Consider the following 41,222-nt stretch of genomic DNA (forward strand, 5'->3'; position numbering starts at 1 on the left):
GGGCGGACGGGGCCTCGGCCGGGGCGCCGCCGCGGATCGCGGCCTCGATGTCGGCGCGCACGATCCGCCCGCCCGGGCCCGAGCCGCTCAGCGTCGACAGGTCGATGCCGTGGTCGCGGGCCAGCCGGCGCGCCAGCGGCGACGACGGCGGGCGGGAGGCCGCGGAGCGCTCCGGCGCCCGCGCGGGCGCCGCCGGCGCCGGTTCCGCCGCGGCCTTGGGCTCTTCCTCGGCCTTGGGTGAGGGCTCCGGCTGCGGCTCGGGCTCCGCCTTCTCGGCCGGTTCCGCGGGCGCGGTCTGCTCGGCGCCCCCCGCCGGCGCGATCCGGGCGATCGGCGCGCCGATCGCGGCGGACTCGCCCTCCGGGACGAGGATCTCCTCGAGCACGCCGGCCTCGTAGGCCTCGTACTCCATGACCGCCTTGTCGGTCTCGATGTCGACGATGACGTCGCCGACCGCGACCTCGTCCCCGGGCTTCTTCTGCCAGGAGCTGATGACGCCCTCCTCCATGGTGTCGGAGAGGCGGGGCATGAGGATCTCGGTCATGAGGTGGGCTCCAGGACGGGACGGCCGGTGGCGCGGAGCGTGTCGCGGACGGCGGTGAGCAGGGACTCTGCGGACGGCAGCGCCGCCGACTCCAGGGACTTGGCGTAGGGGAGCGGCACCTCGGCCATCGCGACCCGGCGGACCGGGGCGTCCAGCCAGTCGAACGCGCCCTCCTGGATCGTCGCGGCGATCTCGGCGCCGATGCCGTAGGTGAGCCAGTCGTCCTCGGCGACGACCGCGCAGCCGGTCTTGCGGACCGACTCCACGATGGTCGCCCGGTCCAGCGGGCGCAGGCTGCGCAGGTCGACGACCTCGGCGGACACGCCCTCGGCGGCGAGCTTCTCGGCGACCTCGCCGGCGACCCGCGCCATCCGCGAGTAGCCGATGAGCGTGATGTCGGTGCCCTCGCGGGTGACGCCGGCCCGGCCGATCTCGGCGGGCTCGATGTCCTCGATCGCGTCGGGGATCTCGGCCTTGGTGTTGTAGAGCGCGAGGTTCTCCAGGAACAGCACCGGGTCGTCGTCGCGGATCGCGGCCTTCAGCATCGCCGACGCCTCCGCCGGGGTGGACGGCGCGACGACCTTCAGCCCGGGGATGAAGGAGTAGAACAGCTCGACGTTCTGCGAGTGCGTGGCGCCGAGCTGCTGCCCGCCGCCGCCCGGGGTGCGGATCACCATCGGGACGCTGGACTGCCCGCCGAACATCCCGTAGATCTTGGCGGCGTGGTTGACGATCTGGTCCAGCGCGAGCAGCGAGAAGTTGATCGTCATGATCTCCACGACCGGGCGGAGGCCGAGCATCGCCGCGCCGATCGCGGCGCCGACGAAGCCCTCCTCGGCGATCGGGGTGTCGCGGACCCGCTTCGGCCCGAACTCCTTGAGCAGCCCCTCGGTGATCTTGTAGGAGCCCTCGAAGAGCCCGATCTCCTCGCCCATGAGCAGGACGTTCTCGTCCCGCAGCATCTCGGCGCGGAGCGTGTCCCGGAGGGCCTGGCGGTAGGTCACGGTTGCCATGGGGGTGCCTCTCAGGAACGGAATACGGGGTCGGCGGGGAACCGGTGGAGATCGCCCGGCACCGGCGTTGCGTAGGTGTAGTCGAACAGCGTGGAGATGTCGGGCTCCGGGCTCTCGTCGGCGAACTTCGCGGCCTCGTCCACCTCGGCGGTGACCTCGGCGTCGAGCCGGTCGCGGTCCTCGTGGGACAGGATCCCGGCCTCCTCCAGGTCCAGCGCCATCTTCGCGAGGGGATCGGCGGCCTTCAGCGCGTCCTTCTCCTCCCGGGTCCGGTAGCGGGCCGGGTCGACGACCGAGTGCCCCTTGAGCCGCGGGCTGAGGGTCTCCAGCAGGTAGGGCTTGCTCTCGGCACGGGCGCGCTCGACGGCGGTGCGCGCGGCGTCCCGCACCGCGACGACGTCGGCGCCGTCCACGCGGGCGCTCTCCATCCGGTAGGCGGCGCCGCGCTTGTACAGCTCGGGCTCCGCGGACGACTTCTCCACGGTCGTGCCCATACCCAGGCCGTTGTTGATCACAACGAACACGATCGGGAGGTCCCACAGGGCGGCGATGTTCAGCGACTCGTGGAACGCGCCGATCGCGGCCGTCCCGTCGCCCATCTGGCACATGACGACCTCGTCGCCGCCCTTGTAGGAGACGGCGAGCGCGGCGCCGGTCGCGAGCGGCAGCTGGCCGCCGACGATGCCGTACCCGCCGAGCAGCCGGGCCTCGGAGTCGAACAGGTGCATCGACCCGCCCCAGCCCTTGGACACGCCCGTGGAACGCCCGTACAGCTCGGCCATCACGCGGTCGGCGCCGATGCCCTTGGCGATCGCGTAGCCGTGCTCGCGGTAGTTGGTGAAGAGGTAGTCGTCGGGGCGCAGCGCGGCCATCAGCCCGACGACCGTGGCCTCCTCGCCGAGGTTCAGGTGGCAGTAACCGCCGATCTTGGCCTCGGTGTAGGCGCGGGCCGCGCGCTCCTCGAACCGCCTGATCAGGAGCATCTGCCGGTAGTAGCCGACGAGCGTCTCGGCGTCCTCCGCCGGGACCTTCGGCGGCGCCGCGGCGGTCGTGGACTCCGAGCCCTTGGACTCCGAGCCCTTGCCGCGCGTTCTCCGGCCTCGCGCCGGAGCGGCCTTGGCGGTCTCAGCCATTCGGCGACCTTCCTGTGTCCGGGGCAGCGTCGTAGGATCGCCACGACACTCCCGATCATCATTGATCTATGATCGATCATATTCCACGGAGTCAGGATTCGCCTACCCCATCACGAGGTACTTACCCATCGTGGCGCTACGATCGAGTTTCGTGAACACGCCCGCCCAACTGCTGCGCACCGGACTCGCCGACCAGATCCGGGAGTTCATCGTGGAGGGCATCAGCTCGGGCCGGTGGGAGCCGGGCGAGCGCGTCGTCGAACGGCGGATCGCCGCCGAGCTCGGGGTCAGCCAGGGCCCCGTCCGCGAGGCGCTCCGTCAGCTGGAGGCGCAGCGGCTGATCGAGTCGCTGCCGAACCGCGGCGCCCGCGTCCGCGACTTCACCGAGCGTGACCTCGCCGAGATCTTCCCCGTCCGGGCCGGGCTGGAGCGGACGGCCGTGGAGCTGGCGCTGCCCCGCCTCGCCGGCTGCGTGGACGCACTGGAAGCGCACAACGACCAGCTCGCGGAGGCCGCGCGCGAGGGCGACCTGCAGGCGCAGATGCGGCTCAGCATCGCCTTCCACCGCGAGATCGTCGAGACGGCCGGGAACCGGCTGCTCGTCTCGGTGTGGGAGGGGCTCGGCATCGAGCTGTGGACGACGCTGTCGCTGCGCCTCCACCACACGGAGATCTACTCCAAGTCGGCCGAGCACGCGGAGCTGATCGAGGCGTTCCGCCGCGGCGACCCGGAGGCGCCGCAGTTCCTGCACGACCACGTCATGAACTACGCGCCCCAGTGATCGAACTCCGGTGACCGGGCGGCGCCGGGTCACTCCTGCTCGCGGTAGGCCTTCATGAGCTGGGCCTCGGCGTCGTCCAGGTAGGAGCGCAGCTCCCGCTCGGCCTCCGCGAAGCCGCCCCGCGCGATCAGGTCGCAGAGCCGCCGGTTGCGGGCGAGGTACGGCTCGTGGAACTCGCGCGGCGAGCCCATCTCGTGGAAGACGAGCCGCATCTCGGCGAGCAGGTGCCGGGTCATCTCGTCCACCCGCGGGCTGCCCACCAGCGCGGCGAGGGCCTGGTGGAAGCGGATGTCGGCGGTGCCCACGTCCGGCCACCGCTCGGCCGCTGCGGCGCGCTCGCCGTCCCGGACCGCGGCCTCCAGCCGGGCGAGGGCCTCGGGCGGGGCGCCGGGCGCGCACCGCACGCCCTCGCACTCCAGGATCCGCCGCACCCGGTACAGGTCGGCCAGGCCGTCGGCGGTCACGCGGCGCACGAAGACGCCCCGGTTGAACTCGTGGACGAGCAGCCGTTCCTGGACGAGCAGCCGGAACGCCTCCCGCATCGTGTTGCGGGACACCTTCACGGCGCGGCACAGGTCCTCTTCGGGGAGCCGCGCGCCGGGCACGAGCCGCCCGTCGGTGATCTGGTCGCGGAGCAGGTCGGCCACTCGCGCTGCGGTGCTCGACCGGTCCAGGCCGTGCCGCGCCGCCGCGATCTCGTCGAGCCACGACTCCGTCATCGACCGCCCCTCCGCGTGCGTGGGGCAAGCGTATCCCATCGGCCGAAGAATCTCTCAACAAGGGGATTGCTGGATTGTTGAACAATCTCTACCCTGACGGAAAGCCGACACCCGAGAAGGGTCACCCCCATGACGGACCGGACCGCCCTGGACGCCCCACCGGCACCACCCGCCTACTCCCGCCGCGGCGCGCTGCTCGGCGCCATGTTCCTGATGGCCACCAGCGCCATCGGCCCCGGCTTCATCACCCAGACCACCGTGTTCACCGCCGAGCTCGGCGCGGCGTTCGCGTTCGCGATCGTGGTGTCCGTGCTGGTGGACATCGCGATCCAGCTGAACGTGTGGCGCGTCGTCGGCGTGTCCGGAATGCGCGCCCAGGAACTCGGCAACCGCGTCCTGCCCGGCGCCGGCTACGGGCTCGCCGCCCTCGACGTCTTCGGCGGACTGGTCTTCAACATCGGCAACATCGCCGGCACCGCGCTCGGGCTGAACGCGCTGCTCGGCCTGGACGTCAAGATCGGCGGCGGGATCTCCGCGCTCGTCGCCATCGCGATCTTCCTGAGCCGGCGCGCGGGCGTCGCGATGGACCGCATCGTCGTCGTCCTCGGCGCCGCGATGATCCTGCTGACGCTGTACGTCGCGTTCGTGTCCGACCCGCCGCTCGGGGACGCGCTGAAGCAGAGCGTCGCGCCCGAGACCGTCGACTTCCTCGTCATCACCACCCTGATCGGAGGGACGGTCGGCGGCTACATCACCTACGCGGGCGCGCACCGCATGATCGAGTCCGGGCTGACCGGGCGCGAGAACGTCCGGGAGATCAACCGCAGCGCGGTCACCGGCATCCTCGTCACCGGCGTGATGCGGGTGCTGCTGTTCCTCGCCGTCCTCGGCGTCGTCGCCGGCGGCGTGACCCTGGCGAAGGAGAACGCCCCCGCGTCGGCGTTCGAGCACGCGGCGGGCCAGGCCGGGCTGCGCGTCTTCGGCCTGATCATGTGGTCGGCCGCGATCACCTCGGTCATCGGGGCCAGCTACACCTCGGTGTCGTTCCTCGTCTCGTTCTCCTCGTTCGTCGAGCGGTACCGCAACCGGCTGGTGGTGGCGTTCATCCTCGTCTCCGCGTCGATCTACCTCGCGATCGGCACCGCCCCGGCCAAGCTGCTCATCCTCGCGGGCGCGCTCAACGGGCTGATCCTGCCGTTCGGCCTGGCCGTGCTGCTGTGGGCCGCCGGTCGCCGCCGCGACCTGCTCGGCGGCTACCGGTACCCGGTCTGGCTGCTCGCCCTCGGCGCCGCCGCCTGGCTGCTGTCGCTCTACCTGGGCTGGAACTCGCTGTCCCAACTCGACGACCTCTGGAGCTGACGGGTGCGGATCCTCCCGAGCGGCGACGCGGCACTGCTGGTCGAACCACCCGACCCGCGGGCCCTGTACGCGGCGCTGGCCGCGTCGCCGCCGCCCGGCGTCGCCGACGTCGTCCCGGCGGCCCGCACGCTGACGCTGCTGCTCGACCCGTCCGCCGACCCGGTCGCGGTGGCCGCCGCCGTGCGCGCCGCCCGGCCGGTCCCGGCGGGCGGAGGCGCCGGCGCCGTCGAGGTCCCCGTCGTCTACGACGGCGCGGACCTCGGCGAGGTCGCCGCGCTCACCGGCCTGACCCCGGCCGAGGTGATCGCCGCGCACACCGGGGCCCCGTGGCGGGTCGCGTTCACCGGGTTCGCGCCCGGATTCGGGTACCTGGAGGGCGGCGACCCGCGGCTGGACGTCCCGCGCCGCGCCGTCCCGCGCGTCCGCGTCCCGGCGGGCGCGGTCGGCCTCGCCGGGCGCTACAGCGGCGTCTACCCGGTCGAGTCGCCGGGCGGCTGGCAGCTCATAGGACGCACGGAGGCCGTCCTATGGGACCTCGACCGCGACCCGCCTGCCCTGCTCCGGCCCGGGATCTCAGTTCGTTTCGTGGAGCGGGAACCATGAAACGGGGCCTGGACGTTCTCCATACGGGTCCGCTGGCGACAGTCCAGGATCTAGGCCGACCGGGTCTGGCGGCGCTCGGCGTGGGGGTGTCGGGCGCCGCGGACCCGGTTTCCCTTCGCCTCGCCAACCGCGCCGTCGGCAATGCCGGCGGCGCGGCCGCGATCGAGGCCACCCTCGGCGGGCTGCGCGTCCGCTGCCGGGGCGGCGTCTTCGCCGCCGTCACCGGCGCGCCCGTCCCGCTGCTGGTCGACGGGCGACCCGAGGCGCCCTACTCGGTCCTCCACCTCCCGGACGGCGCCGAACTCCGGATGGGCGCACCGCCCGCCGGCCTGCGGAGCTACCTCGCGGTGCGCGGCGGAATCGCCGTCCCGCCCGTCCTCGGCTCCCGCGCCACCGACACGCTCGCCGGCCTCGGCCCGCCCCCGCTCAAGCCCGGCGACCTGCTCCCGGTCGGCCCGCCGCCGCGCGAGGCGCCGCTGCTGGACGTCCTGCCCGTCCGCCCGCCGGCCGCCGGCGACATCGAGCTGCGCGCGGTCCCCGGGCCGCGCGCCGACTGGTTCGTGCCGGGCGCGCTGGACGCGTTCTTCACCCGCCCCTACACGGTCACCAGCGACATCGACCGCGTCGGCATGCGGCTCGACGGACCCGGACTGGCCCGCGCGCGGCCCGGCGAGCTGCCCAGCGAGGGGACGGTCACCGGGGCGCTCCAGGTGCCGCCGTCCGGAAAGCCCGTGCTGTTCCTCGCCGACCATCCGCTGACCGGCGGGTATCCCGTCATCGCGGTGGTCGCGTCCGCCGACGTCGGGCGCGCCGCCCAGGCCCGCCCCGGCCAGCGGCTCCGTTTCCGGCCGCACCCGGCCCCGACTCTCGGAAGGGATCCACGATGACCGCACCCCTCGACCCCGGGGCGCTCAGCCCGGACCAGGCCCGCTCGCTGTTCCGGGCCGGCCTCCGCGTCCCCACCTCCGGCTGGTGCGCGGGCTGGACGCAGGCGAACCTCATCAGCGTGCCCCGTGAGGACGCCTACGACCTGCTCCTGTTCGCCCAGCGCAACCCCAAGCCGTGCCCGGTCCTGGACGTCACCGAGCCCGGCGGGACGTCCGCCTCCCTGTTCGGCGGCGACCTGCGCACCGACCTGCCCGGATACGTCGTCTATGAGCACGGCGAACCGGTCGCCGAGGTGTCCGACGCGACCGACTACTGGCGCGGCGACCTCGTCTCGTTCCTCATCGGGTGCAGCTTCACCTTCGAGGACGCGCTCCGGGAGGCCGGCGTCCCCGTCCGGCACCTCGAGCAGAACCGGAACGTCCCGATGTACCGGACGAACCGGATGTGCCGCCGCGCCGGCGCGTTCGGCGGCCCGCTCGTCGTCTCGATGCGGCCGGTCCCGGCCGCGCAGGTGGCCGACGCCGTGCGGGTCACGGCCCGGTACCCGTCCGTCCACGGCGCGCCCGTGCACATCGGCGACCCCGTCGAGCTGGGCGTCGACGACCTGGACGCGCCCGACTTCGGCGACCCGGTCGAGATCCGGGTGGACGAGGTCCCGGTGTTCTGGGCGTGCGGCGTGACCCCGCAGGCGGCGGTGATGGCGTCCCGCCCGAAGCTCGCCATCGGGCACGCGCCCGGCCACATGGCGATCACCGACGCCCGCGACACCCGGTACCTCGTGCCCTGACTCCGGCATAGGCTTCGTCCCATGCCCGAGATCGTCGCCCCCGGCGACCGCCTGGGGGACCGCTACCGCCTGGACCGCCGCCTCGGCGCCGGCGGCATGGCGACCGTCTGGCGCGCGGTCGACCTCGTGCTCGACCGCGCCGTCGCCGTGAAGGTGCCCAAGGAGGGATGGCCCGAGGAGTTCACCCGGCGCCTCCGCCAGGAGGCCCAGGCCGCCGCGGGCCTGACCCATCCCAGCATCACCGGCGTCTACGACTACGGCGAGCACCAGATCGGCCCGGAGGGCCCCGGGGGATCTGAGGGGTCGGCCCCCCAGAGGAGACAGGGCTCGGTTCCCTATGTCGTCATGGAGCTGCTGGACGGGGAGAGCCTCGCGGCGCGGCTGTCCCGCGGGCCGCTGCCCTGGCGCGAGGCGGCCGGGATCGGCGCCCGTGTCGCGGACGCGCTGGCCGCCGCCCACGCCGCCGGGATCGTCCACCGCGACGTCAAGCCCGCCAACGTCTTCCTCACCTCGGTCGGCGTGAAGGTCCTGGACTTCGGCATCGCCTTCACCGGCCCCGCCACGGCCGGCGGGCCCGTCCTCGGCACGCCCGCCTACGTCGCCCCCGAACTCCTGGCCGGCGCGCATCCGACCCCGGCCGCCGACCTGTACTCGCTCGGCGTGGTCCTCCGCGCGTGCCTGACCGCCGGCCCGGACATCCCGGACGAGGTCGCCGCCCTCACCGCGGACTGCCTGCGCGAGGACCCCGAGACGCGGCCCACCGCCCGCGAAGCGGCCCGCGTCCTCGCGGACGCCGCCGGCGTCCAACTGGAGCAGCTGCCCCCGGCCGGAGCCACGGCCGTGCCGGCGGGGGCGGCGCCGGAGGGCGAGCGGCAGAAGACGCGTGTCCTGGCCGAGCCGCCGTCCGCGCAACCCGCCCCGGCGTCGGCGCGGAGGCCGCTGATCATCGCCGGGGCCGCGGTCGGCGCCGTGGTGCTGGTGGCGGTGCTGCTGGCCGCGCTGGCACCCGACTCGTCCCACGAGCGGGCCGCGCCGCCGTCCGCGAGCCCGTCCGGGACGACGACGGCCGCCGCCACCGCGTGCTCGGTCTCCTACACGGTCGACGGGACGTGGCCGCAGGGCTTCCAGGCGACGGTGCGCATCACCAACCTCGGCGACGGCGCGATCGACGGCTGGAAGCTGGGGTTCGAGTTCCCGGACGGCCAGGCGATCACGCAGCTGTGGAACGGCAGCCAGGTGCAGGACGGCCCGTCCGTCACCGTGACGGCGGCGGACTGGAACCGGTCGATACCGCCGCACGGCACCGCCGAGTTCGGGTTCCTCGGCCGCCAGGACGGCGCCAACGGCGCGCCGGCAGCGTTCACCCTGAACGGCGGCGCGTGCGGGGGCTGACCTCCGTCAATGGGAGCGCTCCCGTATCATTTTCGCAGGTCACCGTGCCCATGGCCGAATTGATGCCGGCCGACCTATTGTGTCCTGCCTGGTCGAGGACTTAGAGTCCGGGGCAATCGAAGCGCTTCGACAGATCGACCGTTCGACAGGTCCGGCCATCGGTCCCACCCCCGGAGGAAACATGATCAAGGCAGGCAGGAGCGCGGCCGTCCTCGCCGCCCTTGCCGCGGCGGCGCTGTCGCTCACCGCGTGCGGCGGCGACGACGGCGGCTCCGGCGGCAAGGAGCTGAAGCTCTGGCACTACGAGGCCCCGGACAGCGCCATGGGCAAGGCGTGGAACGAGGCCATCAAGGAGTTCGAGGCCACCCACCCGGGCGTGAAGGTGAAGTTCGAGGAGAAGGGCTTCGAGCAGATCCAGAAGACCGCGCCGATGGTCCTGAACTCCAAGAACGCCCCCGACGTCATGGAGTACAACAAGGGCAACGCGACCGCCGGCCTGCTGTCCAAGCAGGGGCTGCTGACCGACCTCACGCCCGAGGTCACCAAGCGCGGCTGGGACAAGCTGATCAGCCCGAACGTCCAGGTCACCGCGAAGTACGACGCCAAGGGCACGATGGGCGGCGACAAGTGGTTCGGCGTCCCGAACTACGCCGAGTACCTGCAGGTCTACTACAACAAGGACCTGTTCAAGAAGTACGACGTCGAGATCCCGAAGACCTACGACGAGCTCGTCGCCGCCATGGACAAGTTCGTGGCGAAGGACGTCACGCCGCTGACCAACGCGGGCGCCGAGTACATCGCGCACCAGTTCGTCTACCAGCTCGCCCTCGACAAGGCCGACCAGAACTGGGTGGACGCCTACCAGCGCTACACCGGCAAGGTCGACTTCCACGACCCCGCCTGGACGTACGGGGCGACGACCTTCGCCGACTGGGTGAAGAAGGGCTACATCGCCAAGAACTCCGTCAGCCTCAAGGCCGAGGACGCGGGCGTCGCGTTCATGAGCGGCAAGTTCCCGATGATGTTCTCCGGCAGCTGGTGGTTCGGCCGGGTCGCCTCCGAGGCGAAGTTCGACTGGGAGACCGCCGTGTGGCCCGGCGCGAAGATGACGCTCGGCTCCGGCGGCAACCTGTGGGTCGTCCCCAAGGGCTCGGAGAACAAGCAGCTCGCCTACGACTTCATCGACATCACGATGAAGAAGAAGGTGCAGAACATCCTCGGTGACGCGGGCGGCGTCCCGGTCGCGGCGGACCCGGCCGCGATCACCGAGCCGAAGGCCAAGAAGCTCATCGACGACTTCGACGGGCTCGCGCAGTCCGGCGGCCTCGCCTACTACCCGGACTGGCCCGTCGCCGGCTTCTACGACGTGCTGGTGTCCCAGATACAGAAGCTCATGAACGGCGAGTCGCCGGACAAGGTCCTCGGCGGCGTCCAGAAGGCGTACGAGGACGGTCTGCCCAAGTGACGGCGCAGGGCCGCGGCCGGTCGCGGGAGCAGTGGGGCTACGTGCCCTACCTGCTCCCCGGCCTGCTCCTCTTCACCGCCGTCATCGGCGTGCCGTTCCTGATGAACATCGGGACGAGCTTCACCGAGTGGACGGGCGTCGGCACGCCGAAGTGGATCGGGCTCGGCAACTACCGGGAGCTGGTCCGGGACGAGCAGTTCTGGGCCTCGTTCGGGCACAACGCGCTGATCATCCTCGGCATGGCGGTCGTCCCGACGCTGATCGGGCTGGTGCTCGCCGCCGCGCTGACCGACCTGATCAGCCGGCACTTCGGACCGCGGACGGCGAGCGTCCTGCGCGCCTGCATCTACCTTCCGCAGGTGCTGCCGATCGTCATCGCGGGCGTGGTGTGGAGCTGGCTGCTGGCGCCCGAGGACGGCGCGGTGAACGCCCTGCTGGGGAAGATCGGCCTCGGCTCGCTCGCGCACGACTGGCTCGGCGACCCGGCGACCGCGCTGTGGAGCGTCATCGGGGTGATGGTCTGGATCCAGATCGGCTTCCCGCTGGTGATCTTCATGTCCGGGCTGCAGCGGGTCGACCCGTCGCTGTACGAGGCGGCGGAGATCGACGGCGCCACCTGGATGCGGCGGTTCTGGCACATCACGATCCCGCAGATCCGCCCGGAGATCTTCGTCGTGCTGCTGTGGACGACGATCGCCGCGCTGAAGGCGTTCGCGCACATCTTCGTCCTGACGAAGGGCGGTCCGGGCGGCGCGACGAACGTCCCGGCCTACTACTCGTGGGTCAACTTTTTCGAGAAGTCGGACGTGGGCTACGGCTCGGCGATCGCGACCGTGCTGACACTGCTGATCATCGCGCTGACCGTCGTCTTCCTGCGCATGCAGGGCAATGAGCTGGGAGAAGAGCGGTGACCGCGACGCTGTCCAAGAAGTCGAGCGCGCCGCCGCGCGCGGGGCGGGAGGCACCGCACCGCCGCCGCCGGGGGCCGTCCGCCTACGCGGTGCTGGTGGCGCTGACCGCGTTCGCCGGCGTGATGCTGATCCCGTTCGTGGTGGTGGTCTTCAACGCGCTGAAGACGCCGGAGGAGTACACCTCCAAGAGCCCGCTGGCGCCGCCCGACGGCTTCAACCTGGACGCCATGCGGGCGTTCTGGGAGCGCACCGACTTCGGGCACGTCCTGTTCAACAGCGTGCTGATCAGCGGGTCCGTCGCCGTCCTCGCCGTCCTGCTGTCGGTGCTGAACGCCTACGCGCTCGGCATCGGCCGGATCAAGGGGCGGACGTGGGTGCTGGTCCTGCTCCTCATGGCGAACACGGTGCCGCAGGAGGCGCTCGTCTACCCGCTGTACTACATCTCCAAGCAGTTCGGCCTGTACGACACGAGGCTCAGCGTGGTCATCGTGTTCACGGTGATCCAGGCCGCGTTCGGCACCTACCTGCTGTCGTCGGTGCTGTCGGCGTTCCCGCGCCCGCTGCTGGAGGCCGCCCGCATCGACGGCGCCGGCCGCTGGCAGGTCCTGTGGCGCGTCGTCGTCCCGGTGGTGCGGCCGACGCTGTCGGTGCTGCTCGTCTTCTTCTTCGTGTGGACCTGGAACGAGTTCCTGATCCCCATGACGTTCCTGATCTCCAACGAGAACCAGACGGTCTCGGTCGCGCTCGGCGTGCTGCAGGGCCAGCGCCTCATGGACGCCACCATGTCCAGTGCGGCATCGCTGCTCGGCCTCCTCCCGACCGTCGTCTTCTTCCTCATCTTCCAGCGCACTCTGTCGCGCGGACTCACAGCGGGGGCAATCAAGTAATGAAGTTCAGTGACGGCTACTGGATGATGCGCGAGGGTGTGCGGGCGTTTCATCCGGTGGAGGTCCTCGACGTGGACGCCGGGGCGGACTCGTTCACGGTGTACGCGCCCGTCGAGCGGATCCGGCACCGGGGCGACCTGCTCAAGGGGCCGGTGGTGACGGTGACGTGCGAGTCGCCGATGCCGGACGTCATCGGCGTCACCCTCACGCATTTCGCGGGGGAGAGGCGGCGCGGCCCCGATTTCGAGCTGGCCACCGATCCGGGCGGTGAGGTGTCGGTCGATGACGAAGCGGCGACGCTGACGTCCGGTGCGCTGTCGGTGCGGGTCGGACGCGGGGAGAAATGGAGCGTCGACTTCCTCGCGGACGGACGCCGGCTGACCGGCAGCTCGCCCAAGGCGCAGGCCGTCATCGACACCGACGACGGACGCCATTACGTGAGGGAGCAGCTCGATCTGGGCGTCGACCATTTCGTGTACGGGCTCGGGGAGCGGTTCGGGCCGCTGGTGAAGAACGGCCAGTCGGTGGACGTGTGGAACGCCGACGGCGGGACGGCCAGCGAGCAGGCGTACAAGAACGTGCCATTCTACCTGACGAACGCGGGATACGGCGTGTTCGTCGACCATCCGGGGCGCGTCTCGTTCGAGGTGGCGTCGGAGGCGGTCGCGCGGACGCAGTTCAGCGTCGAGGGCCAGTCGATGCGGTACTTCGTCATCTACGGGCCGTCGCCGAAGGAGATCCTGCGCAAGTACACCGCGCTGACCGGGCGGCCCGCGCGGCTGCCGGAATGGTCGTTCGGGCTGTGGCTGTCGACGTCGTTCACCACGTCCTATGACGAGGAGACCGTCTCCTCGTTCATCGACGGGATGGCGGAGCGGGACCTGCCGCTCAGCGTGTTCCACTTCGACTGCTTCTGGATGCGCGAGTTCCAGTGGTGCGATTTCGAATGGGACCCGCGGGTCTTCCCCGACCCGCCGGGCATGCTGCGGCGGCTGCGGGACCGGGGCCTGCGGATCTGCGTGTGGATCAACCCCTACATCGGCCAGCGCTCGCCGCTGTTCGAGGAGGGCCGCTCGCGGGGCTACCTGCTCATGCGCCCCGGCGGGGACGTGTGGCAGTGGGACAAGTGGCAGCCCGGCCTGGCGGTGGTCGACTTCACCAATCCCGAGGCGCGGGAATGGTACGCGGGCAAGCTCGAAGCGCTCATGGACATGGGCGTCGACTGCTTCAAGACCGACTTCGGGGAGCGCATCCCGACCGATGTCGTCTACCACGACGGCTCGGACCCGGAGAGGGCGCACAACTACTACACCTTCCTTTACAACCAGACCGTCTTCGACCTGCTCCGCAAGAAGCGCGGCGAGGGCGAGGCGGTGGTGTTCGCCCGGTCCGCGACGGCCGGCGGGCAGCAGTTCCCCGTGCACTGGGGCGGCGACTGCGAATCGACGTTCGAGGCGATGGGGGAGAGCCTGCGCGGCGGCCTGTCCCTGGGCGCGTCGGGGTTCGGCTACTGGAGCCACGACATCGGCGGCTTCGAGGGGACGCCCGATCCGGCGCTGTTCAAGCGCTGGATCGCGTTCGGGATGCTGTCCTCGCACAGCCGCCTGCACGGCAGCCACTCCTACCGGGTGCCGTGGCTGTTCGACGAGGAGTCGGTGGACGTCCTGCGCGACTTCACCCGGTTGAAGATGCGGCTCATGCCCTACCTTGCCGGCGCGGCGCGGCAGGCGTCCGGGGAGGGCCTGCCGATGATGCGGGCGATGGTCCTGGAGTTCCCCGGCGACCCCGCCTGCACGCACCTGGAACGCCAGTACATGCTCGGCGACGACCTGCTTGTGGCGCCGGTGTTCTCGTCCGACGGCGACGTCTCCTACTACGTGCCGGAGGGTGTGTGGACGCACTACCTCACCGGTGAGCGCGTGCAGGGCGGCCGGTGGGTCCGGGAGCGGCACGGCTTCGATAGCGTTCCCCTGCTCGTCCGTCCGGGTGCGGTCATCCCCGAGGGGGCGGTGGGGGACCGTCCCGACTACGACCACGCGGACGGCGTCACGCTGCGCGTCTACGAGCCGTCCGACGGGACCGCCGTCGTCACCCGGATCGGCGACACCGCCTTCACCACGGTGAGAAACGGTGAAAACGTGCGCGTGACGGGTGAGGGAGCCTGGAACGTTCTCCTCGTCAACGCGCGCGTGGCAGCCGTCGAGGGCGGCGAGCCGTCCGACCATCCGCACGGAGTCCTCGTCAAAGCGACCGGTCGCGAACTGGTCATCACCCTGGAAGAGGAGAACTGATGGGGTTCCCGGAAGGGTTCCTGTGGGGCGCGGCCACCGCCGCCTACCAGATCGAGGGCGCCGCCCGGGAGGACGGCCGGGCGCCGTCCATCTGGGACACGTTCAGCCACACGCCGGGCAAGGTCCTCGACGGCGACACCGGCGACGTCGCCACCGACCACTACCACCGGTGGCGGGAGGACGTCGCGACGATGGCGGCCCTCGGCATCGGCGCCTACCGCTTCTCGATCTCCTGGTCGCGCGTCCTGCCCGGCGGCACGCCCAACCAGAAGGGCCTCGACTTCTACTCCCGGCTGGTCGACGAACTGCTGGAGCACGGCATCGCGCCGGTCGCGACCCTCTACCACTGGGATCTCCCGCAGGACCTGGAGGACGCGGGCGGCTGGACCGAGCGCGACACCGCCCGCCGGTTCGGCGACTACGCCGAGCGGATCGGACGCGTCCTCGGTGACCGCGTGCACACCTGGACGACGCTGAACGAGCCGTGGTGCTCGGCGTTCCTCGGCTACGCGTCCGGTGTGCACGCCCCCGGTCGCACCGACCCGGCCGGCGCGCTGGCCGCCGCCCACCACCTCAACCTGGCGCACGGCCTCGCGGTGCGCGCGCTGCGCGGGGTGACGCCGCCGTCCGCGCGGCACTCGGTGACGCTGAACCTGCACCACCTGCGCGGTGACGCGGAGGCCGTCCGGCAGGTGGACGCCGTCTCCAACCGGGTGTTCCTGGACCCGATGCTGGGCCACGGCTACCCCGCCGACCTGCTGGAGGACACCGCGTCCATCACCGACTGGGGCTTCGTCCGCGACGGCGATGAGGCCATCATCGCCGCGCCCCTGGACGTGCTGGGCGTCAACTACTACTCGCCGACCCTCGTCCGGGTGTGGGACGGGACGTCCCCGCGCGAGCACGCCGACGGCCACCGGCAGGGCGCGGCGTCGCCGTTCGTCGGCTGCGACCGCGTCGAGTTCGCCGAGCAGCCCGGCCCGTACACGGCGATGGGCTGGCCGATCGACGCGAACGGCATGGAGGAGCTGCTGCTCCGCCTGCACCGCGAGTACCCCGGCACCCCGCTGATGGTCACCGAGAACGGCGCCGCGTTCGACGACGCGCCGCAGGACGGACGGGTCCGCGACGCCCGGCGCATCGACTACCTGCGCGACCACATCGCGGCCGTGGAGCGGGCGAGCACGGCCGGCGCCGACGTCCGCGGCTACTTCGCGTGGTCGCTGCTGGACAACTTCGAATGGGCCTACGGCTACTCCAAGCGCTTCGGCCTCGTCCACGTCGACTACCCGACCGGGACGCGGACCTGGAAGGACAGCGCCCACTGGTACCGGGACACGATCGCCACCCACCGCGGGAGCGCCTGACGATGGAGCGGGAGCGCCCGATGACGGGGCGGGCGGGGGCGGCCGTCGCGGCGCTCGCCCTGGCCGCGTTCTGCTTCGGCACGACCGAGAACCTCCCGATCGGGCTGCTCCCGCTCATCGCCGACGACCTGGACGTCTCCGCCTCCGCCGTCGGGCTGCTCGTCACCGGCTACGGGATCGTGGTCGCGGTCGTCTCCGTCCCGCTCGTCAAGATGACGGTCCGGATGGGCCGCCGCCCGCTGCTGACCGGCGTGATGGCCCTGTTCATCGTGATGAGCTTCGCGGCGGCGGCCGCGCCCGGCTACGGCACGCTGTTCGGCACGCGGCTGGTGACCGCGCTCGGGCAGGCGGTGTTCTGGCCGGTCGCCGTGGTCGCCGCCGCCGGGCTGATGCCGCCGGAGGCGCGGGGCCGCGCGGGCGCCTACGTGTTCGCGGGCGGCTCGATGGCGATCGTCCTCGGCGTCCCCGCCGGGACGTGGCTCGGCCGGGCCATCGGGTGGCGCGCGTCGTTCGCCGCGCTCGGCGTGCTGTGCCTGGTGTCCCTGGTCGCGATCGCCGTCCTGCTGCCGGGCGGCAGGGCGACCGGCCGCGACCCCGTCCCGGCGTCCGCGCCGGACGCCCGGCGCTTCCGGCTGCTGGTCGTCACGATCATGCTGCTGATCGGCGGGTTCTTCACCGCCTTCACCTACATCACCGAGTTCCTGACGCGGGTGAGCGGCTTCTCCGGCGCCGCCATCAGCCCGCTGCTGCTGGTGAACGGCGTCGCCGACATCGCCGGAGTGGTCATCGCCGGGATCGTGGTGGACCGCGGCCCGCGCGCGCTGGCCGCCGGGTCCGCCGCGGTGCTGGCGATCGCCATGCTCGGCCTGTTCGCGTTCGGCACGGCGGCGGTCCCCGCGGTGGCCATGCTGATCCTGCTGGGCATCGGGATCCCGGCTGCCGCGACGGCCTTCCAGGCCCGCGTGATGGAGTCGGCGCCGGGCGACACCGACATCGCCTCGGCGTGGACGTCGTCCGCGTTCAACGTCGGGATCGCGGGCGGCGCCCTGCTCGGCGGCGCGCTGCTGCCGCTGACCGGGGTGCGCGGCACGCCGCTCGCGGGCGCGGCCGTGGCGGCCGCCGCCCTCGCGGTGATCCTGCTCGACCGGCCGCCGCGGGCCCGTGCCCCGGCGGCGCCCGCCGCGGCTAGCATCGAATCCGCTTTGAAACGCTTCGACGCCGACGGGACGGTCCGTGGTCAAGATCACTGATGTGGCGCGGCACGCGGGAGTGTCGCCGAGCACGGTCTCCTACGTGCTGAGCGGCAAGCGCTCGATCTCCGAGGAGACGCGGCGGCGCGTCCGGGAGAGCATCCGCGAACTCGGCTACCGCCCGCACGCGGGCGCGCGGGCGCTCGCCAGCAGCCGCTCCAACGTGCTCGCGCTGATGATCCCGCTGCGCTCGGGCATCGCGGTGCCCGTCGTCATGCAGTTCGCGGTGTCGGTGGTGACGGCCGCGCGCCGGCACGACCACGACGTCCTGCTGCTCACCCAGGAGGAGGGGGAGGACGGCCTGCGCCGCGTCGCCGACAGCGCGCTCGTGGACGCCCTGATCGTCATGGACGTGCAGATGAAGGACCCGCGGCTGCCGCTGCTGCGCTCCCTGGACCGGCCGAGCGTGCTCATCGGGTTCCCCGCCGACGCCGACGACCTGACCTGCATCGACCTCGACTTCCACGCCGCCGGCGCCGTCTGCGTCGAGCACCTCGCCGGACTCGGGCACCGCGAGATCGCGCTGATCGGCTCGCCGCCCGAGGTGTACGCGCGGCAGACCGGCTACGCGCAGCGGGTCGCGGACGGGTTCGCCGCGGCGGTGGCCTCGCACGGCCTGAAGGGGGACGTCCACCCGTGCGAGGCGACGGCGGACGCGGCGCGGGAACTGGTCGCGCGGCTGCTCGCCGAACGCCCCGGGCTGACCGGCGTCCTCGTCCACAACGAGCCGATCGTCGGCCCGGTGGTGCGGGCGCTGCGCGCGGCCGGGCGGCGCGTCCCCGAGGACGTCTCGGTCGTCGCGATGTGCCCGGACGAGATGGCCGAGCACGCCGAGCCGCCGCTGTCGTCCGTCGCGATCCCGGCCGACGAGGTGGGCGGGCGCGCCGTCGACCTGCTGATGGCCAAGCTGGACGGCGCCGCCGCCGCTCACTGACATCGACGAGAAGGAGGCCAGGGGCCTTTTCACGGCCCGTTATCGAAGCGCTTCGACACGTCACTCGGGGGCAAGTCCAGAGGAGAATCGGTGAACAGACCCCATCGAACCCCCCGTTCCCCCGGCCGGCGCAGCCGGTCGCTGACCCTCGTCCTGGCCGCCGCGCTGGCGGCCCCCCTCACCTGGGCGGCGCCGGCCGCCGCCCGGGAGACCTACCCGTTCCGCGACCCCGGGCTGTCGGTGGACGCCCGCGTGGACGACCTGCTCGGCCGCCTCACGCTCGACGAGAAGATCTCCCTCCTGCACCAGTACCAGCCGCCGATCCCGCGCCTCGGGATCGGCCGGTTCAAGACGGGGACGGAGGCGCTGCACGGCGTCGCCTGGTCCACCGACATCCACAACAGCGGCGCCGTCGTGACCGCCAAGGGCACGGTGTTCCCGCAGTCGGTCGGGCTCGGCGCCACCTGGGACCCGGCGCTGCTCAAGGAGATCGGCTCCGCCGTCGGCGACGAGGCCCGCGGCTACAACAGCGAGAACCCGGACGTGTGGGGCCTGCAACTGTGGGCGCCCGTCGTCAACCTGCTGCGCGACCCGCGCTGGGGCCGCAACGAGGAGGGTTACTCCGAGGACCCGCTGCTCACCGGCCTGCTCGCCACCGCCTACGGGCACGGCATGCAGGGCGACGACCCGGACCGCCTCAAGACCGCGCCGGTGCTCAAGCACTACATGGCCAACAACAACGAGATCCGCCGCGACCAGACGTCGTCCAGCCTGCGGCCGCGGGTGGCGAAGGAGTACGACGAGGTCCCGTTCGAGATCCCGATCTCGCGGGACGCGGCGACCGGGATCATGACGGCGTACAACCTGGTCAACGGCCGTCCCGCGACGGTCACGCCGGACGCCGGCGGCCTCGTCCGCTCCTGGACGGACCGGACGCTGTTCAACGTCACCGACGCGGGGGCGCCCAACAACATCGTCAACTCGCAGAAGTACTACCCCGACCTGGCCTCCGGTGACGCGGCGATCGTGAAGGCGGGCGTGGACAGCTTCACGACCGACGACACGAACTCCTCCATCACCGTCAACGCGATCAAGGAAGCGCTGTCGCGGGGCCTGCTGGCGGAGGCCGACGTCGACCGCGCGGTCGGGAACATCCTCAGCATCCGGGTGCGGCTCGGCGAGTTCGATCCGGGCGGCGGTCCCTACGGGAAGATCACCAAGGACGCGGTGGACAGCCCGGCGCACCGCGCGCTCGCCCGCGAGGCCGCGGCCGAGCAGATGGTGCTGCTGAAGAACAAGGGCGGCGCGCTGCCGCTGTCGTCCGGGAAGGTCGCGGTCGTCGGGCCGCTCTCGGACACGCTCTACACCGACTGGTACTCGGGCTCGCTGCCGTACCGGGTCACGCCGCTGGACGGCATCAAGAAGCGGGCGGCCGGTCCCGTGGCGTCGAGCGAGGGCGTCGACCGGATCGCGCTGAAGGACGTCTCGACCGGCAAGTACATCGCGGGCGGGACGGGATCGGGTGCCGTTCTCAAGACGGGGCCGACGTCGGCCTCCGACGCGACCGCGCAGTTCGACGTGTTCGACTGGGGCCAGGGCGTCGTCACGCTGCGCAGCGCCGCGAACGGCAAGACCGTCGGCCGCTACAACTGGGGCGACACGTTCGCCAATGACCAGGACCAGCCGAACGGATGGTTCGTCCAGCAGATGTTCAAGCTGGAGAGGCAGGACGACGGCGATCTCCTGCTCCGGTACGCGGGTTACGAGAAGGCGTACGACTGGGCCGACCCGGCCAAGACGTATGTGAAGGCGCAGGACGACGGGACGCTCGTCCTCACCACCAAGGACGGCGCTTCCCGGTTCGCCAAGGACGTCGTCAGCAGCGGGGTGGATGCCGCGGTCAAGGCGGTGACGGGTGCCGACTCCGCCGTGGTCGTGGTCGGCAGCATGCCGTTCATCAACGGCCGCGAGGACCACGACCGGACGACGATGGCGCTCGCGGAAGGGCAGTCGGAACTCATCAAGGCCGTCCGGAAGGCGAATCCGAACACGGTCGTCGTGGTGGAGAACAGCTACCCGACGACGCTCAACTGGGAGCAGGCGAACGTCCCGGCGATCCTGTGGACGAGTCACGCGGGCGCAGAGACGGGCAATGCGCTGGCGTCCATCCTGTTCGGCGACGAGAGCCCGTCCGGGAAACTGCCGCAGACCTGGTACCGGTCTGAGGCGCAACTGCCGGACATTCTCGACTACGACATCATCAAGTCGGACCGGACGTACCAGTACTTCAAGGGGAAGCCGCTCTACCCGTTCGGGTACGGCCTCTCCTACACCACGTTCCGGTACGGCACGCCGCGGCTGAGCAGCCATTCCGTGGGACGCGACGGAACGGTCACCATCACCGTGCCCGTCACCAACACCGGTAAGAAGGCCGGGGACGAAGTCGTCCAGCTCTACACCCACCAGCGGACGTCGCGGGTCAAGCAGCCTTTGCAGAAGCTGCGCGCCTTCGACAAGGTCCACGTCGCCCCCGGAAAGACGGTGACGGCGAAACTCCGTCTGGACGCCTCGGACCTCGCGATCTGGGACGTCACCCGCAACAAGTGGACGGTCGAGAGGTCGAAGCAGGACCTGCTGATCGGCTCCTCGTCCGCCGACATCCGGCAGCACACGACGCTCAACGTGCGCGGCGAGCGCATTCCCGACCGGGACCTGTCCACGGTGACCCGTGCCGCCGACTTCGACGACCAGAACGGCATCCAGCTGGTCGACGAAACGAAGGTGAAGGGCGACGCGGTCGCCGGCGCGGCGAACTCCTGGCTGAAGTTCGCGGACGCCGACCTCGGCCGTTCGACGGGCACGATCACCGCGCGTGTGGCGGGCACGTCGGCGACCACGATCCAGGTTCGCCTGGACCGTCCCGACGGGCCGGTCGCCGGAACGCTGAACGTTCCGTCGACCGGTGACGAGTACACCTACAAGGAGATCAGCGCCGAACTGCGGAACGTCCGCGATGACCACGACGTGTATCTGGTCTTCAACGGCGAAACCCGCCTGAGCACCTTCTCCCTCACCCGATGAATCGTCGGCCCGCCCCGGCCTCGCCCGGGGCGGGCCGGTCCGCTGCAAAGGACGCCATCCATGCGTGCCAACAGCAAACCCACCGCCGTCATCGCCGCCGTCCTCACCGCCGCCGCGCTCCTCATGGCCCCGGCTCCCGGCCGTCCCGCCCAAGCCGAAACGCACCCCGCCCAAGCCGAAACGCACAACGTCGGCTACGACCGCTACTCGCTCACCGTCGACGGGCAACGCGTCCTGCTGTGGGCGGGTGAATTCCACTACTTCCGGCTCCCGAGCCCGGCCCTCTGGCGGGACGTCCTGGAGAAGATCAAGGCCGCCGGATTCAACGGAGTGTCGCTCTACTTCGACTGGGCCTACCATTCACCGGCTCCCGGGAAATACGACTTCACCGGCGTCAGGGACGTCGACCGGCTCCTGCGCCTGACCGACGAACTCGGCCTCTACGTCGTCGCGCGTCCCGGCCCGTACATCAATGCCGAAACGACCGGCGGCGGCCTTCCCGCATGGCTGAAGACCGTCCCCGGACGTGCCCGCTCCAGCGACCCGAACTACACCGCCGCCTACCGGGACTGGCTCGCCCACATCGACCCGATCATCGCGAAGCATCAGGTCACGCACGGCGGATCGGTCATCGTCTACAACGCCGAGAACGAGTACGCGGCCAACACCGACCCGGCCTACATGGAGGACGTCCAGCGCCAGGCCCGCGCCCACGGAATCGACGTCCCCATCTCCCACAACCAATGCTGCGACGCCTCCTGGACGCCCACGTGGGCGACCGGTCAAGGCGCCGTCCAGATCCCCGGCGTGGACGACTATCCGCAGGCATTCGAATGCCGCGAGCCCGACGTCTGGGGGACCTGGGGCGAGGGCGTCACCGAACGCCTCAGCCCCGATGCGCCCGCCTACGCAGCCGAGTACCAGGCAGGCGCCATCGACGCGAACCGCGCCGGCTACGACAAGTGCCGCGAACTCACCGGCCCGAAGTACATGAAGGTCTACTACAAGTCGAACCTCATCACATCGGGCGCCACGATGTTCGGCTACTACATGGCCTTCGGCGGCACGAACTGGGGACGGCTCGCCCAGCCGAACGACGTCTATACGTCCTACGACTACGGCGCCCCCATCACCGAGAACCGGCAACTCACCGCCAAGTACGACGAGTTCAAACGCCAGGGCCTCTTCTTCACCACGGTCGCGCCTCTCAGCAGAACCGACCCGGCCGAGGCTCCCGCGTCCGACAACGCCGCCGTCCACACTGAGGCCCGAGCCAACCCCGACACCCGCACGCAGTTCGTCCTCGTCCGGCACGCCGACCGCAGAACCGACGACGACCAGTCGGCGAACCTCACCTGGAACACCCCTGACGGCACCTACAACCTGCCTATGACCCTGAAAGGCCGGGACGCGAAGATCCTCGTGGCCGGCTACGACATGGGCGGCCAGCGCCTGGCCGCGACGACCTCCGAACTCCTCACCCACACGACCGCCAACGGGCGAGACATAGCCGTCCTCTACGGCACCGAAGGCACAGCGGGAACGACCGTCCTCCGCTACAACTCACGTCCTGAGGTCAAGGTCCTGGACGGCTCGGTGAAGTCGACCTACTCCAACGGCGACCTCGAACTCGACTACGAACACGACGGCCTGGCCCGGATCCAGATAACAGGCGGAGGCCGGAAGCCCGCACTCCTCCTCATCGGCACCGACGCAGAAGCCGCCAAGTTCTGGCGCTCCGGCGACACCCTCGTCCGAGGAACCGACCTCGTTCGCTCCGTGCAAACCAAGAACGACACCGCAGCGATACGAGCAGACCTGGCCAAGCCAGGCGACATCGAGGTCTTCACCTCAGTTCATCGCCTGACCCTGAACGGCAAGAACCTCCACGCCCGAACAACACCAAGCGGCACACTCCTCGCCCGCGCCAAGGGCCCGCGCCCGGTCAAACTCCCATCTCTCAAGCACTGGCGCACAAAGCAAGGCGCCCCTGAAACATCACCCGACTTCGACGACTCGACCTGGAAGGTCGCCGACCACGCCACCACGGTGAGCCCCATCAAGCCGAAGAACCCACCCGTCCTCTACGCCGACGACTACGGCTTCCACCACGGCCACGTCTGGTATCGCGGCCACTTCACCGCAACGGGCGCGGAGAAGACCGTCAACCTGAACGCCATTACCGGCAAGCACGGCATCTACCAGGTCTGGCTGAACGGCCGCTACCTCGGTTCGGCGGCCGGCGGCGAACAGAAGGACGCAGACGCCCCGATCAACGAGAACCCGGGTCCGGGCACCTTCGAAATCCCCTCCGACCTTCTCCAGAAAGACCAGAAGGCCGTCCTCTCCGTCCTAGTGGAGAACATGGGCCACAACGACGACTGGACGGCCGACGACTACCGCCAGAAGCAGCCGCGCGGCCTGGTCAACGCCGAAGTGACCACGAACCCGGTCACCTGGCGGATCCAGGGAACCGAAGCCGAAGACCAGCTCCGTGGCCCCCTCAGCACGGGCGGTCTCTACGGCGAACGAGAAGGCTGGCACCTACCGTCCGCCCACACGAAGTCCTGGCAACTGGGCTCCCCGACCGACCCCCTCCACCCAGGTGTCCGCTGGTACAGCGCCAACACTCACCTGGCCATCCCCAAGGACCAGGACGTCCCCGTAACCCTGCACGTCGACAAGGGCACAGGCCACTACCGAGCCCTCATCTTCATCAACGGCTGGAACATGGGGGAGTACGTCAACGGTGAAATTCAGCAAGACTTCACCCTCCCCGACGGCATCCTCCACCCCCACGGCAGCAACACCATCACCCTGGCCGTGATCGCAGAAGACACCTCCCACCCCGGCGGGGTCTCCCTGAAGGCCGCCGCGAACCTGCGAGGAGGCGTCCCGGCCCCCTGACCCGCGCTCACCCGGCGGCGGCCAGGCTCCGCAACGACCGCAGAGCCTCGGCCGCCGCCCCCGACCCCGCGCCCTCAGGCCGAAGATGACTCCAGGTGGGTGGGTCGTGGAGGCCGAGCGCGCTGTAAGGCCGGTTACCCTGCTCGGCTGCAACTCGTCCAAGGCGGCCCTGAACGCCATAACCCCCATCTATGGCAACGCCCTCCGCGACGCGGGTATCAGGGGCAACGCGCTCTCCCCAGGATTCTGCGCCACCGACCTCAACGGCCACACAGGCGCCCTGAGCGCGGACGAAGGCGGAGCCCACAGAGCCCTCCCGGTGATGAGTTATCGCGCTCGCAGGCGTCATACATACGACGGGACAGGACGAGGCGGAGGGATGACGTGATGAGGGCGGACGCACGGCTGGAGCTGGGCGAGGTCGACCAGGCGGCCTTCTCGGGGCTGACGGACCGGCATCGGCGGGAGTTGCACGTGCACTGCTACCGGATGCTCGGGTCGTTCGATGACGCCGAGGACGCCGTGCAGGAGACGTTCCTGCGGGCTTGGCGGCGGCGGGAGACCTTCCAGGGGCGGTCGACGCTGCGGGCCTGGCTGTACCGGATCGCCACCAACGCCTGCCTGGACCTGCTCGCCAAGCGCCGTCCTGAGCCCGCGACCGGCGGCGAGGTGCCGTGGCTGCAGCCCTACCCGGACCAGTTGCTGGACGAGGTGCCCGCAGGCGACGCGGACGAGCCGGAGGCCGTCGCCGTCGCGCGGGAGACGATCGAGCTGGCGTACCTGGTCGCGGTCCAGCATCTGGCGCCGCGCCCCCGGGCGGTGCTGATCCTGCGGGACGTGCTCGGCTGGCCGGCCAAGGACGTCGCGGAACTTCTCGGCGACTCCGTCAACAGTGTGAACAGCGCGCTGCAGCGGGCCCGCGCCGGGATGCGGGAGCACCTGCCCGCCGAACGGCAGGACTGGACCGGCGGCGAGGAGGACGCCGAGACGCGCGAGCTGGTGCGCCGCTTCACCGACGCCAGCGTGGCCACCGACATCGACCGGCTCGCCGCACTGCTACGGGACGACGTCCGCTGCTCGATGCCGCCCACTCCTGGCCTGCAGGTCGGCCGAGACGCGGTGGTGAGCGACTGGGTCGAGGACGGCTTCACGCGCTTGACGGGCCTGCGCGCCGTCCGGACCTCCGTGAACCGGCAGTCCGCCGTCGCCTTCTACCTCTGGCAGGAGCCGGAGGGCGCGTACCTGCCGCTGACCATCGACGTCCTGCGCGTCACCGGCGGGGCGATCACCGAGATCACCGTCTTCCACGCCGACCGGTTCCCCCGGCTCGGACTACCGGAGCGCCTGCCGGCGGACGCCGCGGAGTAGGCAAGGCGCACGACATCACACGCCGACCAAACGAAGGGCGATGACATGACCAGCATGAATGACGCCGGGGCGGTCGCGGGCCCGGCGCCGGCCGGGACCGGCCGCTTCCGCCGACTCGCCGGTACCGGCATCGCCGCCGTGCTCGCGGCGATGGCGGTCACCACCCTCGCCGCTGCGGTGGCCCAGGCCGCCGGCGCCGACTTCGAGATCCCCGATGGCGGGGAGTCGATCCCGCTGCCCGGGTTCGCCGTGGTGACCGGCTTCTTCTCGGTCGTGGGCCTCGCCATCGCCGCCGCTCTTCTCCGCTGGAGCGCTCGTCCCGCCACGCGCTTCGTGTGGACGGCGGTCTCGCTGACCGCGATCTCGTTGGTCCCGCCTCTCCTCTCCGGGGCGAGCACCGCCACCACCACAGCTCTTGTCGCGCTGCACCTCGTCCCCGCGGCGGTAATGATCCCCGCCCTGACGCGGTCTCTCCGCACCCTGAGCTAGTGCGGTGTCCACCAAGGTGCACCGGGTGCGTTGACCTGCGGCGTGTTGTTGTTATGAGCGCGTCGGAAGCAACAACACGCCGCAGATCAACGACGGGTGCGTTCGGCTTGGGAGATGGTGCCGAGCCCGCGGGGCTCGGTCCGCGGCTGGCCGGGAAGGTCGTGCCGCTGTCCGAGCAAGCCCCGGATGTGCTACGGGTGTGCTGAGCGCGCTGGTGGTGAGACGGCCGTCGGCGGTTCTCCGGTGGGGCTGCCCGACGAGTTCGCCGTTGTCATGGCGCGGGTCGCCGCTCTGCGGCGGGCCAAGGAGGATGCCGTGATGCCCAGTCTGAGCGTGTCGGCTACGAGGTGGGGCGGACGTGGGCGGGCAGGTACTCGGGGTGGGTCAGGTGGTGGGTCACGTCGCCTGCCAGGTCCATGGTTATGCGGCGTTCGGTGAAGCGCCAGTGGCCCTCGTGCACCTCGAAGGTGTCGTGGTAGGTGCCGCAGGCTATGGGTTGCAAGGGGAGGCCCGGGGCGGCCTGCAGGACGGTGTAGTACGCCTTTGAGGTCGCGGTGCCGGCGGTCTCGTCGACCTCGATGGCGACGTTCGAGGTCACGTGCTTGGTGCGCAGGGTGCCGTCCTCGTGGACGATCACCGTCTTCTCGAACATGCGGGCGATCGCGTCGCCGCCGTGGAGGGTGCCGCCGCTGCCGGTGAAGGCGGCGCCGGCGAACAGGTCGCGGATGCCCGCGAAGTCGGCGTTGTCCACGCACTCGGCGTAGCGGTAGATCAGGTTGGCGATGGCCTGGTGAGCGCACGGTATGCCCCATCTTCGGCGGGTCGCGCCGGCTGCTCGGAACGTGCTCCCGGTGAGCGGGACGGGATATCACATGTCCGGGTCAATTTGTGTCCAAGTGGCATTGCACGGTTGGGCAGACTTGATTTAAGTATTGACCGGTGGCCAGGTTGGGACTTGAGCTGCCCTTGTTTGTGGGAGTTTGCGGCACCTAATGTCTGGATGCGGCGGGACGTCCACCACAATGCGATGTCCCGGCCGGCCCGGTGCCGCAGATCGCGGCGGGCGAATCCAGGGAGGAAGACATGCACATGTCGCGTGCCCGTTTCCGGTGGGCGGCCGTGCTGGCGGGAATGGCGGCCGGCGCATCGGCCGCGCCCGCGCAGGCGGCCGGACCGGCCGGCTCCTACGTGCTCACGGTGGTGCACGAGCTGGGGCCGAAGATCGAGCGCAGCCTGCACTGCGACCCGGACGGCGGGACGCTCATCCAGGCGTCCAGGGCCTGTGACCAGCTGAGACTCGTCGACGGCAGGGTCGAGCGCATCCCCGCGCGGACGGGGGTGTGCACGCTGGAGTACGCGCCGGTCCGGGTGATCGCGCGCGGCAGCTGGCACGACAGGCCCCGGCGTTTCGAGCGGACGTACCCGAACCGCTGCGTCGCCGTGCGCGAGACCGGCGGAATCCTTTTCGGCGGATAACCCCCCACAGACCGCGGGCCGCCGGAATGGGGAAGCGGGGTGCTGTCCGGCGGCCCGCATCAAAAAGGAGGCGTCAATGCTCGCTTTCACCGGGCCCGACGTGCTGGTCACCTACGAGCGCACCGGGGGATTCGCCGGAATCCAGGAACGGGTGGCCGTCGAGAATTCGGGAACGGCCCTCGTCAATGGGAAAAGGGTCGCGCTGGCGGACGACGAGATGCGCGGCCTGCGGGACGCGCTCGGCGGCATCGTCACCACCGGCTCGTCCGAGGCGGGGTGCCGGGTGGCCGACCACTTCACCTACACCCTCGCCTATGACGGGCACCGGGCCACGCGGTGCTGGCTGCCGTCCGACTGGCGCGCGGCCGTCGAGCGGCTGGAGGCGCTGACCCGCAGGTGAGACGTCGCCGCCCTCAGGCGCAGGCGCGGGTGTGCAGGTCGCGCACGGCCGCCTCGAGGGCGGCGACCGGCCCGTCCACGCGGACGCCCGGCACGATGTCCTGGATCGGGATCGCGTTGACCGGGCCCGGCGGGACGCCCAGCTCGGTGCGCAGGTCGACCAGCTGCCGGGCCGACATGACGTACACGATGCGGCCGAGGCCGACCCAGCCGTGCGCGGCCGAGCACATCGGGCAGTGCTCCCCGGAGGTGTAGACGGTCGCCGCCGCCCGCTCCTGCGGCGTCATGTTGGCCGCCGCCCAGCGGGCGATCTCGAACTCCGGATGCCGGGTCTGGTCGCCGCCGGCCACCCGGTTGCGGTCCTCGAACAGGACCTTCCCGGACGCGGCGACCAGCACCGACCCGAACGGTTCGTCGGCCGCCTCCAGCCCCTCGGCGGCCAGCTCGACGCAGCGGTTCAGATGGAGGAGTTCCTCGGCGGACGGTTCGTAACCCATCGGCCGATCGTAGATCACGCCGATTCGCGCAGCACCAGGTGAGGCTGCAGGATGATCACCGGGTCGGCGACCGTCTCGCCGCGGATCCGCGACACCAGCAGCCGCGCCATCTCCACGCCCATCTCCTCCAGCGACTGGTGGACGGTGCTGAGCGGCGGGTCGGCGAGCGGCGCGGCGGAGGAGTCGTCGAACCCGATCACCGCGACGTCGTCGGGGATGCGCCGCCCGCGCCGGTGCAGGATGCGCAGCGCCCCGAACGCCATCGGGTCGCTGGCCGCGAACACCGCGTCCAGCCGCGGCTGCGCGGCCAGCAGCTTCTCCGCGGCGGCGATGCCGCTGGCCTCGCCGAAGTCGCCGTACTCGACGTACTCGGGCAGCCCCGCGTCGGCGAGCGCCTCCCGGTAGCCGGCCAGCCGGTCGATGCCCACCCCCATGTCCTGGGGCCCGGCGATCGCCGCGATGTGCCGCCGGCCCCCGGAGATCAGGTGGCAGACGGCCTCGCGGGCGCCGCTGCGGTTGTCGACGTCGACGTAGCTGACCGGGGTCAGGCCGGGCGGGCAGCCGCCGAGGACGGTCGGCACGCCGTTGGCCTCCAGCTTCGCGGGCAGCGGGTCCTCGGCGTGCAGCGAGGTGAGGAGCACCCCGTCCACGTGCTGGGTGGTGAGGTACTCCTCCAGCCGGCCGTACTCGTCGGGGGAGCGGGCGAGCGCGAGCAGCAGTTGCAGCCCGGTGTCGCCCAGCCCGTTGCTGATCCCGCGGATGATCCCCGCGAAGTACGGCTCGCCGAACAGCCGCTGGTCCGATTCGGCGACGACGAGCGCGACGGTGTCGGTACGACGGGTGACGAGCGTGCGCGCCGCCCGGTTCGGCACGTAGCCGAGCTCCTCGATCGCCCGCAGCACCGCTTCGCGGGCCTGCGGGCTGACCCGCGGCGAGCCGTTGACCACGCGCGACACCGTGCCGCGGCCCACTCCGGCCCGCGCGGCGACTTCTTCCAATGTCGGGCGCGTGCTCCTGCCCGTCATCCGGCCCCCTCTTCTCCGTACCGTCCACCGTCCCCCGGGGTCAGGCCCGTTCGGGCAGCCCGCCCTGCCGGATCACCCCGGCGTACCAGCGCGCGCTGTCCTTCGGCACCCGGCGCTGCGTGGCGTAGTCGACGTGCACCAGCCCGAAACGCTTCGAATAGCCCCAAGCCCATTCGAAATTATCCAGCAGCGACCAGGTGAAGTAGCCGTGCAGCGGCACTCCGTCGGAAATCGCGTCGTGGCAGGCGCGCAGGTGCGCGTCCAGATAGGCGATGCGGCCCGTGTCTTGGACCGTGCCATTCCCGTCAAGTGTCTCGTCGTAGCCCGCGCCGTTCTCGGTGATGTACAGCGGGACGGACGGGTACTCGCGGTGCAGCCTGGTCAGGACCTCGTACAGGCCGCGCTCGTCGATCTCCCAGCCCATCCCGGTGACGGGACGGCCGGCCGGGACGAACCGGACATGGTCGCTGCCCACCCACGGCGAGTGCGTCGAGAACGGCGACGAGGCGGTCTGCGCCGCCTCGCCGGGCGTGCCGGCGACCGTGTGCCGCGAGTAGTAGTTGATGCCGAGCTGGTCGATCCGCTGGTTGATGGCGGCCAGGTCGGCGTCCGGCGGGGTGAACCCGTAGCGGGACGTGTCGGCGAGGACGTCGTCGGGGTAGCGGCCGAGCAGCAGCGGGTCGAGGAACAGCCGGTTCTGCAGCCCGTCGATGCGGCGCGCCGCGTCCACGTCGGCGGGGTCGTCCGACGCCGGGGACACCGCGTACAGGTTGACGGCGGCGCCGAACCGGTTGCCCGGGTGGCGCGCCCGCATCGCCTCGACCGCGAGGCCGTGGCCGAGCAGCAGGTGGTGCGCGGCGAGCAGCGACGCGGCGGCGTCACGCCGTCCGGGCGCGTGCTCGCCCGACGCGTAGCCGAGGAACGCCGCGCACCACGGCTCGTTCACCGTCGTCCAGTGGTGGACGCGGTCGCCGAGCGCGGCGTGCACGTGCGCCGCGTACTCGGCGAACCGGTGCGCGGTCTCGCGCTCCGGCCAGCCGCCCTTGTCCTCCAGCGGCTGCGGGAGGTCCCAGTGGTAGAGGGTCGGCCACGGCTCGATGCCGGCCTCCAGCAGCGTGTCGACCAGCCGCCGGTAGAAGTCGAGCCCCTCGGCGTTGAAGGTGCCGGCACCGTTCGGCTGCACCCGGGGCCAGGAGATCGAGAACCGGTACGCGGTCAGGCCGAGGCTCGACATGAGCGCCACGTCCTCGCGGAACCGGTGGTAGTGGTCGACGGCGACGTCGCCGTTCTCACCGTTGAGGACCTTGCCCGGGGTGGCGCAGAAGGTGTCCCAGATGGACGGCCCGCGCCCGCCCTCTCCGGCGGCTCCCTCGATCTGGTAGGCGGCGGTGGCGGCCCCCCAGCGGAACCCGGTCGGGAAAGGTGCGGCGGGAGCCGCGCTGGTGTCGTCCTGTAGGGAGGTCACGCCTTCACAGCACCTTCCATGATTCCGCCGATGATCTGGCGGCCGAAAATGATGAACACGATGAGGAGCGGCAGGATGGCCACGCTGGTCCCGGCGAACATGAGCGTGTAGTCCTTGAAGTACGCGTTCGCCAGGTTGTTGATGGACAGCTGCACCGTGGGGTTGTCGGGCTGCAGGACCGCGAGCGGCCACATGAACTCGTTCCAGGTCTGCATGAACGTGAAGAGGCCGAGGACGCCCGCCGCCGGGCGCAGCGCCGGCAGCACGACGCGCCAGTAGATGCCGAAGGTGGTGCACCCGTCGACGCGGGCCGCCTCGATCAGCTCGTCCGGGACGGCCTGGTCGGCGTACTGCCGCATCATGAACACGCCGAAGCCGGTGACGAGGAACGGGACGATGACCGCCTGCAGCTGACCCTGCCAGCCGAGCTTCACCATGATCATGTACAGCGGGATGATGCCCATCTGCACCGGGATCATCATCGTCGCGATGATCGTGAGCATCAGCGCGTTCTTGCCGCGGAAGCGCAGCTTGGCGAACGCGAAGCCGGCCAGCGAGGCGAAGAACACCGTGGAGATCGTCACCGCGGCGGATGCGATCGCCGAGTTCAGCAGGCCCTTGGCGAAGTAGGCCTCGGGGTTGTCGAACAGCCGGCCGACGTTGTCGGCCCCGTGCCCGCCGGGCAGCAGCGGCGGCGGGACGTCGGAGACCACGCTGTTGGTGCGGGTCGCGACGATGATCATCCAGTAGATCGGGAAGACCGACAGCGCCAGCGCGACGATCAGCGTGAGGTAGGTCAGCGGGCTCGCGTTCCACATGCCGCGGAACCGGCCGGGCCGCGCGGCGGCGTGCCGTGCTCTGTTGTTCGGGGCGTCGGGCCGCCCGCCGGGGCCTGCGAGGAGCGTGGTCACTTGGAGCCTCCCCCTCCCGTGCGCCGCACGGCCAGGAAGTTGAGCAGGGAGAACACGATGATCATCACGAACAGCGCCCAGGCGACGGTGGCGCCGTAGCCGTACCGGTCATGGCCGAACGCGTTGTCGTACATGTACATCGTGATCGTCTGGAACTGGTGCATCGGGCCGCCGTCCATCTTGTTCGGCGTGCCGACGCTGAACAGGACGGGCTCGGTGAACAGCTGCAGCCCGCCGATCGTCGAGATGATCACCGTGAAGATGATCGTGGGCCGCAGCATCGGCACCGTGATCTGCCAGAACTGCCGGATCCGGGAGGCGCCGTCGATCGCGGCGGCCTCGTACAGGTCCTTCGGGATGGCCTGCATGGAGGCGAGGTAGATCAGCGCGTTGTAGCCGGTCCAGCGCCAGTCCACCATCATCGCGATGGCGATCCAGGACCAGCCGCGGCTGCTCGCCCAGTGGATCGGGTCGATGCCGAACAGCCCGATCACCCAGTTGACCATGCCCCAGTTGGTGTCGAACATCTGGGTGAACACGATCGCGACGGCGGCGGTCGAGGTGACCAGCGGGGCGACCATCCCGATGCGGAACAGGGTCGACATCCGCATCCGCCGGTTCAGCGCGTTCGCGACGAGCAGGGCGATCAGCAGCTGCGGGATGGTCGAGACGGCGAAGATGCCGAGGGTGTTGACCGTCGCGTGCCAGAAGTCGGCGTCGGTCAGCAGGTAGTCGTAGTTGTCGAGCCCGATGAACTTGCGTGTTCCGGACGACAGCTCCCACTGGTGCAGGGAGACCCAGAGGGTGTAGACGAGCGGGAACGCGCCGAAGATCAGGAAGACGATGTAGAACGGCGAGATGAAGGCGTAGGGTGCGCCCTTCAGGTCGAGCCGGGCCAGACGGGCCCGCCAGGTGCGGCCGGGGCCCGGCCGGTCCTTCGCCGGCGAGGGCGGCGGCGGGCCGTTCCGGCTGGGGCGCAGATCGGTGGTCATCGTCGTGCGCCTCCTTTCCGAGGACGGGGCGAAGCGGGGAGAGGCCGGATGGGAACGGCGGCGGCGCCGGCGGGGAGGTAACGGCGCGGCGCCGCCGCCGTGGTCACGGGACGCCGGGGGTTACCTGGCGGCCTTCTTGGCCTCGTCGACGGCCTTCGTCCAGGCGTCGGCCGGCTTCTGCTTGCCCTGGCCCACGGAGATCAGGACGTTCTCCACCGCGGCCCGGACGTCCTCGTTCTTCGGCCCGAGGTGGACGGGCTTCACACCGGCCGCCAGCTCACCGAAGATCTGGCCGACCGGAGCGTCGCCGAAGTAGGCGCTCTTGGCACCCGCGACGGCCGGGTCCTGCGCGGCCTGCGGCGAGGACGGGAAGACGTTCGCGGCCTTGTACGCGGCCACCTGGCCCTCGGGCGAGGTCAGGAACTTGGCCAGCTCGGCGGCGGCCTTCGCGTGCTTGCTCTGCTTGGGCACGGCGAGCCAGGAGCCGCCCCAGTAGCCGGCGCCGCCCGGGGTCTTGGCGACGTCCCACTTGCCCTTGCCGTAGTCGCCGGAGAACTCCTCGATGCCCCCGAGCATCCAGGACGGGCACGGCAGGGCGGCGAAGGTGTCCCGCTTGAGGGCGGTCTGCCACGGCGGGGTGAAGATCGACATGTCCGCGGTGAGCTTGTTCTCCGCGAACTTCAGCGAGGTGTCGAACGCCGTCTTCACGGCAGGGTTGCTGTCGAAGACGAGGTTGTTGCTCTTGTCGAAGAAGCTGTAGCCGGGGCCGTTGCCGGCGTTCTGCAGAACGGTGGCGCGGAACACGGCGGTCGGCCCGTCCAGCCACTTGGTGCCGGGCACCTTGTCCTGGAACTTCTGCCCGGTCGCGAGGAACTGGTCCCACGTCGACCAGAGCTCGGACACCTTCTCGCGGTCGGTGGGGAGGCCGGCCTTCTTGAAGAGGTCCTTGCGGTAGCACATGGCGAGGGGGCCGATGTCGGTGCCGAGTCCGACGAGCTGCTTGCCGTCGGGGGTGACGCCCATCTGCCACTTCCAGGGCAGGAAGTTCTTCTCCAGGTCCTTGCCGCCCTGGTCGAAGAGGTTGACGAACTTGTTCGCCTGCTGCATGTACAGCGGGAGGATGCCCTCCTCCAGCATGACGACGTCGCCGGCGCCGCTTCCGGTTGCCATCCACTGCTGGATGCGCGGCTTGTACTCGTCCAGCGTGGAGACCTTGCGCTGCTTGATCTTCACGTTGGGGTGGGACTGCTCGTACTGCTTGTAGAGCGCGTCGTAGCCCGGCTCGCCGAAGACGTCGACGGTGAGCTCGATCGGCCCGCTGTCGGAGCCTCCCTTGTCGCCGTCGTCGTCGCCGCCGCACGCGACGGACAGGCTGCCGACGAGTACCGCCGCCATCGCCGTACTCAGTCCGCGCCGCATGATGGCCCTCATGGCGGACCCCTCTCAGGTTGTGACTTGCAGTGGTGTGGGAGCGCTCCCACGAAGGAAAGACCGTGACCGGGCTCACTGTCAATCGCCGAGATGGAACCGTTACAAGAAGCTGTCCGCGGAGCGAGGGTGGTCAGGCTTCCTCCGACCCGCGGTCAGCATACGGTCAAGGCGTTCCGACCGGTGCGGTCACCCCTCCTTGACGGGGGTCAGCCGGGCCGCCGCCGGAGCCGGCGCGGTGGACCGCCGCACGACGAGTTCCGGCCGGTAGAGCAGCTCCGTGCGGGAAGCGCGGACACCGCGGATCTCGTCCAGGACGGTGCTCACCGCGGCCATCGACATCTCCCGCACCGACTGCCGGATCGTGGTCAGCGGCGGGTCGAGGTAGGCGGTCAGGAGCGAGTCGTCCATGCCGGTCACGGACACGTCCTCGGGCACCTGGAGCCCCCGCGCCCGCGCCGCCCGGATCGCGCCGAGCGCCATGATGTCGTTGCCGCCGCAGATCGCCGTGCAGCCGGCGTCGAGCAGCTCGGCCGCCGCCGCCTGCCCGCCCTCGACCGTGTACATCGTGTTGACGATCAGCCCCTCGACCTCGTCGGGGCCGAGGTCGGTGTGGGCGGCCATACCCCGCCGGAACCCCTCGGTCTTGCGCCGCGTCGGCACGTACACGTCCTGCCCGATCGCGAGCCCGATCCGCCGGTGGCCCATTGCGGCCAGATGCCCGACGATCGCCTCCAGCGACGCCACGTCGTCGTTGGAGATGAACGGCGCGTCGATGTCGGGCCGGTACCCGTTCACCAGGACGATCGGGAGCGCCTGCTCCAGCAGCCGCGCGTACCGGGCCCGGTCGGAGTTGGCGTTGGCGTGCAGGCCGTTGACGAAGATGATCCCCGCGACGCCGCGCTCCAGCAGCATCTCGATGTAGTCGTCCTCGGCGACGCCGCCCGGCGCCTGCGAGCACAGCACCGCCATGTACCCGTGCCGGGCGAGCGCGCTCTCGATGACCTCGGCGAACGCCGGGAAGATCGGGTTGGTCAGCTCCGGGATGATCAGCCCGATCAGCCCGGCCCGCTGCTGGCGCAGCCGGGCCGGGCGCTCGTAGCCGAGTACGTCCAGGGCGGTCAGCACCGCCTGGCGCGTGGTCGGGGACACGCCCGGCTTGCCGTTGAGCACGCGGCTCACGGTCGCCTCGCTCACCCCGGCATGCGCCGCGATGTCCGCCAGACGCGTCGTCATGGGTTTCAAACTAGCCCCTCCTCGACATCCCACCACAGGGCGGTGTCCGGGGGCAGGTCCAGGTGGCCGCCCTCCAGCTGGACCGGTCCGCTCGCGAGGAGCGGTGTTCCGCGCAGGGGCACGCGGACCGCGCGATCGCCCGTGTTCACCGCGCACGCGAGCCGCCTCCCCCCGTTCTCCCGGACGAAGACAAGTGTGCCGGGTGGGGCCGGTTCCCAGCGCAGTCCGCCGTCGCCGAGCGCCGGGTGCTCGCGGCGCAGGCGCAGCGCGTCGCGGTAGAGCGCCAGCATGGAGCCGGGGTCGGTGTCCTGCGCGGCCACGGTCAGGTCGCGCCACGCGGTGGGGATCGGCAGCCAGGACGCGGCGCCCGCGCCGAAGCCGAACGGGGGCTCCTCGCCCTCCCACGGCAGCGGGACGCGGCAGCCGTCCCGGCCGGCGCCCTCGCCGCGCAGCCGCTGCGGGTCCTGCTGGAACTCCTCCGGCAGGTCGAGCACCTCCGGCAGGCCCAGCTCCTCACCCTGGTAGACGTAGGACGAGCCGGGCAGCGCGAGCGTCAGCAGCGCCGCCGCGCGGGCGCGCCGCAGCCCGGTCTCGCCGTCGCCGTACCGGGTGACGTGCCGTTTCACGTCGTGGTTGGACAGCACCCAGGTCGCCGGGGCGCCGACCTCTGCGGCGGTGGCCAGCGACTCCTCGATCACCTGGCGCAGACCGTCCGCGTCCCAGGGCGCGGTCAGGTAGTGGAAGTTGAACGCCTGGTGCAGTTCGTCGGGGCGGGTGTAGTGGGCGAGCCGCTGCGGGGTCGGCGCCCACGCCTCGGCGACGGCGATCCGCTCGCCGCCGTAGGAGTCGAGCAGGCGCCGCCACGCGCGGTGGATGTCGTGGACGGGGTCCTGGTCGAAGTACGGCAGGACGGCCGTGCCGAGCATCTCGACCTGGTTCGGGTGGCCGACGTCCGGCAGCCCCGGGGCCTTGGCCATGCCGTGGGCGACGTCGACGCGGAAGCCGTCCACGCCGAGGTCGAGCCAGAACTTCAGGATGTCGGAGAACTCGGCGTGGACCTCCGGGTTCTCCCAGTTCAGGTCGGGCTGCTCGGACGCGAACAGGTGCAGGTACCACTGGCCGTCCGGCAGCCGGGTCCAGGCGGGGCCGCCGAACACCGACTCCCAGTCGTTCGGGGGCTGCGCGCCGCCGGGGCCGCGCCCGTCCCGGAAGATGTAGCGGGCGCGCTCGGGGGAGCCGGGCGGTGCGGCGACCGCGGCCTGGAACCAGGCGTGCGCGTCGGAGGTGTGGTTCGGGACGACGTCCACGATGATCCGCAGGCCGTGGGCGTGCGCGTCCGCGATCAGATCGCGGGCGTCGGCGAGCGTGCCGAACAGCGGGTCGACGTCGCGGTAGTCGGCCACGTCGTAGCCGAAGTCGGCCATCGGGGAGACGTAGAACGGGGTCAGCCACAGCGCGTCCACACCGAGGCCGGCCAGGTAGGGCAGGCGCGACCGGATGCCGGGCAGGTCGCCGACCCCGTCGCCGTCGGAGTCGGCGAAGCTGCGCACGTACACCTGGTAGATGACGGCGTCGCGCCACCAGCGGGTGCCCGCCTCCTCGTGGGAGGCGTGGGCGAGCAGGGTGTCCTGGGTCATGAACATCCTTCGTAATCGGGTCGGGAGCTACTTGACGCCGCCGGCGGTGAGCCCGGCGACGATCCGGCGCTGGAAGACCAGCACGAGGGCGATCAGCGGGACGGTCACGATCACCCCGGCCGCCATCTGGGTGCCGAACGGCTGGTCGAACCCGGAGACGCCGGTGAACTTGGAGATCGCGACCGTGGCGGTCTGCATCTCCTTCTTGTTGACCACGGACAGCGCGATGAGGAACTCGTTCCACGCGGCGATGAAGGTGAGGATCGCCGTGGTGAACACCCCGGGCGCCGCCAGCGGGACGATGATCTTGCGGAAGGCCTGGCCGCGGGTGCAGCCGTCCACCATCGCGGCCTGCTCCAGCTCGAACGGCAGCTGCCGGAAGAACGCGGTGAGCAGCCACACCGACAGCGGCAGCGCGAACCCGAGGCTGGGCAGCACCATCGCCTGGTAGGTGTTGATCCACTTGATGTCGGTGAAGAGTTTCAGCAAGGGGACGAGCTGGGAGATTCCAGGGAACATCGTGGTCGCGATGATCAGGCCGAGCACCGCGTTCTTGAACCGGAAGTTCAGCCTGGCCAGCGCGTACGCGGTGAACGTGCCGATCAGCAGCGTCAGCACGGTCGTGCTGCCGGCCACGATGACGCTGTTCAGCAGCGCCCGGCCGAACCCGTTGCCGCCGGAGAAGACCGCGGAGAAGTTCTCCCACGACCACCGGGCCGGGACGATCGAGTTGTCGAACTGGTCCTGCGGGCGGCGGAACGCCGAGACCGTCATCCAGTAGAACGGCGCGAGGCAGTAGACCGCCACCGCGGCGAAGCCGAGGTAGGACAGCAGCCGTTTCGCCTGTGTCATGATGCCGCCTTCTTGCGCTTCGACTGCTGGCGGGCCTCGCCGATGATGTCTGCGCCGAGCAGCTTCACGAACAGGTAGGCGATCAGCGCGATGTAGAGGAACAGGACGGTCGCGTACGCCGCCGCCGACCCGTACCGCAGGTTGGACGCCTCGAACCAGGCGATCATCGTCAGCGTCTCCACCGATCTCTGGTTGACGCCGATGAGCACGGCGGGCAGGTCGAACATGCGCAGGACGTCCAGCATCCGGAACAGCACGGCGACCAGCAGCGCGGGCTTCACCAGCGGCAGCGTGATGCGGAGGAACTGCTGGACGGGCCCGGCGCCGTCGACCCGCGCGGCCTCGTAGACGTCCCGGGGGATCATCTGCAGCCCGGCGAGGACGAGCAGCCCGATGAACGGGGAGGTCTTCCACACCTCGGCGATGACGATGGCCATCTTGGCGGCGAAGCCGTCGGCGGTCCACAGGATCTGCCGGCCGAGGACGGCGTTCGCGGCGCCGTCCGCCTGGAAGATCCACCGCCACAGCAGGCCGGAGATCGCGGTCGGGATCGCCCAGGGCACGAGGATGCTCGCCCGCACGATCGCCCGCCCCTTGAACGCCTGGTGCATGATCAGCGCCATCGCGACGCCGATCAGCGTCTCCAGCACGACCGTCGTCAGCGTGAAGAACGTGGTGTTGGAGAAGGCGTTCCAGAACGCGCCGGCGCGGTCGCCCTGGAAGATCGCGGTGTAGTTGTCCAGGCCGACGAACCGGTCGCCCTCGACGACGAACCCCTGCGCGTCCAGGCCCTCGCCGCGCGCGTACAGCGACTCGCGGAACCCGGCGAGGACGGGGTAGCCGATGACCAGCGCGAGCACGAGCAGCGTGGGGGACAGCAGCAGCGCGGCGAGGCGCTTCGTCCCCTGCACGTCGCGCTTGCGCCTGCGCGGCGCGTCCGCCGCGGAGGTGCCCGCGGCGGACGGCGTCTCGGTGGTGGTCACGGTCACTGCGCGGTCAGCGGCTGGAGTTCGGCCTGCAGGTCCGACAGGGCCTGGTCGACGGGCTTCTTGCCGGTCACCGCGTCGTACATGTCGCCCTGGATCGCGGCGGTCACGTCGCCGTACTTCACCGCGACCGGGCGCGGCTTGGCGTTCGCGATGGCCTGCTTCAGGACGGGCAGGTACGGGAACTTCTTCACCATCTCCGGGTCGTCGTACAGTGCCGCGACGGTCGGGGCCTGCGAGGTGGCGAGCAGGTTGGCGCGCTGCGACTGCTCACCGGTCAGGTACCGGATGAAGTCGAGCGAGGTCGCCTTGTTCTTGGCGAACGCGGAGATCGCGAGGTTGTGCCCGCCGAGGTTGGCGACGCCGGGGCCGTTCGGGCCGGGCAGCGGCGCGACCGCGAACTTGCCCGCGACCTTGGACGAGCCGTCATCGGAGTTGGCGAGGGCGTACTGGTAGGGCCACTGCCGCTGGAAGACGAGCTTGCCGGACTGGAAGTAGCGGCGCCCGCCTTCGGTGCTGAGGGTGACGGCCTCCTTCGGCATGTGCTCCTTCTTGGCGTTCACCAGGAACTCGACGCCCTGCTTGGCCTGCGGGGTGTTCAGCGCGGGCTTGCCGTCCGCGCCGATGATCGAGCCGCCGGCGCTGCCGATCGCCTCGACCGCGCTGATCGTCATGCTCTCGGTCTTGTTGACCTCGGTGAAGAAGCAGTCGATGCCCTTCGCCTCGGGCAGCTTCCCGACCTTCTCGCAGGCGTCCCACATCTCGTCGTAGGTCTTCGGCGGCGCCGAAATCCCGGCCTTGTCGAGGAGGTCCTTGCGGTAGTAGAGCATCCCGGCGTCGGACGTGGACGGCACCGCGTACAGCCGGTCGCGATACTGCCCGGTGGTGATCGTCGCGGGCAGCATCTTGGACAGGTCGATCTTGTCCTTGGGCAGCTCGGCGAGCCAGCGGTTGGCGGCGAACTCGGCGGTCCACACGACGTCCAGGTTCAGCACCGAGTAGGCGTCGGACTTGGTGGTGGCGTTCTGGATCATCTGCTGGCGCTGGTCGTTGGGCTCGTCCGGCAGTTCGATGATGCGGACCTGCTCCTTCGGGTGCTCGGCGTTCCAGCCGTCGACCTGCTTCTGCAGGTGGCCGGAGCGGTCCTTGCCGGTGACGAAGGTGATGGGGCCGCGGCCGTCCAGCGCCGCCGCGCCCGCGCCGCCCGCGGTGCCGCCGCCGTCATCGCCGCCGCAGGCGGAGAGCGAGAGCGCGACGGCGGCGCACATGACCGTGGCGCCGATCAGGGGGATGCGCCGCATGGTGTCCTCCTTCGCGGGACGGGCCCTCGCCGGGCCGCCCGCAGGTCCGTACTGGGGGTGACTGGACCGGGACGTTAGCAACGCGTTTCAGTTCCGTAAACCGCTTGCAGAAACTTTCTGCAAGTCTGTGGCCGATCTGTAACCGGCTTACAGCGGCCGGACAATCCGCTCGACGCGCCCCCGGGGCCTGCGCCAGGCTGCCTCCGTGACGAATCCCGATCATGGCGCCGCCCTGGACCTCGTCCGCGACCACACGATCCTGTCGGTGGTGACCGGCGGGCGAGCCTACGGGCTGGCGACCGATGCGAGTGACGTGGACCGGCGCGGCGTCTACGCAGCGCCGGCCCCGCTGTTCTGGCGTTTCACCAAGCCGCCGACCCATGTGGACGGCCCGCTGCCCGAGCAGTTCTCGTGGGAGCTGGAGCGGTTCTGCGAGCTCGCGCTGGGCGCGAACCCGACCGTCCTGGAGTGCCTGTGGTCGCCGATCGTGGAGAACGCCACACCGATCGGCGAAGAACTGCTGGCCGTCCGCACGGCCTTTCTGTCCCGTCACGCGCACCGCACGTTCCTCGGCTACGCCGAGTCCCAGTTCCGCAAGCTGGAAGGCGACTTGCGCAACGGCGGCGCGCCGCGCTGGAAGCACGTCATGCACATGCTGCGGCTGCTGGAGAGCGGCCTGCACCTCGTCCGCCATGGTGAGCCGCGTGTGGACGTCGGCGACCTGCGCGACCGCCTCCTCGCCGTCCGCCGCGGCGAGGTCGGCTGGGCCGAGATCGACACCTGGCGGACCTCCCTGACCGCCGGGATGGACGAGGCTCTGGCCCGCAGCCCCCTCCCGGTCTCTTATA

36 protein-coding genes are annotated in these 41,222 nt (G+C 70.8%); 20 read left to right on the plus strand and 16 right to left on the minus strand.

Going from position 1 to position 41,222, the window contains the following annotated elements; translation table 11 throughout:
- The 3 genes from E1284_RS11000 to pdhA form a co-directional block, all read right to left on the minus strand.
- Positions 1–544 (minus strand): biotin/lipoyl-containing protein (locus E1284_RS11000; protein WP_207923684.1); only part of this gene is annotated, 544 nt, incomplete at its 3' end.
- Positions 541–1,557, minus strand: coding sequence for an alpha-ketoacid dehydrogenase subunit beta (locus tag E1284_RS11005; protein ID WP_131938932.1), 1,017 nt, complete (start codon positions 1,555–1,557; stop codon positions 541–543). The genes E1284_RS11000 and E1284_RS11005, both read right to left, overlap by 4 nt.
- An 11-nt stretch (positions 1,558–1,568) precedes the next feature.
- The gene (pdhA, locus tag E1284_RS11010; RefSeq protein ID WP_131938933.1) at positions 1,569–2,690 is read right to left on the minus strand and encodes a pyruvate dehydrogenase (acetyl-transferring) E1 component subunit alpha; all 1,122 of its coding nucleotides are present in this window, start codon (positions 2,688–2,690) and stop codon (positions 1,569–1,571) included.
- 151 nt (positions 2,691–2,841) lie between these two features.
- Here pdhA and E1284_RS11015 point away from each other — a divergent pair, with 151 nt between their 5' ends.
- Entirely contained in the window at positions 2,842–3,471 is a 630-nt protein-coding gene (locus tag E1284_RS11015) for a GntR family transcriptional regulator (protein WP_243714397.1), read from the plus strand.
- Positions 3,472–3,500: 29 nt separating this feature from the next.
- Here the strand turns inward: E1284_RS11015 and E1284_RS11020 are convergent, their stop codons facing one another.
- Positions 3,501–4,190 carry a GntR family transcriptional regulator gene (locus tag E1284_RS11020; RefSeq protein WP_131938935.1) on the minus strand — a complete coding sequence of 230 codons (690 nt, stop codon included), beginning with the start codon at positions 4,188–4,190 and terminating at the stop codon, positions 3,501–3,503.
- 129 nt (positions 4,191–4,319) lie between these two features.
- Between E1284_RS11020 and E1284_RS11025 the strand changes: the two genes are divergently transcribed.
- The 16 genes from E1284_RS11025 (at position 4,320) to E1284_RS11105 (ending at position 26,169) form a co-directional block, all read left to right on the plus strand.
- Positions 4,320–5,549, plus strand: a complete 1,230-nt coding sequence (locus tag E1284_RS11025; RefSeq protein ID WP_131938936.1) for an NRAMP family divalent metal transporter — start codon at positions 4,320–4,322, stop codon at positions 5,547–5,549.
- 3 nt (positions 5,550–5,552) lie between these two features.
- Positions 5,553–6,152 carry a 5-oxoprolinase subunit B family protein gene (locus tag E1284_RS11030; RefSeq protein WP_131938937.1) on the plus strand — a complete coding sequence of 200 codons (600 nt, stop codon included), beginning with the start codon at positions 5,553–5,555 and terminating at the stop codon, positions 6,150–6,152.
- Entirely contained in the window at positions 6,149–7,039 is an 891-nt protein-coding gene (locus tag E1284_RS11035) for a 5-oxoprolinase subunit C family protein (RefSeq protein ID WP_131938938.1), read from the plus strand. Before E1284_RS11030 ends, E1284_RS11035 begins: the two co-directional genes overlap by 4 nt.
- A complete protein-coding gene (locus E1284_RS11040; protein WP_131938939.1) occupies positions 7,036–7,827 on the plus strand; it encodes a putative hydro-lyase in 792 nt (263 codons plus the stop codon). The genes E1284_RS11035 and E1284_RS11040 overlap by 4 nt, the downstream gene beginning before the upstream one ends.
- A gap of 21 nt (positions 7,828–7,848) precedes the next feature.
- Positions 7,849–9,219, plus strand: coding sequence for a protein kinase domain-containing protein (locus E1284_RS11045; RefSeq protein WP_131938940.1), 1,371 nt, complete (start codon positions 7,849–7,851; stop codon positions 9,217–9,219).
- A 181-nt stretch (positions 9,220–9,400) separates the two neighbouring features.
- Entirely contained in the window at positions 9,401–10,684 is a 1,284-nt protein-coding gene (locus E1284_RS11050; protein WP_131938941.1) for an ABC transporter substrate-binding protein, read from the plus strand.
- Positions 10,681–11,595 carry a carbohydrate ABC transporter permease gene (locus E1284_RS11055; RefSeq protein WP_243714398.1) on the plus strand — a complete coding sequence of 305 codons (915 nt, stop codon included), beginning with the start codon at positions 10,681–10,683 and terminating at the stop codon, positions 11,593–11,595. The genes E1284_RS11050 and E1284_RS11055 overlap by 4 nt, the downstream gene beginning before the upstream one ends.
- The gene (locus E1284_RS11060) at positions 11,592–12,482 is read left to right on the plus strand and encodes a carbohydrate ABC transporter permease (protein ID WP_243714399.1); all 891 of its coding nucleotides are present in this window, start codon (positions 11,592–11,594) and stop codon (positions 12,480–12,482) included. Before E1284_RS11055 ends, E1284_RS11060 begins: the two co-directional genes overlap by 4 nt.
- Complete coding sequence (gene yicI, locus E1284_RS11065) at positions 12,482–14,773, plus strand: alpha-xylosidase (RefSeq protein WP_131938942.1); 2,292 nt, start codon at positions 12,482–12,484, stop codon at positions 14,771–14,773. Before E1284_RS11060 ends, yicI begins: the two co-directional genes overlap by 1 nt.
- On the plus strand, positions 14,773–16,140 hold the full coding sequence (locus E1284_RS11070; RefSeq protein WP_131938943.1) for a GH1 family beta-glucosidase: 1,368 nt from the start codon (positions 14,773–14,775) through the stop codon (positions 16,138–16,140). Before yicI ends, E1284_RS11070 begins: the two co-directional genes overlap by 1 nt.
- A gap of 20 nt (positions 16,141–16,160) precedes the next feature.
- Complete coding sequence (locus E1284_RS11075) at positions 16,161–17,390, plus strand: MFS transporter (RefSeq protein ID WP_207923685.1); 1,230 nt, start codon at positions 16,161–16,163, stop codon at positions 17,388–17,390.
- Positions 17,374–18,324 carry a LacI family DNA-binding transcriptional regulator gene (locus E1284_RS11080; RefSeq protein ID WP_131938945.1) on the plus strand — a complete coding sequence of 317 codons (951 nt, stop codon included), beginning with the start codon at positions 17,374–17,376 and terminating at the stop codon, positions 18,322–18,324. The genes E1284_RS11075 and E1284_RS11080 overlap by 17 nt, the downstream gene beginning before the upstream one ends.
- Before the next feature lie 90 nt (positions 18,325–18,414).
- A complete protein-coding gene (locus E1284_RS11085) occupies positions 18,415–21,405 on the plus strand; it encodes a glycoside hydrolase family 3 protein (protein WP_207923686.1) in 2,991 nt (996 codons plus the stop codon).
- A 60-nt stretch (positions 21,406–21,465) separates the two neighbouring features.
- On the plus strand, positions 21,466–24,312 hold the full coding sequence (locus tag E1284_RS11090; RefSeq protein WP_207923687.1) for a beta-galactosidase: 2,847 nt from the start codon (positions 21,466–21,468) through the stop codon (positions 24,310–24,312).
- A 387-nt stretch (positions 24,313–24,699) separates the two neighbouring features.
- Positions 24,700–25,680, plus strand: coding sequence for an RNA polymerase subunit sigma-70 (locus tag E1284_RS11100; RefSeq protein ID WP_131938946.1), 981 nt, complete (start codon positions 24,700–24,702; stop codon positions 25,678–25,680).
- 45 nt (positions 25,681–25,725) lie between these two features.
- Positions 25,726–26,169 (plus strand): DUF6069 family protein, encoded by a 444-nt coding sequence (locus E1284_RS11105; RefSeq protein WP_131938947.1) that lies wholly within the window; start codon positions 25,726–25,728, stop codon positions 26,167–26,169.
- A 340-nt stretch (positions 26,170–26,509) separates the two neighbouring features.
- On the opposite strand, the gene E1284_RS11110 is transcribed toward E1284_RS11105, so the two are convergent.
- On the minus strand, positions 26,510–26,974 hold the full coding sequence (locus E1284_RS11110; RefSeq protein ID WP_131938948.1) for a nuclear transport factor 2 family protein: 465 nt from the start codon (positions 26,972–26,974) through the stop codon (positions 26,510–26,512).
- Between the two features lie 278 nt (positions 26,975–27,252).
- On the opposite strand from E1284_RS11110, the gene E1284_RS11115 reads away from it, so the two are divergent.
- Positions 27,253–27,645 (plus strand): SSI family serine proteinase inhibitor, encoded by a 393-nt coding sequence (locus E1284_RS11115; protein WP_131938949.1) that lies wholly within the window; start codon positions 27,253–27,255, stop codon positions 27,643–27,645.
- Positions 27,646–27,721: 76 nt separating this feature from the next.
- On the plus strand, positions 27,722–28,045 hold the full coding sequence (locus E1284_RS11120) for a hypothetical protein (RefSeq protein ID WP_131938950.1): 324 nt from the start codon (positions 27,722–27,724) through the stop codon (positions 28,043–28,045).
- A gap of 13 nt (positions 28,046–28,058) precedes the next feature.
- On the opposite strand, the gene E1284_RS11125 is transcribed toward E1284_RS11120, so the two are convergent.
- The 11 genes from E1284_RS11125 to E1284_RS11175 form a co-directional block, all read right to left on the minus strand.
- Complete coding sequence (locus E1284_RS11125) at positions 28,059–28,541, minus strand: nucleoside deaminase (RefSeq protein WP_131938951.1); 483 nt, start codon at positions 28,539–28,541, stop codon at positions 28,059–28,061.
- Positions 28,542–28,555: 14 nt separating this feature from the next.
- On the minus strand, positions 28,556–29,566 hold the full coding sequence (locus E1284_RS11130) for a LacI family DNA-binding transcriptional regulator (RefSeq protein ID WP_131938952.1): 1,011 nt from the start codon (positions 29,564–29,566) through the stop codon (positions 28,556–28,558).
- Between the two features lie 40 nt (positions 29,567–29,606).
- Positions 29,607–31,031, minus strand: coding sequence for a GH1 family beta-glucosidase (locus E1284_RS11135; protein ID WP_131938953.1), 1,425 nt, complete (start codon positions 31,029–31,031; stop codon positions 29,607–29,609).
- The gene (locus E1284_RS11140; RefSeq protein WP_131938963.1) at positions 31,028–31,849 is read right to left on the minus strand and encodes a carbohydrate ABC transporter permease; all 822 of its coding nucleotides are present in this window, start codon (positions 31,847–31,849) and stop codon (positions 31,028–31,030) included. Before E1284_RS11140 ends, E1284_RS11135 begins: the two co-directional genes overlap by 4 nt.
- 89 nt (positions 31,850–31,938) lie before the next feature.
- The gene (locus E1284_RS11145; protein ID WP_131938954.1) at positions 31,939–32,934 is read right to left on the minus strand and encodes a carbohydrate ABC transporter permease; all 996 of its coding nucleotides are present in this window, start codon (positions 32,932–32,934) and stop codon (positions 31,939–31,941) included.
- Between the two features lie 120 nt (positions 32,935–33,054).
- Positions 33,055–34,353 carry an ABC transporter substrate-binding protein gene (locus E1284_RS11150; protein ID WP_243714401.1) on the minus strand — a complete coding sequence of 433 codons (1,299 nt, stop codon included), beginning with the start codon at positions 34,351–34,353 and terminating at the stop codon, positions 33,055–33,057.
- A 198-nt stretch (positions 34,354–34,551) separates the two neighbouring features.
- A complete protein-coding gene (locus E1284_RS11155; protein ID WP_131938955.1) occupies positions 34,552–35,598 on the minus strand; it encodes a LacI family DNA-binding transcriptional regulator in 1,047 nt (348 codons plus the stop codon).
- Positions 35,599–35,603: 5 nt separating this feature from the next.
- Complete coding sequence (locus E1284_RS11160; protein WP_131938956.1) at positions 35,604–37,235, minus strand: glycoside hydrolase family 13 protein; 1,632 nt, start codon at positions 37,233–37,235, stop codon at positions 35,604–35,606.
- Positions 37,236–37,262: 27 nt separating this feature from the next.
- A complete protein-coding gene (locus tag E1284_RS11165; protein WP_131938957.1) occupies positions 37,263–38,087 on the minus strand; it encodes a carbohydrate ABC transporter permease in 825 nt (274 codons plus the stop codon).
- Entirely contained in the window at positions 38,084–39,070 is a 987-nt protein-coding gene (locus tag E1284_RS11170) for a carbohydrate ABC transporter permease (protein ID WP_207923688.1), read from the minus strand. The genes E1284_RS11165 and E1284_RS11170 overlap by 4 nt, the downstream gene beginning before the upstream one ends.
- A gap of 2 nt (positions 39,071–39,072) precedes the next feature.
- The gene (locus E1284_RS11175) at positions 39,073–40,374 is read right to left on the minus strand and encodes an ABC transporter substrate-binding protein (protein WP_131938958.1); all 1,302 of its coding nucleotides are present in this window, start codon (positions 40,372–40,374) and stop codon (positions 39,073–39,075) included.
- Between the two features lie 205 nt (positions 40,375–40,579).
- Between E1284_RS11175 and E1284_RS11180 the strand changes: the two genes are divergently transcribed.
- A partial coding sequence (locus E1284_RS11180) for a nucleotidyltransferase domain-containing protein (protein ID WP_243714402.1) occupies positions 40,580–41,222 on the plus strand: 643 nt, incomplete at its 3' end.

The sequence above is a fragment of the Actinomadura bangladeshensis genome, assembly GCF_004348335.1.
GTDB lineage: Bacteria > Actinomycetota > Actinomycetes > Streptosporangiales > Streptosporangiaceae > Spirillospora > Spirillospora bangladeshensis.

Coding starts and splice junctions, on each gene's coding strand:
- E1284_RS11005 (WP_131938932.1), bottom strand. CDS start 1,557: ATGGCAACCGTGACCTACCGCCAGGCCCTCCGGGACACGCTCCGCGCC.
- pdhA (WP_131938933.1), bottom strand. CDS start 2,690: ATGGCTGAGACCGCCAAGGCCGCTCCGGCGCGAGGCCGGAGAACGCGC.
- E1284_RS11020 (WP_131938935.1), bottom strand. CDS start 4,190: ATGACGGAGTCGTGGCTCGACGAGATCGCGGCGGCGCGGCACGGCCTG.
- E1284_RS11025 (WP_131938936.1), top strand. CDS start 4,320: ATGACGGACCGGACCGCCCTGGACGCCCCACCGGCACCACCCGCCTAC.
- E1284_RS11035 (WP_131938938.1), top strand. CDS start 6,149: ATGAAACGGGGCCTGGACGTTCTCCATACGGGTCCGCTGGCGACAGTC.
- E1284_RS11040 (WP_131938939.1), top strand. CDS start 7,036: ATGACCGCACCCCTCGACCCCGGGGCGCTCAGCCCGGACCAGGCCCGC.
- E1284_RS11045 (WP_131938940.1), top strand. CDS start 7,849: ATGCCCGAGATCGTCGCCCCCGGCGACCGCCTGGGGGACCGCTACCGC.
- E1284_RS11050 (WP_131938941.1), top strand. CDS start 9,401: ATGATCAAGGCAGGCAGGAGCGCGGCCGTCCTCGCCGCCCTTGCCGCG.
- yicI (WP_131938942.1), top strand. CDS start 12,482: ATGAAGTTCAGTGACGGCTACTGGATGATGCGCGAGGGTGTGCGGGCG.
- E1284_RS11070 (WP_131938943.1), top strand. CDS start 14,773: ATGGGGTTCCCGGAAGGGTTCCTGTGGGGCGCGGCCACCGCCGCCTAC.
- E1284_RS11075 (WP_207923685.1), top strand. CDS start 16,161: ATGACGGGGCGGGCGGGGGCGGCCGTCGCGGCGCTCGCCCTGGCCGCG.
- E1284_RS11090 (WP_207923687.1), top strand. CDS start 21,466: ATGCGTGCCAACAGCAAACCCACCGCCGTCATCGCCGCCGTCCTCACC.
- E1284_RS11100 (WP_131938946.1), top strand. CDS start 24,700: ATGAGGGCGGACGCACGGCTGGAGCTGGGCGAGGTCGACCAGGCGGCC.
- E1284_RS11105 (WP_131938947.1), top strand. CDS start 25,726: ATGACCAGCATGAATGACGCCGGGGCGGTCGCGGGCCCGGCGCCGGCC.
- E1284_RS11115 (WP_131938949.1), top strand. CDS start 27,253: ATGCACATGTCGCGTGCCCGTTTCCGGTGGGCGGCCGTGCTGGCGGGA.
- E1284_RS11120 (WP_131938950.1), top strand. CDS start 27,722: ATGCTCGCTTTCACCGGGCCCGACGTGCTGGTCACCTACGAGCGCACC.
- E1284_RS11125 (WP_131938951.1), bottom strand. CDS start 28,541: ATGGGTTACGAACCGTCCGCCGAGGAACTCCTCCATCTGAACCGCTGC.
- E1284_RS11130 (WP_131938952.1), bottom strand. CDS start 29,566: ATGACGGGCAGGAGCACGCGCCCGACATTGGAAGAAGTCGCCGCGCGG.
- E1284_RS11140 (WP_131938963.1), bottom strand. CDS start 31,849: ATGTGGAACGCGAGCCCGCTGACCTACCTCACGCTGATCGTCGCGCTG.
- E1284_RS11145 (WP_131938954.1), bottom strand. CDS start 32,934: ATGACCACCGATCTGCGCCCCAGCCGGAACGGCCCGCCGCCGCCCTCG.
- E1284_RS11150 (WP_243714401.1), bottom strand. CDS start 34,353: ATGCGGCGCGGACTGAGTACGGCGATGGCGGCGGTACTCGTCGGCAGC.
- E1284_RS11155 (WP_131938955.1), bottom strand. CDS start 35,598: ATGACGACGCGTCTGGCGGACATCGCGGCGCATGCCGGGGTGAGCGAG.
- E1284_RS11160 (WP_131938956.1), bottom strand. CDS start 37,235: ATGACCCAGGACACCCTGCTCGCCCACGCCTCCCACGAGGAGGCGGGC.
- E1284_RS11165 (WP_131938957.1), bottom strand. CDS start 38,087: ATGACACAGGCGAAACGGCTGCTGTCCTACCTCGGCTTCGCCGCGGTG.
- E1284_RS11175 (WP_131938958.1), bottom strand. CDS start 40,374: ATGCGGCGCATCCCCCTGATCGGCGCCACGGTCATGTGCGCCGCCGTC.